The 55,889-nt window shown below is 69.1% G+C and carries 57 protein-coding genes and 1 pseudogene (1 of these 58 running past the window's edge); 40 read left to right on the forward strand and 18 right to left on the reverse strand.

Translation table 11 applies throughout. The features are described 5' to 3' along the window. Window positions 1–206, reverse strand: a 206-nt coding sequence (locus tag ACSHXN_RS00005; RefSeq protein ID WP_438302309.1) for a hypothetical protein, incomplete at its 3' end; no start/stop codon positions are given. A gap of 38 nt (window positions 207–244) precedes the next feature. Here ACSHXN_RS00005 and ACSHXN_RS00010 point away from each other — a divergent pair. Beyond that, window positions 245–577 (forward strand): hypothetical protein, encoded by a 333-nt coding sequence (locus ACSHXN_RS00010; RefSeq protein ID WP_438302310.1) that lies wholly within the window; start codon window positions 245–247, stop codon window positions 575–577. Window positions 578–951: 374 nt separating this feature from the next. On the opposite strand, the gene ACSHXN_RS00015 is transcribed toward ACSHXN_RS00010, so the two are convergent. Continuing rightward, the gene (locus ACSHXN_RS00015; RefSeq protein ID WP_355141085.1) at window positions 952–1,173 is read right to left on the reverse strand and encodes a hypothetical protein; all 222 of its coding nucleotides are present in this window, start codon (window positions 1,171–1,173) and stop codon (window positions 952–954) included. Window positions 1,174–1,377: 204 nt separating this feature from the next. On the opposite strand from ACSHXN_RS00015, the gene ACSHXN_RS00020 reads away from it, so the two are divergent. From ACSHXN_RS00020 to ACSHXN_RS00065, 10 genes and pseudogenes are all read left to right on the forward strand, one after another. Next, entirely contained in the window at window positions 1,378–2,394 is a 1,017-nt protein-coding gene (locus ACSHXN_RS00020; RefSeq protein WP_356114650.1) for a DNA-directed RNA polymerase subunit alpha, read from the forward strand. A gap of 491 nt (window positions 2,395–2,885) precedes the next feature. Beyond that, window positions 2,886–3,383: a hypothetical protein gene (locus ACSHXN_RS00025; protein WP_438302311.1), complete on the forward strand. Its 498-nt coding sequence runs from the start codon at window positions 2,886–2,888 to the stop codon at window positions 3,381–3,383. A gap of 699 nt (window positions 3,384–4,082) precedes the next feature. Further along, window positions 4,083–4,652, forward strand: coding sequence for a PH domain-containing protein (locus ACSHXN_RS00030; RefSeq protein ID WP_438302312.1), 570 nt, complete (start codon window positions 4,083–4,085; stop codon window positions 4,650–4,652). Window positions 4,653–4,832: 180 nt separating this feature from the next. Then, complete coding sequence (locus tag ACSHXN_RS00035) at window positions 4,833–5,081, forward strand: hypothetical protein (protein WP_356114653.1); 249 nt, start codon at window positions 4,833–4,835, stop codon at window positions 5,079–5,081. A 212-nt stretch (window positions 5,082–5,293) separates the two neighbouring features. Then, the gene (locus ACSHXN_RS00040) at window positions 5,294–5,839 is read left to right on the forward strand and encodes a GNAT family N-acetyltransferase (protein ID WP_356295266.1); all 546 of its coding nucleotides are present in this window, start codon (window positions 5,294–5,296) and stop codon (window positions 5,837–5,839) included. 203 nt (window positions 5,840–6,042) lie between these two features. Continuing rightward, window positions 6,043–6,639, forward strand: a complete 597-nt coding sequence (locus ACSHXN_RS00045; RefSeq protein WP_356295269.1) for an SMI1/KNR4 family protein — start codon at window positions 6,043–6,045, stop codon at window positions 6,637–6,639. A 342-nt stretch (window positions 6,640–6,981) separates the two neighbouring features. Further along, window positions 6,982–7,335, forward strand: coding sequence for an STAS domain-containing protein (locus ACSHXN_RS00050; RefSeq protein WP_355136627.1), 354 nt, complete (start codon window positions 6,982–6,984; stop codon window positions 7,333–7,335). Window positions 7,336–7,431: 96 nt separating this feature from the next. Continuing rightward, complete coding sequence (locus ACSHXN_RS00055; RefSeq protein WP_438302313.1) at window positions 7,432–9,108, forward strand: SpoIIE family protein phosphatase; 1,677 nt, start codon at window positions 7,432–7,434, stop codon at window positions 9,106–9,108. Between the two features lie 161 nt (window positions 9,109–9,269). Continuing rightward, the gene (locus tag ACSHXN_RS00060; protein ID WP_438302314.1) at window positions 9,270–10,469 is read left to right on the forward strand and encodes a PP2C family protein-serine/threonine phosphatase; all 1,200 of its coding nucleotides are present in this window, start codon (window positions 9,270–9,272) and stop codon (window positions 10,467–10,469) included. 143 nt (window positions 10,470–10,612) lie between these two features. Next, window positions 10,613–11,299, forward strand: a pseudogene (locus tag ACSHXN_RS00065) (GAF and ANTAR domain-containing protein). A gap of 273 nt (window positions 11,300–11,572) precedes the next feature. Here the strand turns inward: ACSHXN_RS00065 and ACSHXN_RS00070 are convergent. Then, window positions 11,573–11,746 carry a hypothetical protein gene (locus ACSHXN_RS00070; protein WP_438302315.1) on the reverse strand — a complete coding sequence of 58 codons (174 nt, stop codon included), beginning with the start codon at window positions 11,744–11,746 and terminating at the stop codon, window positions 11,573–11,575. Between the two features lie 488 nt (window positions 11,747–12,234). After that, window positions 12,235–12,672: a hypothetical protein gene (locus tag ACSHXN_RS00075; RefSeq protein ID WP_438302316.1), complete on the reverse strand. Its 438-nt coding sequence runs from the start codon at window positions 12,670–12,672 to the stop codon at window positions 12,235–12,237. Window positions 12,673–13,026: 354 nt separating this feature from the next. Here ACSHXN_RS00075 and ACSHXN_RS00080 point away from each other — a divergent pair, with 354 nt between their 5' ends. The 11 genes from ACSHXN_RS00080 (at window position 13,027) to ACSHXN_RS00130 (ending at window position 24,292) form a co-directional block, all read left to right on the forward strand. Beyond that, window positions 13,027–14,994, forward strand: a complete 1,968-nt coding sequence (locus tag ACSHXN_RS00080) for a SpoIIE family protein phosphatase (RefSeq protein ID WP_438302317.1) — start codon at window positions 13,027–13,029, stop codon at window positions 14,992–14,994. A 690-nt stretch (window positions 14,995–15,684) separates the two neighbouring features. Then, on the forward strand, window positions 15,685–16,206 hold the full coding sequence (locus tag ACSHXN_RS00085) for a hypothetical protein (protein WP_438302318.1): 522 nt from the start codon (window positions 15,685–15,687) through the stop codon (window positions 16,204–16,206). A 94-nt stretch (window positions 16,207–16,300) separates the two neighbouring features. Beyond that, a complete protein-coding gene (locus ACSHXN_RS00090) occupies window positions 16,301–17,479 on the forward strand; it encodes an FAD-dependent oxidoreductase (protein ID WP_438302319.1) in 1,179 nt (392 codons plus the stop codon). A 331-nt stretch (window positions 17,480–17,810) separates the two neighbouring features. After that, window positions 17,811–18,116: a DUF6896 domain-containing protein gene (locus ACSHXN_RS00095; protein ID WP_438306405.1), complete on the forward strand. Its 306-nt coding sequence runs from the start codon at window positions 17,811–17,813 to the stop codon at window positions 18,114–18,116. Between the two features lie 48 nt (window positions 18,117–18,164). Further along, window positions 18,165–18,827, forward strand: coding sequence for a hypothetical protein (locus tag ACSHXN_RS00100; protein ID WP_355136649.1), 663 nt, complete (start codon window positions 18,165–18,167; stop codon window positions 18,825–18,827). 179 nt (window positions 18,828–19,006) lie between these two features. Next, window positions 19,007–19,552 carry a hypothetical protein gene (locus tag ACSHXN_RS00105; RefSeq protein WP_438302320.1) on the forward strand — a complete coding sequence of 182 codons (546 nt, stop codon included), beginning with the start codon at window positions 19,007–19,009 and terminating at the stop codon, window positions 19,550–19,552. A 395-nt stretch (window positions 19,553–19,947) separates the two neighbouring features. After that, window positions 19,948–21,054: a hypothetical protein gene (locus ACSHXN_RS00110; RefSeq protein ID WP_438302321.1), complete on the forward strand. Its 1,107-nt coding sequence runs from the start codon at window positions 19,948–19,950 to the stop codon at window positions 21,052–21,054. A gap of 205 nt (window positions 21,055–21,259) precedes the next feature. Continuing rightward, the gene (locus ACSHXN_RS00115) at window positions 21,260–21,877 is read left to right on the forward strand and encodes a hypothetical protein (protein ID WP_356114958.1); all 618 of its coding nucleotides are present in this window, start codon (window positions 21,260–21,262) and stop codon (window positions 21,875–21,877) included. A gap of 137 nt (window positions 21,878–22,014) precedes the next feature. After that, window positions 22,015–22,419 (forward strand): hypothetical protein, encoded by a 405-nt coding sequence (locus ACSHXN_RS00120; protein ID WP_438302322.1) that lies wholly within the window; start codon window positions 22,015–22,017, stop codon window positions 22,417–22,419. 154 nt (window positions 22,420–22,573) lie between these two features. Then, a complete protein-coding gene (locus ACSHXN_RS00125; RefSeq protein ID WP_438302323.1) occupies window positions 22,574–23,335 on the forward strand; it encodes a hypothetical protein in 762 nt (253 codons plus the stop codon). Window positions 23,336–23,566: 231 nt separating this feature from the next. After that, the gene (locus ACSHXN_RS00130; protein WP_438302324.1) at window positions 23,567–24,292 is read left to right on the forward strand and encodes a hypothetical protein; all 726 of its coding nucleotides are present in this window, start codon (window positions 23,567–23,569) and stop codon (window positions 24,290–24,292) included. 8 nt (window positions 24,293–24,300) lie between these two features. Here the strand turns inward: ACSHXN_RS00130 and ACSHXN_RS00135 are convergent, their stop codons facing one another. Then, window positions 24,301–24,765 carry an SUKH-3 domain-containing protein gene (locus tag ACSHXN_RS00135; protein WP_438302325.1) on the reverse strand — a complete coding sequence of 155 codons (465 nt, stop codon included), beginning with the start codon at window positions 24,763–24,765 and terminating at the stop codon, window positions 24,301–24,303. Window positions 24,766–25,036: 271 nt separating this feature from the next. Between ACSHXN_RS00135 and ACSHXN_RS00140 the strand changes: the two genes are divergently transcribed. The 4 genes from ACSHXN_RS00140 to ACSHXN_RS00155 all read left to right on the forward strand — a co-directional run bounded on the left by ACSHXN_RS00140 (window position 25,037) and on the right by ACSHXN_RS00155 (window position 28,414). After that, window positions 25,037–25,819, forward strand: a complete 783-nt coding sequence (locus tag ACSHXN_RS00140; RefSeq protein WP_438302326.1) for a DUF1963 domain-containing protein — start codon at window positions 25,037–25,039, stop codon at window positions 25,817–25,819. 394 nt (window positions 25,820–26,213) lie between these two features. Continuing rightward, window positions 26,214–26,609 carry an HIT family protein gene (locus ACSHXN_RS00145; protein WP_355136659.1) on the forward strand — a complete coding sequence of 132 codons (396 nt, stop codon included), beginning with the start codon at window positions 26,214–26,216 and terminating at the stop codon, window positions 26,607–26,609. Window positions 26,610–27,228: 619 nt separating this feature from the next. Then, window positions 27,229–27,897 carry a histidine phosphatase family protein gene (locus ACSHXN_RS00150; RefSeq protein WP_355136661.1) on the forward strand — a complete coding sequence of 223 codons (669 nt, stop codon included), beginning with the start codon at window positions 27,229–27,231 and terminating at the stop codon, window positions 27,895–27,897. Window positions 27,898–28,081: 184 nt separating this feature from the next. Beyond that, window positions 28,082–28,414: a YciI family protein gene (locus ACSHXN_RS00155; RefSeq protein WP_355136663.1), complete on the forward strand. Its 333-nt coding sequence runs from the start codon at window positions 28,082–28,084 to the stop codon at window positions 28,412–28,414. Window positions 28,415–28,621: 207 nt separating this feature from the next. On the opposite strand, the gene ACSHXN_RS00160 is transcribed toward ACSHXN_RS00155, so the two are convergent. From ACSHXN_RS00160 to ACSHXN_RS00170, 3 genes are all read right to left on the reverse strand, one after another. Further along, on the reverse strand, window positions 28,622–29,236 hold the full coding sequence (locus tag ACSHXN_RS00160; protein ID WP_355136665.1) for an RraA family protein: 615 nt from the start codon (window positions 29,234–29,236) through the stop codon (window positions 28,622–28,624). A gap of 220 nt (window positions 29,237–29,456) precedes the next feature. Next, window positions 29,457–30,380, reverse strand: a complete 924-nt coding sequence (locus tag ACSHXN_RS00165; RefSeq protein WP_438302327.1) for an RNA polymerase sigma-70 factor — start codon at window positions 30,378–30,380, stop codon at window positions 29,457–29,459. A gap of 173 nt (window positions 30,381–30,553) precedes the next feature. Continuing rightward, window positions 30,554–31,027 (reverse strand): carboxymuconolactone decarboxylase family protein, encoded by a 474-nt coding sequence (locus tag ACSHXN_RS00170; protein ID WP_438302328.1) that lies wholly within the window; start codon window positions 31,025–31,027, stop codon window positions 30,554–30,556. Window positions 31,028–31,297: 270 nt separating this feature from the next. On the opposite strand from ACSHXN_RS00170, the gene ACSHXN_RS00175 reads away from it, so the two are divergent. Continuing rightward, complete coding sequence (locus ACSHXN_RS00175; protein ID WP_438302329.1) at window positions 31,298–31,924, forward strand: DUF6518 family protein; 627 nt, start codon at window positions 31,298–31,300, stop codon at window positions 31,922–31,924. Between the two features lie 83 nt (window positions 31,925–32,007). On the opposite strand, the gene ACSHXN_RS00180 is transcribed toward ACSHXN_RS00175, so the two are convergent. The 3 genes from ACSHXN_RS00180 to ACSHXN_RS00190 all read right to left on the reverse strand — a co-directional run bounded on the left by ACSHXN_RS00180 (window position 32,008) and on the right by ACSHXN_RS00190 (window position 34,069). Then, window positions 32,008–32,373 (reverse strand): hypothetical protein, encoded by a 366-nt coding sequence (locus tag ACSHXN_RS00180; protein ID WP_355136673.1) that lies wholly within the window; start codon window positions 32,371–32,373, stop codon window positions 32,008–32,010. 151 nt (window positions 32,374–32,524) lie between these two features. Continuing rightward, window positions 32,525–33,130, reverse strand: coding sequence for a hypothetical protein (locus tag ACSHXN_RS00185; protein WP_438302330.1), 606 nt, complete (start codon window positions 33,128–33,130; stop codon window positions 32,525–32,527). Between the two features lie 189 nt (window positions 33,131–33,319). After that, window positions 33,320–34,069, reverse strand: coding sequence for an alpha/beta fold hydrolase (locus tag ACSHXN_RS00190; RefSeq protein ID WP_438302331.1), 750 nt, complete (start codon window positions 34,067–34,069; stop codon window positions 33,320–33,322). Window positions 34,070–34,741: 672 nt separating this feature from the next. Between ACSHXN_RS00190 and ACSHXN_RS00195 the strand changes: the two genes are divergently transcribed. Continuing rightward, window positions 34,742–34,996 (forward strand): ribbon-helix-helix protein, encoded by a 255-nt coding sequence (locus tag ACSHXN_RS00195; RefSeq protein WP_438302332.1) that lies wholly within the window; start codon window positions 34,742–34,744, stop codon window positions 34,994–34,996. Further along, window positions 34,993–35,370, forward strand: a complete 378-nt coding sequence (locus ACSHXN_RS00200) for a PIN domain-containing protein (protein WP_438302333.1) — start codon at window positions 34,993–34,995, stop codon at window positions 35,368–35,370. Before ACSHXN_RS00195 ends, ACSHXN_RS00200 begins: the two co-directional genes overlap by 4 nt. Before the next feature lie 126 nt (window positions 35,371–35,496). Here ACSHXN_RS00200 and ACSHXN_RS00205 read toward each other — a convergent pair whose 3' ends face one another. The 3 genes from ACSHXN_RS00205 to ACSHXN_RS00215 form a co-directional block, all read right to left on the reverse strand. Continuing rightward, entirely contained in the window at window positions 35,497–36,264 is a 768-nt protein-coding gene (locus ACSHXN_RS00205; RefSeq protein ID WP_438302334.1) for an alpha/beta fold hydrolase, read from the reverse strand. Window positions 36,265–36,441: 177 nt separating this feature from the next. Next, window positions 36,442–38,844: a Pls/PosA family non-ribosomal peptide synthetase gene (locus tag ACSHXN_RS00210; protein ID WP_438302335.1), complete on the reverse strand. Its 2,403-nt coding sequence runs from the start codon at window positions 38,842–38,844 to the stop codon at window positions 36,442–36,444. Window positions 38,845–39,567: 723 nt separating this feature from the next. Continuing rightward, window positions 39,568–39,888 (reverse strand): hypothetical protein, encoded by a 321-nt coding sequence (locus tag ACSHXN_RS00215; protein ID WP_438302336.1) that lies wholly within the window; start codon window positions 39,886–39,888, stop codon window positions 39,568–39,570. A 629-nt stretch (window positions 39,889–40,517) separates the two neighbouring features. On the opposite strand from ACSHXN_RS00215, the gene ACSHXN_RS00220 reads away from it, so the two are divergent. From ACSHXN_RS00220 to ACSHXN_RS00240, 5 genes are all read left to right on the forward strand, one after another. Continuing rightward, window positions 40,518–41,084 (forward strand): DUF2243 domain-containing protein, encoded by a 567-nt coding sequence (locus ACSHXN_RS00220; protein WP_355136687.1) that lies wholly within the window; start codon window positions 40,518–40,520, stop codon window positions 41,082–41,084. Then, on the forward strand, window positions 41,084–41,923 hold the full coding sequence (locus ACSHXN_RS00225; RefSeq protein ID WP_438302337.1) for a cytochrome c oxidase assembly protein: 840 nt from the start codon (window positions 41,084–41,086) through the stop codon (window positions 41,921–41,923). Before ACSHXN_RS00220 ends, ACSHXN_RS00225 begins: the two co-directional genes overlap by 1 nt. Window positions 41,924–42,164: 241 nt before the next feature. Further along, window positions 42,165–42,833 carry a phosphate signaling complex protein PhoU gene (gene phoU, locus ACSHXN_RS00230; RefSeq protein ID WP_355136826.1) on the forward strand — a complete coding sequence of 223 codons (669 nt, stop codon included), beginning with the start codon at window positions 42,165–42,167 and terminating at the stop codon, window positions 42,831–42,833. 299 nt (window positions 42,834–43,132) lie between these two features. Then, window positions 43,133–43,456, forward strand: a complete 324-nt coding sequence (locus ACSHXN_RS00235; protein WP_438302338.1) for an ANTAR domain-containing protein — start codon at window positions 43,133–43,135, stop codon at window positions 43,454–43,456. Between the two features lie 294 nt (window positions 43,457–43,750). After that, window positions 43,751–44,161: a VOC family protein gene (locus ACSHXN_RS00240; RefSeq protein WP_438302339.1), complete on the forward strand. Its 411-nt coding sequence runs from the start codon at window positions 43,751–43,753 to the stop codon at window positions 44,159–44,161. A 1,127-nt stretch (window positions 44,162–45,288) separates the two neighbouring features. On the opposite strand, the gene ACSHXN_RS00245 is transcribed toward ACSHXN_RS00240, so the two are convergent. Together ACSHXN_RS00245 and ACSHXN_RS00250 are read right to left on the reverse strand one after the other, a co-directional pair. Continuing rightward, a complete protein-coding gene (locus tag ACSHXN_RS00245; RefSeq protein WP_438302340.1) occupies window positions 45,289–46,752 on the reverse strand; it encodes a hypothetical protein in 1,464 nt (487 codons plus the stop codon). Window positions 46,753–47,072: 320 nt separating this feature from the next. Beyond that, window positions 47,073–47,345, reverse strand: coding sequence for a transposase (locus ACSHXN_RS00250; protein WP_438302341.1), 273 nt, complete (start codon window positions 47,343–47,345; stop codon window positions 47,073–47,075). Window positions 47,346–47,479: 134 nt separating this feature from the next. Here ACSHXN_RS00250 and ACSHXN_RS00255 point away from each other — a divergent pair, with 134 nt between their 5' ends. Then, window positions 47,480–48,028: an N-acetyltransferase family protein gene (locus ACSHXN_RS00255; protein ID WP_438302342.1), complete on the forward strand. Its 549-nt coding sequence runs from the start codon at window positions 47,480–47,482 to the stop codon at window positions 48,026–48,028. A 1,280-nt stretch (window positions 48,029–49,308) separates the two neighbouring features. Here ACSHXN_RS00255 and ACSHXN_RS00260 read toward each other — a convergent pair. Both ACSHXN_RS00260 and ACSHXN_RS00265 read right to left on the reverse strand, forming a co-directional pair. After that, complete coding sequence (locus tag ACSHXN_RS00260) at window positions 49,309–49,881, reverse strand: hypothetical protein (protein WP_438302343.1); 573 nt, start codon at window positions 49,879–49,881, stop codon at window positions 49,309–49,311. Between the two features lie 59 nt (window positions 49,882–49,940). Next, on the reverse strand, window positions 49,941–50,729 hold the full coding sequence (locus ACSHXN_RS00265) for an ArsR/SmtB family transcription factor (protein ID WP_355136828.1): 789 nt from the start codon (window positions 50,727–50,729) through the stop codon (window positions 49,941–49,943). Window positions 50,730–51,769: 1,040 nt separating this feature from the next. Between ACSHXN_RS00265 and ACSHXN_RS00270 the strand changes: the two genes are divergently transcribed. The 5 genes from ACSHXN_RS00270 to ACSHXN_RS00290 all read left to right on the forward strand — a co-directional run. Further along, the gene (locus tag ACSHXN_RS00270; RefSeq protein ID WP_438306406.1) at window positions 51,770–52,693 is read left to right on the forward strand and encodes a GNAT family N-acetyltransferase; all 924 of its coding nucleotides are present in this window, start codon (window positions 51,770–51,772) and stop codon (window positions 52,691–52,693) included. A gap of 806 nt (window positions 52,694–53,499) precedes the next feature. Beyond that, window positions 53,500–53,784, forward strand: coding sequence for an STAS domain-containing protein (locus tag ACSHXN_RS00275; RefSeq protein ID WP_438302344.1), 285 nt, complete (start codon window positions 53,500–53,502; stop codon window positions 53,782–53,784). A gap of 330 nt (window positions 53,785–54,114) precedes the next feature. Beyond that, window positions 54,115–54,333, forward strand: a complete 219-nt coding sequence (locus ACSHXN_RS00280; RefSeq protein WP_438302345.1) for a PLDc N-terminal domain-containing protein — start codon at window positions 54,115–54,117, stop codon at window positions 54,331–54,333. 634 nt (window positions 54,334–54,967) lie between these two features. Then, window positions 54,968–55,360: a hypothetical protein gene (locus ACSHXN_RS00285; RefSeq protein WP_355136712.1), complete on the forward strand. Its 393-nt coding sequence runs from the start codon at window positions 54,968–54,970 to the stop codon at window positions 55,358–55,360. 5 nt (window positions 55,361–55,365) lie between these two features. Next, window positions 55,366–55,889: the 5' portion of a nucleotidyl transferase AbiEii/AbiGii toxin family protein gene (locus tag ACSHXN_RS00290; protein WP_438306407.1), read on the forward strand. Its footprint extends 145 nt past the window's final position; 524 of the gene's 669 nt are visible here — the first part of the coding sequence; it begins with the start codon at window positions 55,366–55,368; the stop codon falls past the right edge of the window.

Raw genomic sequence — 55,889 nt, forward strand, 5'->3', positions numbered from 1 at the left:
TACTTCGGTGCCCTGCAGGTGTCGGTGACCGCGTTCGTGGTGGAGCACCGCGCACCGGGCGCCGCCGCCCCGATCTTCGCCGTCTCCAATTGCAGCGGCCTGCTGGCCGGATGGCTGTACGGGCTGCGCCGGTGGCGTGCCGCGCCGCCGGTGCAACTGCTGCTCACCACCGGCGCCTTGATGCTCGGCACCTGTCTGCTGCTCACGGCCGGCGACCCCACTGTTCGGGCTCGGATGGGTCGCGGTGCTGACCGGCGCCACGATCCCGCCCCTTCTGGCGCTCTTGTCCCAGCTCACCGAGTCGACCGTCCATCCGTCGGTCCTGACCCAGGCGTTCTCCTGGCTCGGCTCCGCCAGTGCGGCGGGCTCGGCCGCCGCGGCGGCCGTCTCCGGCTGGGCGATCGACGCCCTCGGGTCACGCGGCGGCTTCGCGGTCACCGCCGCGGCGGCCACCGCGATGACCCTCCAAAGCCTCGCCGGCCTGCGCCTGCTGCACCCGCCGACGGGCCGGTCGACACGAACGCAGCCGACACCGCAGGCCCGATGGCGGTCACGAACACGGAACTCGAGCCGGTGACCGGCCTTAACGCCCCGCCCGGTCAAGACGCCCGACGGCTTCTGAGCCTGAAGAGGCCGCGCCCTCACCGCAGTACCGCGGAAACGGCCCGCGACCAGCCGCCGCGCCCACAGGGCAGCTCAAGCCGCCTCGGGCCGCCCGGCGTGCAGGCCCGCGGCGGGCCCGTGCACGTCCTCGAACAAGAAGGTCTCGTCCTCTTCGTAGTCCGGGGCCTGGAAGGGGTTCGTTGCCGCGGGCGGCGGCGCCGCGGTGGAGCAGCGCGGTTGCTCTTCCAGGGCGGAAAACAGCGACGTCAGGTCGATGAGCGGTCTCTCTTTCGGTACAGGCCCGCCAAAACAGGGGGGCCTGGCGTGCCGTGACCGGGCACAGCGGTCCTACAGCTTGGTCATCTTGGCGTACGGGCTCACGATCCGCACATGCTCCGAACCGAAATTCACGAGCACCGCGGTTCCGTCCTCGATGCCGATCACCCGGCCGAGACCGTACACGTCGTGGGTGACCTGGTCGCCCACGGCGAAGTACTTCGGAGCCGGTGCGACCGGGGCCTTGAAGGGGCTGGTAGGCAAATGACGCTTAGGGGCAGCAGGCTTTGTCATCGCCCCTAGTATGCACCCGTGCGAAGTACCCGTGTTGACGCCGGAGGCGGCAACAGCCGCTGATCGGGCCCCACTGCGGCAGAAGCCGGGGCCGACGGACGGGCGAGTCGGGCGGTTCAGCCGCACCAAAGGCCGAACCCCCCGTACCCTTCATGGTGTCTACGGCGTCACATAGCGGGCGCCAAACCCTGGAGGCAATACCCCGTGCTGATTGCTCAGCGTCCCTCGTTGACCGAAGAAGTCGTCGACGAATTCCGCTCCCGGTTCGTGATCGAGCCGCTGGAGCCGGGCTTCGGCTACACCCTCGGCAACTCCCTGCGCCGTACCCTGCTGTCGTCGATCCCCGGTGCCGCTGTCACCAGCGTCCGCATCGACGGCGTCCTGCACGAGTTCACCACCGTGCCCGGCGTCAAGCAGGACGTCACCGATCTGATCCTCAACATCAAGCAGCTGGTCGTCTCCTCGGAGCACGACGAGCCGGTCGTGATGTACCTGCGCAAGCAGGGCCCGGGTCTGGTCACCGCCGCCGACATCGCGCCCCCGGCCGGTGTCGAGGTGCACAACCCCGACCTCGTCCTCGCCACGCTCAACGGCAAGGGCAAGCTGGAGATGGAGCTGACCGTGGAGCGCGGTCGCGGCTATGTCTCCGCCGTGCAGAACAAGCAGGTGGGCCAGGAGATCGGCCGTATCCCGGTCGACTCCATCTACAGCCCCGTGCTGAAGGTCACCTACAAGGTCGAGGCGACCCGTGTCGAGCAGCGCACCGACTTCGACAAGCTGATCGTCGACGTCGAGACCAAGCAGGCCATGCGGCCGCGCGACGCGATGGCGTCGGCCGGCAAGACCCTGGTCGAGCTGTTCGGTCTGGCGCGTGAGCTGAACATCGAGGCCGAGGGCATCGACATGGGTCCGTCCCCGACGGACGCCGCGCTCGCCGCCGATCTGGCGCTTCCGATCGAGGAGCTGGAGCTCACGGTCCGCTCCTACAACTGCCTCAAGCGCGAGGGCGTCCACTCCGTGGGTGAGCTCGTGGCGCGTTCCGAGGCGGACCTGCTGGACATCCGCAACTTCGGTGCGAAGTCCATCGACGAGGTCAAGGCGAAGCTGGTCGGCCTGGGCCTGGCCCTGAAGGACAGCCCGCCCGGATTCGACCCGATCGCCGCCGCCTTCGACGCGGACCAGGACGCGAGCACAGGGTTCGTGGAGACCGAGCAGTACTGACCTACGGGCGTCGGGTCGCGGAAAGCCGGCAGCACCGGCCGACCGCACCCGGCCCCCCAAGGGCCGACCGGCAAAAGGGCAGACGCCCGAGTCCTTGGAGCCTGATCAGGACGGCGAGGGCGTCCGCCCTCCCTCTCCCCCACCGGGCGGCTGATAACGCGTCGTGATCCGCTGTGCCCATGTGCGCCTCAAAGTACGTAGCGATGCATATGGGCCGATCATGCAACTGGGCCCGCGCGGAGGATCGGCTCGCTACCTCGCGCGGTGAGCAGAGTGAGACTTGTCCATCGGCTCCAAGTGCGAGTATGTCTTCCCCCGTGACTCAGCGCAGACTTCGCCAACTCCGGTTACCCGCACGCCTGACAGCAGCAATAGTGCTGGCGCCACTTGCTCTGACAGCGTGCGGGAGCCATGGCGGCACACAAGCCGATACCCCCGCCGCACGCCGGTCGACGGCCCTGCCACCGTCGACGGCTGCGGACCCGTCGGCGGTGGCCGCACCCCACCGGACAGGGCAAGTCGACGAGCCCTCACCCCGATCGACGGACGCCGACGACGCGTTCGCCGCTGCAGGGCGTGAGGCCGACGAACAACGCGCCGCCGCAGCCGCCGACGGAGACCCGGTCGCCCCCAAGGACACCCACATCCCGGCCCCCGACGAGTACGGCTTCGGGAAGCCGGCCGCCACCGCGCAACACGGTGAAGTCGTCGCCTACACGCCGCGCCGGGAGTCCGGCGGCCTGATCGTCCCCCTCACCATCCACAACGCAAGTGACGACCGCGTCACCTACCGCGTCAAGATCACGGCAGTCGGGGGAAACCAGGACTCCCCTGTCACGGTCACGAGCCGAGCAGACAACGTCTTCCCCAAAACCACGTGGCCGACCGAGGTCGATATCACGGCAGCAGGCGCCGACACCAGCCCCGCCGACCTGCGGATCAGTCTGGAAGTGGTACGGGACGCCTACCCCTTCGGCGACTCCCACTGACTTCCCCGCCCGGTCCACCCCGCCCCGTCCTGTTCACCGGCCCGGTGCCGCAAGCAACGTTCGCCTCCCGGAACGCCGACTGATGGTCGGCCAGAGGCGTACACCCGTCGCCGGCAAGGACCTGTGACGGGCCGTACCCGCACAGGGTGCCGGGGTGTTCAATCGGCTTGAGGTCACTGCGTTGCCGCCGGGCCCCCGATGGGCTGCCCGGTTGCAGGTCCGGATCGACGGCGAGGAAGGGTGGCACAGGCGGTCGGAGAGGGCGGCCGCGGCCCGTTTGCGCAGGAGGTGCTGCCCGCCGACGGCCGCGGTCCCCTCTGGGCGACCGGCGAGGGGCGACGTGTGGTGCTGGGCGAGCCGGAGTGCACGGGTGGATGCTGTGGCTACCTGTCCGTGTTCGTACAGCGTCGTGGCCAGATCGTGGAGTGGTCCGACTGGGAAGGGCCCTTCGACCAGGTGCGGCCCCCGCGTTCCATTTCGGCGCTGATCAGTACGACGCCGAACGGACCCGCGTACTGGCAGATCGGCGGCGGCAGGTCTGGAGGGAGCGATCGAAGCGCGTCGCACGGCCCCCCCTGCGCGCCGCCGAGGTTCCCCGAACAGGGGGCACGGCGGCCCGGCGGGATCATGTAACGGATTCGCTGCAGCCCAAAGACCGCTGGGGTTTCGGGTCGGATCCGAGGCGTAGCGTGCGCGCTCGTGGATGAATTGATCTTCAGAGTGAAGGACCGGCACCGCCCGCCCTGGCGGCAACTTGTGCCCCTGTACCTCATGTGCGTCCTTCCAGGGGTCTTCTTCTTCCGCGTCGTCGACACGGTGACCGCCTCCTGCGTGTGCGGCGCGTTCCTCGTGCTCTGGGGTGTGAGCTTCTTCCTCGTGCGCCGCAGTGGGACCGCGGTCGGGGCCGAGGGCATCACCATCAGCTGGGGTGTGGGACGTGGTCGTACCCACCCCTGGGATCAGATCCGGTGGGTCGACGTACGCGAGACCCGGACCAATTCGGGGACGGTACGCACGGCCCGGATCACCCTCGCAGGCGGGCGGCGCCGCTCACTGCCGGCCCTCAGCCACGGCAATCTGTATCCCCTCCCCGACTTCGACACCGATGTCCGGCGAGTCATCAACTGGTGGGAGCTGAGCACCGATCCGGCGATGCGGATCCAGCCGCCGAGGCGGACGCGGGACCGGCTGACGCCGCACGCGCTCGGCGTCATCCTCGGGCTCGTCATCACGGCCGTCATCGTGATCGTCGTCCTGGCGCAGAACTAGGCGGTTTCGTTCGGATCGTGAAGAATTGGCTGTCTGTAGGCCAGGCCGATCGGGGCGAGGTGTGAACGAGCAGGGGGTCGGATGGCGCTGGTCATCGAGCTTCGGCGCGGGGTCTCGGCTTCGCGGACTAAACGAAAGGCAGGGCCGCACCTCACGACGGGCACGCTGGAACGGATAGTCGTGGATGACGAGTTCTGGACGGCCCTCGAGAGACTGGGACGGCACCGGCTCCCCACCCTGGCCGACGTCGATCCCTACGGGGACACCACGCTGCACGGTGAGGCAGTGGAGCGGATGGTGCGGGAGTTGGAAGGTTCACATCGTGCTCGGCTGAGGGGTGCCGAGCACGAGGCCATCGCGACGCTGCTGGCCTGGGCCTTGCGCTGCCGCGCGGACAGAGACCTGCGGATTGCGTTCTCGGGCGATTAGCCCGCCACTCTCTGATCCTCTGATCGCTGGTCCGGGTGGGTTGTTGACTGACGGGCAGTGGGCGCGGATTGAGCCGCTGCTCCAGGACTGCACCTGGAAACGGGGTGGCCGCTGAGTGATTGTCAATCCTGTGGATCATTGTCTGCGCCAGCGATGTTCGGGTGGGTGCCCCGCGTGTCGACGAGCGCGGTTCGTTTGTGACACTCGTCCTCATGACCAGCAGCAACGCCCTTGGCTTCATACAGATCGTCGACCCGGACGAGATCACTGACGAGCTGAAGCAGACCCTCGTGGACTGCTGGATCGAGGTGAGCAATGCGGGCGGGGCGGCCGGGTTCCCCTTTCCGCCGGTGGATGCCGCCGAGGTCACCGCCGCCCTTGACCGCATCATCGAGAACCTGGCTCCACCGACCAGCCGCCTTCTGATCGCCCTGGCCGATGGCACCGTCGCGGGCTGGCTGAACATCCGCCGCGATCCCCACCCGCCCGTCGCGCACTGGGGCACGATTCACCACGTGCAGACCCGGCTCGGCGTGCGGGGCCAGGGGATCGGCACGGCATTGATGCGCCGGGTCCGTGAGGTCGCCCGCGATGAGATGGGCCTGGAGCAACTGCACCTTGCCGCACGCGGTGGTGTCGGTCTCGAAGAGTTCTATGGCCGGCTCGGCTGGAAGGAGATCGGCCGGTGGCCCGGCGCTCTGCGGCTGGCCGCCGATGGCGATCGCGACGAGGTCCTCATGATGTTGTCGCCTTTGTGACACCAGCACCCTCGGGTGACATCGTGCTGCACGTCTTTCGGTCAGGCCGGCAGTCGAAGACAGCGGCAGCCAAACGGGAGCGATGATCGCTGCTCGCGCCGCTGGAGGAGGTCGAACGCAGGGGCCAGGAGCAGTAGAAGCGCAGCGGCTCCGTTCGTGACCTCCAGGACGTCGATCGGAGCGTGTTGTGACAGTCTGCTCGCGTGGACGACTTTGCTGGTACCCAGGCCCCGGGCTGTCGTTTGATCGACCCGGCCGAGTCGGTCGCGGAACTCGAACGGGTGCTGCCCGGCCTGGTGGCCCACCGTCTGCCGACACCGGTGCGTGTCGATTGGCCTCGTCTGGAGGGCCTGTTGGGGACGGCCCTGCCCGCCGACTACAAGCTCCTCTGCGAGCTGTACCCGACGTTCGAGCTGAGTGACTTCATGCGCGTTGGCGGCCCGGCGCCAGGCGCCGAGGCAGGATGGGTCCAAGACACCCACGAAGAGTTGGAAATCGTCGCCGAGTGGTGCGAGGACGCCGACTTGGCCGCCCCGATGCATCCTTACCCCGCGCCGGGCGGGCTGCTTCCCTGGGCCACCTCCAACCAGGGGGACTTCTTCTTGTGGACCACCCTCCCCGCCGGGCCGCAGGAATGGATGGTCACCGTCGCCTCGCGCAACGGTGCGTGGTGGCACTACACCGGTGGAGCGGTTCAGTTCCTGGCTGATCTGGTGAGCGGTGTCCTGGAGCACTGGGCACTGCCGGCAGTGCGACCTGAGATCACCTGGGTCCATCGACCGGGCGGCGGTGGCAGATGAGGACCGCAGCAATGCCGGAAGGAAATCAGGCGTAGCACCGCCGCAGTCGGCATCTCCCCCCCCCGACCGCACTGCCCTGATCCGCCTGATCGGCGTGGTGTAAACGGCCCCCGGGACGGCTCAGGAGAGCGCTCGGCTCGCCATCGTGCCTGCGCGGCGCGGCAGCCTCGATGAGGGCTTGGGTGCTGTCTTCGTGCCCACTCGGCACCGGTCGGCTGTGGTCGGTATTCCGCGGCAGTTGCACGGGACTGTTTATGACGGCGGGCTCTGGTTACAGGCTCGGACGGGGCTGCGGCCACCAGGGGCGAGATGCGGAATTTCCCCAGTGCGGAAGGAGCTCCCATGACTGCAGTGCCCAGCGTGCGACGCGCCGACGACTGCGGGGCGTGGGCAGTGGTGATCCTTACCGGTGAGGTGGACCTGGCCCTGGTACCGGCGCTACGGGAAATCGTCGACGCACTCATAGCCGACCGTCGCGCGCGCATGGTGCTGGACCTGCAACGCGTGTCGTTCATGGATTCGTCCGCTCTGGGCGTGCTGGTGTACGCCATGCGGCGGGCCGATGCGCTGGGCGGCGCGCTGCGGCTGGCGGGCCCGTGCGAGAAGGTGCGGCGCATGTTGGAGCTGACGGGGCTGGACACCGTGGTCGGGGTTTTCGCCGGCGTCCCGGCGGCGTGTGATCGCCCGGGTCTGTGAAGGCGGATGAGAGGGCTTGCTGGAACACAGCAGGATGCGGGCACAATGCACAGAGTGAAGAGCGGGCCGAGAGAAGACGACGCTATGGGCGTCGGCGTGGACGAAGCGTTGATGTCGGTGTTGTTCGCCGCGGCGGACGCCGGTCTGTATGCCGTCGACGACGAGGGCACGGTGATCGCCTGCAACCCGGGGGCCGAACGGCTGCTGGGCTACGAGCCGGGCACCCTGATCGGGGTCAACGCCCACCGCACTCTGCACCCCTCGAACGCAGAGTCGGCGGCCGTGCCCGTCCAGCGCCCGATCCTGCAGGACGTGGCGCTGGGCAAACGGATCAGTGGCGAGCGCGCCGTGCTGCTGCGCGCCGACGGCACGCCGCTTGCGGTGTGGTGGACCGCGGCTCCGCTGCCCACGGCGGAGGGAGGCGATCACGGTGCGGTGGTCGTGTTCCAGGACGCGACCGCCCAGCGTGCGCGGGAAGGACGCCGGGCCGAGCGGTACGCGCTCAGCGAGACGATGCGCGAGCAGGCCGAATACGATCTGGCGGAGACCACCTGGCTCGGTGAGCTGACGCTGGCCATGACCACCACCCTGGACGCGGACGAGGCGCTGCACCGCCTGGTGCGCCAGCTGGTGCCCCGCCTTGCCGACACCGCTCTGGTCAGCTTGGCCGACGGGCACACGCATCGCCTCGCGGCTGCCGCCCACCACACGCCCGACGTACTGCCCAGCAGTCCCTGCGACGAGCCGGCGCCGCAGCACCCCGCCCATCATGCGGCCGTCACCCGCGTCATCGAGGGAGCCGGTACCCAGCACCTGAGCGACCTCGCACCCGCAGCCGGCGGCGAACCCGATCTGCTCACGCTCGTGGAAGCTGAAGAGGCGCTCGTCCTTGCGCTGCGGCTGCACGCCACGACCTTCGGCGCGCTGACCCTGGCCCGCTCATCCGCCAGCCCTCCCTTCAACGAAGCCGACCGCGTCCTGGCGGACGAGGTGGCCCGCCGCATCAGCCTGGGCCTGGACAACGCCCGCCTGCACGCCGCCCAGGCCAACATCGCCGCAGCCCTGCAACGCGCCCTGCTCACCGACCTGCCCGACGTCGCGGGGATCGAACTGGCCGCCCACTACGAGCCGGCCCAGCACGCAGCCGAGGTCGGCGGCGACTGGTACGACGCCTTCCTCCTCGACGACGGCGATCTCGCCATGGTCATCGGCGACGTCACGGGCCACGACATCCAGGCCGCCTCCCGCATGAGCGAACTGCGCAACATGCTCCGCGCCTTGGCCGTCGACCGCCCCCACGACCTCCCCGGCCAGATCCTGCGCCGCCTGGACACCGCCCAGGCCCGCCTGACCCTCGCCGACTCCGCCACGGCGGTCTTCACCCGCCTGCACCGGACCACCAGCGGGGCCTGGCTGGCGTCGTGGTCCGTGGCAGGCCACCCCCCACCCCTGCTGGTCACCGCCGACGGAAACGCCCACTACCTCGCCGGGGCACACAGCATGCTCCTGGGCCTGCGCCCCACCATCGAGCGCCCCACCACCCACACGCGTCTGCCCGCCGGCGCCACACTCCTGCTCTACACCGACGGCCTGGTCGAATCCCGCACCCGTTCCCTCGACGACGGCATGACGCGCCTTCGCCAGCACGCCACCACCCACCGCCACCTGCCGCTGCGCCAACTGTGCACCACACTGGCCCGTACCCTGGGCGACCCCCGCGACGACATCACCCTCATCGCCGCCCGCACCCCCACCCGGCCACAGAACAGCTGACCTGCGCCGGAGCGCACTGAAACGCGCGCGGTTCAGCCGATACAGCAGCGAACGGGCACGGTTTGCTCGGTCCCTCACCGCCCACCTGCGCGCTGAGAAGGTGGGCGTGGTGATGCCTGCGGTGACTGCGGGAAGGAGACCGTAGAGCCCAGGGAGATGTCATGGCACGGGATCGGATGTGGCTGGCCGACGTTCTGGGCGCGGCAGAGAATGCCGCGCCGGTGGAGTCCCTCGACGTGGTGGCGCGCAGTCTGCGCGACCGGTTCGGTGCGCGGTACGCGTCGTTTCTGTTCGTCGACATCGCCGGCCGGAAGATGATCAGGTTCAGCAAGGACACCGACTCCCAGCGAGGACGCCGCGCTGATCAGGTTCCTCTGGCAGGCAGCGTCTACGACGAAGCCCTGCGCACCCAGAAACTCGTGCAGGCGCACGATGACGGACGCGGCCACCGGGTGCTCGCCCCGGTCACCAACCGCGGCGACGCCATCGGCGTGCTGGAACTGTTCCTGCCCCAGATCACGCAAGAGGTGCTGGACCAGATCGGGGAAGCGGCGCACGCGCTGGCGTACATCCTGGTCACCGACCGTCGCTTCACCGACCTCTACCACTGGGGCCAGCGCACCAGCCCGGTCACCCTGGCGGGCGAGATCCAGCGCCAACTCCTGCCTGCGGCCCCCTCCTGCGAAGCCTCGGAGTTCGCCCTCGCCGCCACCCTGGTCCCCGCCGACAACTGCGCCGGCGACACCTACGACTACACCCTCGACCACGACACCCTGCACCTGTCCATCACCGATGCCATGGGCCACGACATCGAGGCCGCCCTCATGGCCACCCTCCTGATCAGCGCCTCCCGCGGCGCCCGCCGCGCCGGAGCCGATCTGGCCGAGCAGGCCCGCCGGACCCACCAGGCCCTCCTCGACCACGGCCGCAGCACCTTCGCCACCGGCCAACTGCTGCGGATCGCCCTGGACGGGACCAGCGCACAACTCGTCAACGCCGGCCACCCCTGGCCGCTGCGCCTGCGCGACGGCAGGGTCGACGAACTGCACATCGCCGTCAGCCTGCCCTTCGGGATCGCATCGGCCGCCCCCTACCGCGTACAAGAACTCGATCTGCAGCCCGGCGACCGATTGGTGCTCTACACAGACGGCATGCAAGAACGAGGGGCAGAATCCCTCAACCTGCCCGAACTCATCCACGACACAGCCACCGACCATCCACGCGAGGTTGTACGCACCCTGACCTCCGCGGTCACCGATGCCTCGGACGGGCACCTCGCCGACGACGCGACCGTCCTCTGCCTGGACTGGCACGGCCCCCAGGCCAAGGGCCGCCACGCATGGGCCGGCGCCGGCATCTGATGGGGGCCCCGCCCGAGCCCAGCGTCACCTATCGCTTGCGCGCACTCGCCAGAGCGTGCAGGAGACCAAGGGCAGATAAGAAGGGCATGAGGCGGGCAGGCGTGCACAGACACCATGCCGGCACTGGCGAGAGGGAGGACGGTATGGACTGGCGAACGTTCGCGCAGCAGATGGCCTCCATGGCACGGGACCTGCTCTCCCAGAAGACGGTCGACGAGACCCTGGAGCGGATCACCCGCTCGGCCACCGAACTGGTGGAAGGCTGTGACGCGGCCGGCATCCTCGTCCTGCACGGAAAGCACGTACAGACCCTCGCTCCCACGGACGAACTCGCCCGCGCCAGCGACGAGCTCCAGGAGCGTCTCAGCCAGGGCCCCTGCTTCGACGCCGCCCGCACCCGCGAAAGCGAACGGATCTTCCGTATCTCCGACGTCACCCACAAACAGCAACGCTAGCCCGACTACGCTCCCGCGGCCCGTGAACTGGGCATCGGCAGCATGATGGGATTCCTGCTGTTCACCGATGACGAAGATTTCGGTGCGCTCAACCTCTACTCCCGTCGTCCGGGCGCATTCACCGAGGCCAGCGAGACGGCCGGCTGGCTGCTGGCCTCGCACGCCGCGGTCGCCTTCTCCAGCGCCCGAACCGCTGCCCAAATGCACCAGGCCGTTGCCACCCGCCACGTCATCGGCGAAGCCATGGGCATCCTCATGGGCGGCCACCAGCTCACCGAAGAGCAGGCCTTCGACGTGCTGCGCCGGTACTCCCAGGAAAAGAACATCAAACTCCGTGAGGTCGCGCGCCGCGTCTGCGAACAGGGCAGCCTGTAGATCCAGCGGCGGCGCGGCTGACGACCGCCTGCCAGGCCGGGTCCTGACGGCATGCGGATCACGCAGGTCGCGGCACGCCGGGGTCGGCTATGGATGTGCGCTGCTGTGGGCGTACGCCAACGAAACCTCCACGTGCCGTTCGTCGGTCCCATCTGATCGCGCAGCACGGACTGGCGCAGCGTGGCGAGCAGGCTTCCCGGCGGGTGCTGCGGCGCCTCATCTCAACATCATCTAGAGGGTTTCTCCCCATACGCTGCGCAGCGGGCGCGGCGCTCACCGGGCGAGGTGCCGGTGCGATCGCCGGGACCAACCCGCGCCCAGGAGTACGAAGTTAGCCACGAAGACCACAACCCCGATGATCAAAAGATAAAAGAGCCCATGCATCAGCGCGCCGACGAGCCCCAGGGCGACAGCCACGAGTACGAAAAACAGGAAGAGCGCCAACATCGCTGCTCACTTCCCTCGATACGGTCAACGCCGCGCGGAGCGGTGTCCGCGCTCGGCAACGGACTCGCAGTGAGCCTGTCGTAGCTCCGTGCAGCCTCCGGAGAACTACGTGACTTTCACTCTACTCCGAATGGGCTTGACCTGGTTTTTTGCTCGGTTGCCGCCCCCTCGGCCTGTGTTGATCAGCGGGAAAGCCGTTGCCGTGGCCATCGAGTATGAGCTTGCAGTCGCGGACAGCTCAAAGCGTCAGTCACTGGGCGGCCTGGCCGCCCAGTGGTACCGCGATCAATCCTCGCAGTCGTTCGTACAGTGGCACGTACTCAGGAGCATCGCCCTTGATGCTCGCACTGGTTGTTACCTTCAAACTGGCGCTCCTCGGCGGTCGCGCCGCTGTTGAGGTGAGGGTCAACCGGAGGGTCGGCCCGGTCCCGAAGACCGTGCGGAGCTTCGCCGGGTTCGGAGCTGATGTCGGACTGCCGACGTGTGCCTCAGGTGCGGGTGAATCGGCAGCCGACGCCGTCGTCGGGATCCCCGATCGTTTCGGCGAGCACCAGAGTGCCACCATGGCCGGCGGCGAAGTCGAGGCTGTGGTCCGTGGCGCCGATAGTGAGGTCGAGGGTCGGGGGGTCGCCCTTGTCGACTCCCGGGGAAATCATCCAGGTTCCGATGCCGGAGACGCGGCGGATGACCTCCGAGTGACGGGCGTCGTCATCGTCGGTCGGAAAGCCGGTAGCGCTCAGGCCGTGGTCGGAGCGGAGCATGAGCGTCGCGTGACAGATGTTCCTCCAGCCGCCCTTCCACATGCCGACGAGCTGCGCCTGCGTGACCGGCTTTCCGTAAGAGGGAAGGCCGCCCGACAGCCCTGCGCAGCCCGAGAGCAACAGGGCGCAGCCGAGGGCTGTGGCGAGCAGGAACGGCGGTCTCAAGCTTGCTTCCTTTTCTAAAGAGCAGGGCGGCCCTTCGCGTTCCAGGCCGCAGTCGCACGAAGTACGCCCTGCGGCTGGATCTTCGGCGGCCAACCATAGTGTTGTCGGGGTCGTACGTGATCTCGGCCCGCTCGGCACCGCCTTCCGCGCCTGTGCGCTCATGCCGTGCGCCGTGGCTGTCGAGCTTGACCTAGTCGGACCAGTGGGACCTCTGCAGCCGCCCCTCCACGGTGATCCCCCGGGTACGCAGCACCCGGCCGGCCCGGAACACCCGCCATCCTTCACCGAGACAGCGCCGCAAAATGCGCGAACATGAGTGAAGGGGCTGTTTTGGCATGTACCAGGGAGCCACAGATGGACGCCTCGGACGAACTTCTTCGAGGGGCTGCCCCGGCGGCTCTTTTGACGTTGGACGGTGCCATCCGCCGTCTCAACGCTGCGATGGCCATAGCGCTGGGCAGGCCCGCAAAGGACTGCCTGGGCCGTGACTTCGGCGGTCTGTGGCCCGCAGAGCAGCGGATATCGGCCGGAAGCCTCGTGGTGACCGCCACAAGGACGAAGACGGTCGCGATGCGCGTACTGGAGTTCCCCGGGCGGGGCGGAGCACCCGTTGCCTGCCTGCTCCAGGCGCAGCCGGTGAAGGATCCCTCCGGTGACGGACAGCTGGTCTGGGTGCACTCCCTGGATGCGCGAAACGACCTGGCCAGCCTGCTGATCCCGTTCCGGCTGGCCGCCGAGGCCGCCGATGTCGGCCTGTGGATGTATTCACCCCTGGAACGCCGGCTGGAGTGGCTCAGTGGCCTGGCCGCTCTGGTCGCGTTCTACCCGGACCCCACCGCGCCGCTCTCCAAAGTGATCGCGGCAGTGCACCCGGACGACCGGGAGTCCTTCCGGCAGCTCCTGCGCGCGACCCCCGCCCAGTCCCCGTGGGTGAAGCTGCGGTACCTCACCGCGCACGACGGCTGGCATCATCTGGCCGTTCAGACCCGTCGCATCCAGCTGGGCTATGACGGACCCGAACGGATCTTCGGGCTGGTCCGGGACGACACCAAGCAGGAGAAGCGCAGGAAGAAGGCGCAGACGGCACTGGCTGCCGAGCGACAGCGCGCCATGGAGGTCGCCGACTTCTCCTCTGCCCTGATCACCGCGGCCACCGAGCAGGAACTGCGGCAGGTCGTTCTGACCCGGCTGGCCGCGGCCTTCGGGGCCAGTGGTGCCCTGCTCGCTCTCGTCGTCGACGGCCGCCTGCACGTGTCCACCGACGCCGGGATATCCATGCGGGAAGCCCAGGCCCGGCACAGCCTGCCGCTGGACCATCCCAGCGCGATACCCGAGGCGATCCGCACCGGCGAGCCGCTGTTCATCGCAAACCGGCAGGACTACATCCGCCGCTGGCCGCACGGAGTCGGTTTCCCGTGTCTGGGCCCGCTCGGCTTCAACTACACCGTGTCCATCACCCCCCTCAGCGAGAGCGGCGATCAGCCACTGGGGGCGTGGATGCTGACCTACGCCAGCGGGCACCGGCCCTCGCTGGAGGAGCGGACCCTCATGGGCACGCTGGCCGACCTGGCAGGCCAGGCGCTGCGGCGCATCAGGTTGCAGCAGACACGGGTGGAACTGGCCGCGGCACTGCAGCAGACCATGCTGCCCACGCTGCCCGAGCACCTCCCGGGCCTGGACGTCGCCGCCCGCTACCGGCCGAGCCGGGACGGACTGGACATCGGCGGAGACTGGTACGACGCCTTCGTCCTGCCCGACGGCACGATCGCCCTGGAGATCGGCGACGTCCAGGGGCACGACGTGGACGCCGCCGCCTTCATGGGACAGGTCCGCCTGTCCATGCGCGCGATCGCCGCCCAGGAACCGGATCCGACAGCGGTGCTGCAGCGCACCAACGAGCTGCTCCTCACGCTGGCCCCCGCACGGTTCGCCAGCTGCACCATCCTGCACGTCGATCCGCACGACGGACGCGTCACCGGCACCAGCGCCGGTCATGTGCCGGTGCTCTGCGCGCACAAAGACGGCAGTTTCGAGGTCCATGAGCTGCCCGGCGGGCCGGTCCTGGGCGTGGTGACCGGCACCGAGTACCGCGAGGACACCTTCACCCTGGACAGGGACAGTGCGCTGGTCATGGTCACCGACGGCGTGGTCGAAGGACCGGACCTGACGCTGGAGGCCGGACTGGAACAAGCCGGAGCCATGGCCGGGAAGGCCGTCCACGACGGGCTGAACGCCGAGGAGACCGCCGACCGCATCCTCACCGCGGCGGCCGCGGTCGACCACCTCGACGACGTGGCCGTGCTGGTCATCCGACGCACGTGACGGCGCCCGCGCCCGTCCCGGCTCCGACGCCGGCCGCCGGCCGCCGGCACGAGACGCTGCGGTAAGGGTGGAAAGCGCCGCAGCCCTCACTGACCCGGGCGTCGCCCGACTCAAGCAGTGGCGTGGCATCGCCATGCGGGCGGACGAGCTCGCTGCCGCCTGCCCGGCAGCCTTGCACCTCGCAGCCGTCCTGATCTCCTCCCGGAGACAGGACGTAGGCGTGCGCCGGTCTACTGCAGGTCTGTGCTCGGTTGACGACGCCAGTCCCACCCGGGACAACGCTCCACCAGCGTGAGGAACTCGCTCGCCTGCAGGCTCTCGTCGTGGTGGGTGTCGACAAGACCGTCGAGACCCACGAAGAACCTCACAAAGGAGGGCCCGAGCCGCGTCCATGGACTGGCTCGGCAGCTCAAAGTACATCGTCGTCGACACCCCGGACCCACGTCGCCGCGGCAAAGAGGCCCTCTCCAGCCAGGAGATCGCCGCCCCGTGGCGCGTGGGATTGCCTGATCGGTGCACCGCGTTGTGGGTGAATGAGTGACAAATAGACGTAGGGTGCTCCATCATGGGCATGTTATGGCGGGCCTGGGGGGTATGCCTTATCTGCGTCGGCGTGGCCACACCGTTGCCGCGCTAGTCGCGGCTGCCGTCAGGGCGGGGGCGTTCTCGACCGCGTGCACCCTGCTGGCCATGCAGACTGACCATCTCCTCTTCGGCGGTATGCCGTCGTGGCCGATGCGCCTTCTTGTCGTGGCCGGGCTCTTCGCTTTCGCGCTGCCGCGTGCCACGGGTGCGGCGTCCGCGGGGCGCTGGCTGGCTGTCCTCGTGGCAGGTCAGGTGGTTGCCTGCTGCTGCTTCGAACTGCTGCGCGTCCTTGAGCCCGCCGGCGAGGGGCCGTGGGGTGCAGAGGTGCGCCGCCGCCCGTCGCTGGTGCTGCTGCAGATCCTGCTGACCCTCCTGGTGTCCTTCATGCTGCACCGCGCGGATGCCGGGTGCCGCCGGGTCCTGCGGGACCTGGAGGGCACTTTGCGCCGCCTGCCGCTGCCTCTCTGGCGCGAGCTGTACCTGCTCTTCACCTACGCCGTGCCCGAGGCACGGCAGCCCCGGGCGCCCGCCACCAGCACTCTGACGCGGACATCTCCACGCCTGCTCATCCTGTCCCGAGCAGTGGCCCGGCGTGGGCCTCCCTCCCCCACGCCGCTTTCCGCCTGATCGCTGCACCTGCGGTGAGCGGTTCCGGCACGCCGTCACACACCACCATTTGCGGCACCGCGCGCGACGCAGCCGGTGCCAGGGGGGATCCCTCGTGTCCAAAACCGTCGTTGTCATCGGGGCCGGCCCGTATGGCCTGTCCACCGCCGCACACCTACGCGCCAGGAGGCTGTCCGTGCGCGTCTTCGGCACGCCCATGGCGAGCTGGAGCCAGAACATGCCGCAGGGCATGCTCCTGAAGTCACCGCCCAGCGCCTCGCTGCTGTCCGCACCCGGGCCGGGCTTCACGCTGGAGGACTACTGCCGTCAGTCGAACGAAGCACACTTGTCCGGACACGACCGCGTGCCCATCGAGCTGTTCGTGCGCTACGGGCGCTGGTTCACCGAGCAGTTGGTGCCCGACGTGGAGGACGTGCGGGTGCTGGGGGTCGACCGGCAAGGCGACAACACTTTCCGCCTCAAGCTCGCCTCGGGTGAGGAGGTGCAGGCAGCTGCGGTTGTCATCGCGAGCGGCATGGACGGTATCGCTCACGTGCCCAGGCCCCTGGCTCCTCTGGTCGCCGAGGGCCTGGTCTCACATACCGCGCAGCATGCCGACCTTTCGGCGTTCACGGGCCGGCACGTGCTCGTGGTCGGCGCTGGGCAATCTGCCCAGGAAAGCGCTGCGCTCCTGCACGAAGCCGGGGCTCACGTGCAACTCATGGCGCGCACTGAACGGTTGGCCTTCGGGGCGGCCCCAACGCCGGGGCCGCACTGGCAGCCGGACACCCCGCTGGGCCGTTCCTGGGCCCTGTATGCCGTCGTGCACCAAGCGGCCCTCTTCCGCTACCTGCCCGCCACGACCCGGCTGGGCCTGGTGAAGAAAGTCCTGGGTCCGTTCGGCTCCTGGTGGCTCAAACCCCGCCTGGAGGCGGTGCCGCACCTGCTGGGGCAGCACATCACCGCCGCCCACAAGGAAGCCGGGCGCATCACCGTAACCACCCAGGACCTTCAGGGACGCACCCACACGCTGCGCACCGGGCACGTCCTGGCGGCGACCGGCTACCGCGTCCACCTCGACAAGCTGGACTTCCTGGCCCCCGAACTGCGCGCCGCGCTCGATCGCACCGGCGGGTTCCCTCGCCTGGACAAGGGACTCGGCTCGTCCGTGCCGGGCTTGTACTTCACCGGCATCCATGCAGCAGCGACATTCGGACCTTTGCTGCGCTTCACCTGCGGCACCGCGTTCGCCGCCCCACGGCTGTCCGACGCCCTCGCCCGGTCCCTCATGTAGGGGGCCACGACCGACCCTTCGGTGACGACACACGGGCCGGACCGGCCGCGGCACAGCGACCGGTCCGAGTCGTGCACCTACGGCCACGTGGCATGTGGCGCTGAGTAACGCGTGGGAATGCGGTCGCACCGCTGAGCCGCCATGACCGGCGGCGCAACCGCTCGGAGTAGGGGCCGTACCCGCCATCGGCAGGTACGGCCCGATGAACTCCCACCCCGTCAGTCAGTTGCACGCGTGTCACGGTCAACCAGGCGCGTGGTGCCTGCGGTTACCGAAGGTGCGGTGCGAAGCGATGGAGGTGGCGATCCCCTGGCTCAAGTAGTTGGCGGCCGTGCTCGGCCTGGCCCGTTCGCAGCGGATCAGTCGGAGCGATCCCATCGGCACCTACTTCTACAAGGTCCAGGGCGCAGGCTGCCGCTTCATCAGCGGCAACGACGCTGGGATGGATGTGGACTTCACGGCCGACGGGAGGGAAATCTTCGACCTCTGGCAGCTGCGCTGTTATGGGAAAAGTCTGCCGGAGCCTCTTGGCCTCACGGATCACGACCTGCGATCCGCAGTGACGTCGCTGCAATCCATGCTGACCGAGGTGCGGCCGGGGTGGTTCAGCGTGGCCAACGCCGAGGTTTCAGCATGAGCCAGTAATCGCAGTGCGGCGCGAGCAGGCGTGCCGCAGACTTCCTGGGTGATCGTTGTGCAGCCCGTCCTTGAGACTTACGTCTGCGAAGGCTTCGCCCTCTGGCCTGTCGCCGAGTCCGAGCCGTACGGCTTCCTGCCGCTCAGCGGCGCACTCGATGCTGCCGAGGTCGGCACCGCGGTGATGCGCATCGCCGACTGCAACAGCATCGCTCCCGAGAACGACGGTCGCCCAGCCCGCCCCACCGACCCACTCGAGGGCTTCCTGCACGGACTGCTCACCATGGACGCCCTCTTCGCACCTGGCGGCCTGCGGATTTTTGACACCGCAACCGGCACCACGCTGCTGCCGGGCTGCTGCAACGGGCTGGAGGAGAGGCGCGACTGGCTCGAGGTCGTCGACGGCAAGGGCTGGGCCTCGTTCGGTCACGACCCCTCTCCGCTCGCTGAACGGCACGGCGACATCGTCCGGTTGACCGTCGACGCCGAACATGACAACAGTGCGGTGATCGAAGTGCCCGTCACGGACCTACGTCACCTGCTCGCCGGCGCCGAGCGCGATCTGGTCGGCTTCCTCCAACGAGTCGCCGTCTGGGCTGCTGGGCGCCTGCCTGATCACGCCACCCCTGTCACCTCCGCCATGAGCCGGGCTCTCGACCTGCCCACACCAGTGAGCCCGATGCACGGCCGAGCCGTCTCGTGGGCGGTGTGACCTTCTGATCCGCACCTTTACAGAGATCAGTCAACGAGGGTCATTGAGGCCGTCGCAGGATCAGTCGAAGCGGCTGCCGGCCGCGGTCGTTTGCTGGAGTTGCTGCACTTCGTTGTTGTACAGCAACGGCTTTGTCTGCTGATGGGGTCCTGGGAGCTGGCTGGCGCTACAAGCTCCACATGCCCGTCGTGGGATCTCTGTCTCTCCGCATGGGGATGTTTGATGAAGAGGAGGTCGACGTCACCCAAGCACAGGTACGCCTGTGCTCACCTGTGGCAATGGAGCCGATATGGACCAGCGTTGTGGCAGTGGTCGGCACGTTGTTGGGCGCCGTTGCCACCTATCCGTTTCAGCGGCTTGCGGCCAAGCAGCAGAGGTTGCGCGACGAGCGGATCGCCGCGTACACCGCCTTCGCCGCTGCGGTGGAGGACTTCCGGCATGGGCAAGCCGAGCGCTTCTTCCGAAAGCAAGAGAACCCCGAGAGGGAGGCGTACAGGGTGGCGTACCACGAAGGCCACCGTCTGCGCACAGCCGCGCGGCAGGCGTTCTACCGCGTCAAGCTGGTGACGGAAGACCATGCCCTGGTGGCACGTGCAGGGGCAGCGCTGAATCAGACACGCGACATTTCAGGTGCTGAGAGCGAGGTAGAACGGCGGCGACTGAACGACGCGGCAGGGGAAGCCATCGAGGTCTTCGTCGACTATGCGTCAAAGCATGTCCAGTAGCCGACGTCGACGTACCACTCGCAGGCACCTTTCCGGAGTGGTGTCGGGAACCGAACTCGGGCTCTCAGCCTGGGAAGCTGCGACCATTTGTCGCGGGTTCGGGCTCTACCGGCCCCGGTTCCCGGCCCGGCAGGCCTGCGGCTGATCCTGTGTTCCTTGCAGAGGCACGGGGAACCCGGTCAGCAGATGTTCACCACTTCGGACGACGCCAGAACACACCGGGAATTCGAACACTGCGCAAGTCGCTTGCCGTAGAGGCGGCGGCCGGCACTTGCCCGCACTGCGTTTGATGCTCCACGACGGCGGCAGGTGCCGTTCCCGCAACGGGTGAGAAAACATGTTGGCCGGGGGCCGGCGAGCTGCGACGATGCGTCTGTTTCCCAGGCGGAGGACAGTTGTTCGTTTTCGTGTGTGCGGGATGCGGCGCCGAGTTGACCACCCCGCTGTCCCAGGTCTCACTGCCGGTCCACGCCCGTCAGAACTACGGGAACGGAGCCCAGCTTCCGGTGCTCATGGAGCCCGGGACGTTTGCCGTGGACCCGGACCCCTGGGGAGGGCCGTGGCGGCTGTGGGATGAGATCGATCCGGGCGAGGCGGAGGCACGCGGCATCTACGCGCCGGTCTACGCCCTGTCCGACAGCACGCCCGGGGCGAGTGTCATTGCGCCCGGTGATATCCGTGGAACCCGGCTGATTCCCGAGAAGCGCGGCGGTGCCTGCTGCGGCCTCGACGGAGCCGACGGACCCAACATGGTCTGCGAGGCATGCGACCTCCCCGTGGCGACCAGGGTCGACGACTGCTCCCTCTGGCAGGCAGTACGGCTCAGCTCGGACACCGTGCACCGCGTCCCCGTTGACGGGATCCATGCTGCGCCCCTCTCCTGGGCGGAGCTGGCACAGAAGGGGGAGAAAACGCCTCCCTTCGAGCCGATTGCCCCGTGGGGAGGACGGTCGGGGTCGAACCACTCCTGGTCGTGGAGCCCGCGGTGGGAGGCGGCAGCCGGCCATGCGCTCGCCCACCTGCTGGTTGCCTCCCAAGGGCAGCCGGTCAAGGTCCCGGGCGGTCTGACCACGGACGTGTTCCAACGCGCGCTCGACGCCCTGCTGCCGGCAGGCCCCCCGAAGCGGCGCGCCGTCCTGGCTGGACCGGGACAGCCCTCCCCGGACGCAGACGTCGACATCCTCCTCGTACCGGTCCATCCTCAAACAGGACGGACCTGGACCCCCGCCGGCCCGACTGCGTCGGCATACCCGGTACCCCTGCCGCTGGGGGTGTGGCTCTGGCTGGTCTCTCCCCAGCCGTACTTGCCGGTCCCCGCGTCAGGCCGCATACCCCACGACGTACTCCGCGACGACCCGCTCCCGCCGCTCCCCAACTACCTGTTCCGGGCCGACCGGAAAACGTTCCAGCACACCTTGGTCCGGCTACCGGCCGTGCGCAGCCCATGGCTGCGCACGGTCCTCGAGAACCTCACGCAGGGCACCTCGACCCACCTCTTCTAGCCGTCGCGCGATCGAACAGCGCCAGACTCTCGCGCCTGCCGAAGTGGGCCGGCATCTGCTGTCCAATCTCGGGTTCTGGCTCAACTTCCGTGATCGGTTGACAATCCGTCACGGCTACTGGATGGGCGGGGAGCGTGGTGATTGCCGGTGGCGGGTGCCATGATCGGCTGCGCCTGGCTGGAAAGTGCAGAGATGGGGAGGGTGAGTGGAGAGGTTCACCGTCGAGCCGCTTCGGGTGGCTGACCTCATGGAGCATGTGCGGCGCTGCCCACAGATGTACTTTCTGGTTGAGCAGGGCAGCCCCGAGCTTCCCACCGAAGTCCTGCGGGCGGTGGCCTGGGACGCGCTGCACCGTCGCGACGGCAGGCATGGACAGATCAGTGTCGAGATCGGATCTGATCTCAGCTTCACCGTGGAGAGCGATCAGCGCCCCAGTGCCGATGAACGGGAGAGGCTTCTTCCTGAATTCTTCGGTTCCCTGCTCGACATATTCGACATGCAGCGTTGGGCTCCCTCCGCAGCTGCCGCACTCAGCGCCCGCACGGTCATCGAGGTGTGGCTGGATGGCCGCGGCTATCGACAGGAGCTGGCCGGGATGGATCCTGCCAGTCCACGGGAAGAGTTCATAGCGCCGAAACCCTTCGGGACACGGACCACGTTCCACCTCGAACCCTCATTCTGCGGCCCGGGCGAGGCCATCGCCTGGGCACTGCGACCCGAAGAACTGCATCGAGAAGGAGGAACGTGCAAAGAACATTCCTCACCCACGACGTTCCCGATTCATGATCTCCGTTCGAAGACTGAGAAGTCAGTCACCGAGTAGGACCCGTTTTCGCAGGAGTCTGGTGAGTCGATGCGGGCCCTGGAGCGCAAGTACGGGGGTGACCTACCGGACGGACTGCGAGGCGGTGGCGTCCGCGCGGGCCTTGCCGCTCAGCAGGGCTGGGCGATACTCGACCGGTGACATGGTTCGAGCAGGCACGGGCAGCAGAGCAGTCCGGTGACTGGGACACCGCCATCGCCCTGGTGAGCACCCACGCCGAGTGCTATTCCACCGACCACTACGCCCACAGCAACCATCTGTGGCACATGGCCCTGCTCGCCCACGCGGAACGGCTCACAGAGCTCACGGACCTGGCCTGCACGGACGTCCATGCACGTCGACGGCTCAACCGAGCGCTTCGCGACCGCGGTATGGAAGCCATGCTCCACGAGCGCGCAGAGGACGACGACCGCGACGCTCTCTACACCCTCATCCGATTGCTCTGCGAGACAGACCGGACCGAGCAGGCAGGCGAAATGGTGACGCGGACGTGCTGTCAAAACTGGGGTTCTGACTCGCTTTCCGTGACGGGTGCACACTGAGTTGTGGACGGTCACGTAATTCCCCAGGCTGCCATCCCGTCGTTCCGGAGGGGTGTCCGGGGCCAGCGTCCCTGAAGGCGGCCCGAACTACCGCCCTGAGCGGAGGCCACGCGAATTCACATGAGTTGCGAGCCAGCTCCGCGATCATTGGCGGATGACTACGAGACCGGACCTTCTCAGTCTGAGCATCGCGTGCCCCCAACCCGACGAAGGCGGCGTGGAGGTTCGCCCGATCGTCAATGGCCGGGATCTTCTGGCCGAGGTGGTCCCCGGTGGCGTGGGAGGCTCCCGGTACCTGGGAGTAAGTCCCAGGGATCTGCTGGGCCAGGACGGGCCGTTGCATGCCACGGCGACGCCCCACGACGTTCGTCTCGCTTGGTCCGGGTGCGGCGTGGAGGAGTGCTGTGGCGCGCTGTACATGACGGTCACGCGTAACGGGGATCATGTTGTCTGGGCGGGCTGGCGCGACCTGGCCAATCAGGACTTCGATCTGCCGGAGCTTCGGTTCACCGCAGGTCAGTACGAGGCCGAAGTCCTGCGAGCCGGAGAGGACCGCAGTTGGGAGTGGCCGGCAGGAGCGGTTGCGCGGCTGCTTGAGGCGGGGCTGAGGGGACGCGGGGACTGGCTCGTCAGGTGGGACTGCGAGTTGGAAGGCGTCTGGGCCTCCCGAAAGGAACCCGATCGAATCCACGTCGTCCTGTGGCATCCCCGTAACCGGGCCGATGCAGATCTGCCCTGGCTCCAGTTCGGGATGACCCTCCCGGTCTCTGCGGACGCCCCATCGGTCCAAGCCGAGCGCCTTGAAGCGCGGCTGACCGCAGGCGATCCCCGTGCCACCGCCGAGGTCTGGGGAGGTTCGCATGATGCCGAGCAACTGGGCTACCCGTGGCCGCCGGTCGACCCGCTGTTCATGTGAACGGCAGGGAGAGGCGTGGTTGGGCCTTCCCCTGTCGTTGGGCATCCACTCGCAACCGCCATCCCCGTGGGGAAGCGTGACCGTCCGGGTGGGGAATTACGTGACGCTGATCATGTAGATCGTGGGGAAAGCGTGACCGCTGACATGAGTGACGGCTGACGCGCGGATCGGCCTCCGAGAGTTGCCCGAAAATGGTCAGTGCCGATCTTGGTTTGGCTGACAGTGCGCGTCGTGGAAAAGACACCCTCTGGCTCGCCGTGGCCCACCGGCCACCGGTTCGCCGACCGGACTCGGGCCAGCCATGCGGCCGTCCATGCTCTGCACGCTACCGGCCATAGCCGCCGCGCGATCCAGCGCCAACTCGGCATGACCTACCGCACCGTCAAAATCCTCGCCGATGCCACCGTGCCCGAGGAACTCTTCCGCGGCCAATGGCAGGGGCGCCCCTCCGTCCTCGACGAGTACAAACCCTACTTGGACGACCGCTGGAACCAAGGCTGCACCAACGCCTGGAAGGCGTGGGAGGAGATCGTGCCGCTCGGCTACGCCGGTAGCTACCAGCGAGTTCGCGCCTACTTCCGCACCAAGCGCCTCTGGGCAGATCCGGTCACTGCACCGCCACCTTCACCTCGCACGGTCGCCGGCTGGATCCTCCGCCACCCGACACCCTCACAGAGGCCGAACAGCTCCGTCTCAAGGCCGTCATGGTCAACTGCCCCGAGATGGAAGCACTCACTGGACATGTCCGGTCCTTCGCCTAGATCCTCACCGAGCGGGAAGGCCAGCGGCTGCCCAAGTGGCTCGACGCCGTCCGCGCTGTCATCGCCCGGTCTCACCCTCCCTTGGAACTCAGGCGTCGTAGAGGGGCACGTCAACCGGATCAAGGTGCTCAAACGGCAGATGTTCGGCCGAGCCGGATTTCAACTCCTCCGAAAGCGAGTTCTGCTCTACAGGTGAGCGACGTGTCAGAACGCCTGGCCCGCCAGCTCGTCCCCATCGATCCGGCGAGGAGCCACGCCGAGAACCAAGTTCTCCATCGCCTGAGGCATCGGTCCGAAGCTGGCAACCCACGTCTCAACGAGATAGATCACGCCCACCTCATCGATGGCCAGGAAGAACCGGCCGTGATCTAGCTCGCCGAGCGGGAAAAGACGATGCCCGATCGACTCGCCCCACTCCGCAAATCGGTCATCCTCCCCCCAGGCCAGCTCGGGGTCCAGTTCGAACGGCGTGCGTGCACAGCTGATCCCTGGTCCGCTGACGTTCACAGTCAAACCACCGAACTCTTGCAGGAAGACTTCCGCTGCGTCATGCATGGCGAGGCCGGCTGCTTCGAACATGGATCGCCAGTGGTCCGTACCTACCTTCCGCCCAGGCGTCCATCCCGACGCCTCCAGCACCTCACCTGTCTCTGGTGACCAACTACTCATCCTGGGACCCCGGCTCCTCGACTACGAGCGAGCAACGATCATCTCAGCGGCCGACGTCAACAGTGTGTGACCGCCTTACGGAAAGCGAGCCAGAACCCAATCTCGTGAACAGAGCCAGACGGAGCGGCAGCGGGGCCCGGCGGGAACCCGACAGCAACCGACACAGGCGCTTCCCCGTCCCCAACCCGCCCGTTGCTGCATGAGGTTGTCGGTGGCACGTATTAGCGTGCCCGCAGCGTCCGGTCGGTCTTTGCACACCCCAGGAGTCACGATGCCCGCAGACACACCCGAACCGCCCGCGCACGATCTGCGCGCCCTGATTCCGGAGTACGCGGCCCTTGGCCGGGAAACCACCCTCCTCAACCCGGAGCCCGGCGATCCCGGCATGAAGGAGAGCTCGCTGGGAGGTGCGCTGCTGTGGCCGGCAGATGAGCCGTGGCCGTACTGCGCGAACGATGAGCACTGGACGTCCGTCTACCCCGACAACACCCAGGTTTCCCCGGGCGCGGTGCCGATGGTGCCGATCCTTCAGCTGTTCGCTCGGGATGTGCCGGGGTTGGAGTTCCCGGAGGGCAAGGATCTGCTGCAGCTGGTGTGGTGCGCGCTGATACATGAGCAGGACCCCGGGCCGGTGGTGCCGCGACTGTACTGGCGCAACGAAGCGGAGGTCGTGGCCGGCGGGCTGCTGTCCGAGATCCCCGAGGTGAGCGAGGGAGAGTACGACGAGGACCACATGCCCGAGCGGTCCGCGTTGTCTCCGACGATCGCGCAGGACTATCCGAGTTGGCATGACCTGTCCGAGGACACGTTGACTCTCTGGGGATCGCGTGTCGCATTGCCGGACGAGGACTGCAACGTCGTCGGGACGAAGGTGGGCGGTTGGCCGGCCTGGACGCAGACCGGTAACTGGCCGGACTGCGAGAGCGGACACCGTATGGAGCACCTCTTGACCATCACCGGCGACATGCAACTGGGCGACTGCGGCGGCGTCTACTTCTTCCGCTGCCGCCAGTGCCCCGGTCTCCCGTGGGACTGGCGCTACGACTGCTACTGACGGTCGGGGGCGGTGCAGCGCGTCGGGTCGGTGGCCTGCCCGCGCCGGCCCGGGCGTGGTCACTGCAGGACGCCCACGTGCAGCCTCGGGATGAGGCCGACCACACCTGCCGGCATCGAGAACGGTCAACCGGGCGCGTGGTGACTGCGGTTGCCGACGACGCGGCGCAGACGTCATCCAACTGCTGAGTCCGGTGGCGGCGGTAGGGCGGATCGTCGTTCCGGGCCGCGGTGCAGAGCGTTTCGGCGATCAAGTGGCCGGCTGCCCGTCAGGCAGTCGTGGCGCGCGACCGCGTACCCGTCGTGCAGGTAGGGGACGTGCCCGGTCCGCGCCGTGTTGCCGGGGCCCGGCGGCCCGGTGACGGCTGCGGCCCGGCGCACGCCACAATGGCCTCATGCCCACGCTCTTCACCAGGATCATCAACGGTGAGCTGCCCGGCCGGTTCGTCTGGACCGACGACCGGGCGGTCGCCTTCCTCACCATCGCGCCGCTGACCATGGGGCACACCCTTGTGGTCCCGCGGGAAGAAGTCGACGACTGGACCGGCCTCGAGCCCGACCTGATGGGCCATCTCATGACCGTCGGGGCCAGGATCGGTGCTGCCCAGCGGCGTGCCTTCGACGCCCCGCGGGCCGGTCTTGTGGTGGCCGGCTTCGAAGTCCCGCACTGCCATCTGCACGTCTTCCCGGCGTGGGGACTGGAAGACTTCGACTTCCGCCGCGCGAACAGCGATGTGCCGGCCGCGGAACTCGACGAAGCCCGGGCGCGCATCGCCGCCGCCCTGGACTGAGCCGGTTCTGCCGGACCGGCCGTGCGCACCGCGGTACCGGGCGGGCGCCGGGCCTGCCCGGAACCGCGGTGCGCGCGAGGGGGTGCCGGGCTTTGCGTTCACGCCCTCACCGCCGGTCGGCCATGTCCGACCGCCGGTGACGAGGAGGCCCGACCTGGCGGGAGAAAAAGGATCACCCGGGCGAGTTCGTCGGCCTCACCGATGCGATGGGTGAGGGCTCTTCCCGCCGTGCGGGTGGCGGTCGGAGCCGTCCTGCGCCGTGGTGATGCGGGTCCGTGGACTCCCGGTGCCTGCCACCGTAGGCGGGGTGCCCGCCCACGCCCGGCGTCCTTGAGCGACGACGCCGGTCGCTCGCACCGCACCGTGCCGGTGCCGCGCCCACTCCCCCGGCAGGGTTCCGGCCCGGGCTTCGCCTGCCTCGAGGGCCGACAGCAGCCGGCCGTGTGCCGCGCGGTATCCCGTACGGGCCGCGTGCCGCGGGCGTGCCGGTGGCGGCAGGCCGACGAGGGTGCGAACGCGGGGCGGCGGGGCGGGTGTGCGGGCCCCGCCGGGGTGGGCAGGTCCGCGCAATGGCACAGTGAGGGGACCGCACCCAGCCTCCCGGGAGACAGGCCCCCGCATGCGTTTGCTCCTCATCCGCCATGGCCAGACCCCTTCCAACGTCAAGCACCTCCTGGACACCGCCGTGCCGGGGCCCGGGCTGACCCGCCTGGGCGAGGAGCAGGCGGCCGCGCTGCCCGCGGCGCTGGCGGCGCAGGACATCGGCGCCCTGTACGCGTCCACGCTGGTGCGCACCCAGCTCACCGCGGCGCCGCTGGCGGCCGACCGGGGTCTTGAGGTGCAGGTGCGCGAGGGTATTCGGGAGTTGTCCGCCGGTGACCTGGAGATGCGCGGCGACCACCAGGCCGTCGAGACGTACCTGAGCACCGCCTTCGCCTGGTCCGCGGGCGACACCGAGCGGCGGATGCCGGGCGGGGAGAGCGGGGTGGAGGCCCTGAAGCGTTTCGATGCCGTCGTCGCGGAGGCCGCCGCCTGCGCGGCACACACCATCGCCATGGTCAGTCACGGCGCCGTCATCCGTATGTGGGCGGCGGCCCGGGCGGAGAACATCGACGTCGAGTTCGCCTCCACCCACGAGCTGCGCAACACCGGTGTCGTCATCCTGTCCGGCGCCCCGGACCGCGGCTGGCGGGTCGTGTCCTGGCAAGGTCTTCCCCTCGGCCCCGACGACCGTGCCCCCGAGGCCAGCGGGCCCGCGGGGGAAGCCGTCGACGCCACCGACGGCTGACCCGGCCGGGCTGCGGATGCCTCGCGGGGCGTGCCGGTTGCGCCCGAAGAGGGCAGCAGGTGCTCGCGAGCGGGCGGCTGCGCCGCCGGTGTACTGATCTTCCGGCACAACGATGAGTTCGGGCACGGCCGAGGGTCAAAACCGGTGAGCATTGCCTGCGAACGAGCGAGTGGAGGGGCCTGTTGTGGCGAAATTCGTGACCATCGGATACGGGGACCAGGAAGGCTACGACCGCACCGACGCGGCGGTGCGGGACGAGGCGCATGCGCATGACGCCCGCCTGCTGGAGGCCGGGACCGTTGTGGGCATCGCCGGCGCACCCGTACAGGTGCGCAACCACGACGGCGCCGGCATAAGCGTGGAGCGCGGCTCCTTCTTGTCCTCGGCCCTGCCGGTGGCCGGGTTCGCGATCATCGAAGCGGCAACGCTGGAGGAGGCCGTCCGGCTCGTGTCGAAGACCCCGTGCGCTGTTGCCCAGGGCGTGGTCGAGGTCTGGCCGCTGCAGGAAGCGCCGTAGGACCGTGAAGTGCGGGCCACGGTGTCTGCCGTGACGGCTGCACACCCACTTGGACTGTGCCCCCCTCCCTCGCGTGCGGCGGCCGATACCGGCTGGGCGCCGGCGCCGGCGCGCCCACGCCGACCGGGGCACGCCGCGGTCGACGCTCCCGGACCGGCCGGGCGGCCGCCCGGCGCGCGCACCGGCGCGCGGTCGCGCGCTGTTCGCTCAGCCGGTGAACCCGGCCTCGTCCAGCGCCTTGTCGATGCGGGCCCGGTGCTCCTGCTCCCAGTCGTCGAGGCCCTGCTCGGCCTCCTTCGCCAGCCGTGCGCGCGCCGCCGCGAGGACCTCCTGCGCGCGGGCGGCGGGCACCACCACGACGCCCTCCTCGTCGGCGATCACGATGTCTCCCCCGCGCACCAGCACCCCGCCCGCGCGGGCCGGTTCACCGAGGCTGCCGAGCCCCCGCTTCGCGCCGGGGATGGGGATGACACCGCGCGCGAACACCGGGAAGCGGGCCTCGCGTACTTCGCCCAGGTCGCGGATGAGGCCGTCGGCCACGACAGCGGCCACGCCCCGGCGCTGGGCAATGGCGCACACATTGCCTCCGGCCAGCGCGTAGTTGAGGTCGCCGGACTCCACCACGATCACCGAGCCGGGCTCGGCGCGGTAGATCGCCGCGTGCAGCATCAGGTTGTCGCCCGGCGCGCACCGCACCGGGTACGCCGGCCCGGCCACGTGCGGTGCGCCCCACAGCGGGCGGATGCCGATGTCCATCACCTGCTCACGACCCACGAGGTCCGCGACGGCCGTGGTGGGAATGTCCTCGAAAGCGCTGCCCATGATGTCCTCCCCGATACGGTCCGGCCCGGCAACGCGCCGCGCCGCCCGCCGCCATCCTCCTCCCGGGCAGGGCAGGAGGACGCCGGTGCCGCCCGGTGACGGTGATCACTTTCCTGGACCGGTCGGGGTTCGGCCCCTCAACGTCGCCGCACGGCTGGGCGGCTGTTCACTGAGCGGTGTCATGGGGTGTCAGCGCGAGCATGTCCGGGCCGATTTCGGGTCAGTTCGTCTGCCGGCGGGCCTGCTTCACCTCGCGGGCGACGGTGAAGGCGTCGGCGACCGGCCCCAGGTGGCCGAGCTTGTCGGGGTTGATCACCGAGCGGATGGTCTGGATCCGCCCGTCGAGTACGTCCAGGGCCAGGGTGTGGAGCACTCTGCCGTCGCGGTCGCGGAAGATCGCGCCGGGCTGGCCGTTGACCTCGGCCTGCGTGAACGTCACGTCGATGCGGGCCATCAGGGGGAAGACGGAGGCGAGCAGCCGGGCCACGTTCCCGGCGCCGAGGACGGCCTTCGCCAGCTGCGGGGCCTTGCCGCCGCCGTCACCGACCATCGACACGTCCGCGGCGAGGAGATTCTGCAACCCGTGCACGTCGCCTTCGCGCAGGGCGTCGAAGAACCGTGCCGCCAGCTCCTGCCGCTCCTGGCGGTCCGCCTCGAACCGTGGCCGTCCGTCCTGCATGTGGCGCCGCCCCCGCACCAGCAGCTGCCGGCACGCCGCTTGCGAACGCCCCACCGCCGCGGCGATCTCGTCGAAGCCGAAAGCGAACACCTCCCGCAGTACGAACACCGACCGCTCCAGCGGGCTGAGCCGTTCCAGGAGCAGCAGCGCCGCCATCGACACCGAATCGGCCAGCTCGGCCGCTCGTGCCGGGTCCTCGTAGGGATCGCTCAGCAGCGGCTCCGGAAACCACGGTCCGACGTACTGTTCCCGCCGCACCCGCGCGGAGCGCAGCACATCGATCGCGACACGGGTCACGGTGGTGGACAAGAACGCTTTGAGGGACGCGGGCCGGGTCGGCGAGGCGTCGAAGCGGAGCCAGGTCTCCTGCACCGCGTCCTCCGCCTCGCTCACACTGCCCAGAATCCGGTAGGCGATCGAGAACAGCAGCGGCCGCAGCTCCTCGAACTCCTCGACCTTGCTCACAGACTCTGCTCCCTCATGTCCTTGCGCCCGATCGTGTCCTTACGCCCGGTCGGCTTCGGGCCGGCCGGAGACGGTCTGCGAAGATCATCCGGTTCGTCGGCGGAACCGGGCAACACCCCCTGGCTCCCGGCCGTGGCCTCAGTCCGCTCCACGGCCCGGAACCTGACGGCTGTTCAGTGGAACTGTCCGGGCTCGTAGTCGCCGGCCGGCTGCCGGGCGATGATGTTCAGCCGGTTCGCCGTGTTCATGAAGGAGACCAGGACCACCAGGGCGACGAGCTGCTCTTCGTCGTAGTGCGTGGCCGCACGCGCCCAGAGCGCGTCGCTGACTCCGCCGGCGCCGTCCGCGACCCGGGTCGCCTGTTCGGCCAGTTCCAGGGCGGCCCGTTCGGCCTCGGTGAAGACCGTCGCCTCCCGCCATGCCGCCACCAGATGCAGTCGCACCGCGCTCTCGCCGGCGGCCGTGGCGTCCTTGGTGTGCATGTCGATGCAGACGGCGCAGCCGTTGATCTGGCTGACGCGCAAGGCCACCAGTTCCTGTGTCGCGGCCGGCAGCGGCGACTCCTTGAGCGCCTTGCCTGCGGACATCAGGTGCTTGAGGGCCTTCCCCGCCGTCGGGCTGGCGAAGTAGTTCACTCGTGCGTCCATCACGTGCTCCTCGGGAATCGTCGGTGGCTGCACCCGAGACGAGGCAGCCCCGCTCCCTGTGACACGGTGGCGCGGCACCCTGAGTCGAAGACATGAACGCAAGGCCTGCCGGGGCCGTTGTGTCCCCCGGTCAAACAGACCGCAGTGAGACTCGACGCTGCGGTGCCGACCACGGCCGCCGCCCCCGGGGCATCTATACCCCACATGTATAGCCCGCATGTATAGTCGCCGTGTATAGCTGCTGTGTATAGATGCGTAAGGATCTTCGAGATGGTGGGCGCTTCCCTTCCTGTGGCAAGAGTCAGCCGATGGTGGCTGTCCGCGGCAGTAGCCGGTATCGCCCTTGGTGTCCTCACCAACCTCGCTCAGGGCTGGCTCCCCGGCTCGTTCAACCAGATCGCGAATTCCGGGGCACTGTGGAGTGTTCCTGCCTTCGCCGCCGGCGCGGTGGTCGCAGAGAAGACGGCCGTACGTGCGTCGGCGCTCGTCGGCCTGTGCACCACGATCGGTCTGGTCGTCGGCTACTACGGCTACGCCGAGCTGGGCCGGTCCGGCATGGGCAGCCTGGCCTGGCCCCTGGTGTGGTTGGTGATGGCCGTCGTCAGCGGTCCTCTGTTCGGCGTCGCGGGGGCGTGGTGGCGACGGGGACACACCACGCTCCGACGCGTGGTCGGACTGGCCGCGCTCGCCGGAGTGTTCGGCATGGAGGCCATCCTGGCGGCCTGGGCGCTGCACTACGAGGGTCAGGCGTGGGGCTGCGCTGCGCTGCTCGTCCTCGTGCCGTTGACGATGGCCCGCAGGCACAAGGAACGCGCGCTCACCCTGCTGACCGCCCTGGTCTTCTCGCCGATCGCCTACGGTGTGGTCGAACTTCCCCTCCAGCACCTCTCGCCGTGATACCCGAAGGAAGCGGAAAACGGCCGCGGGGCTGCGGGGCGACCGAAGGGCCCATCCGCCCTGGAGTCCCCGCGGCCGTCCGGTCAGGCGCGGTCGGTCAGCTCCTCGGCGAACACCTGTGACAGCGGCTGCGGTCCCACGTACTGCTGGCAGTTGCACTGGCCGGCCTCGTAGCGCAGGGGCTTTTTGTTCTCGTCCCACGCCGTGGGCACCTCGACGCGTTCGTGGCACCGGCCCTGCTTGTCGTGCTTGGCCAGATGGTGCGTGCACCCGCACACCGGCTCCGGCGGCTGGTGCGCCGCCTCGACGGCCAGGCGTTCCTGCCGGGCCGCCTCCATCAACTGCATCTTGCGTTCATGCCGGTTGCGCAGGGCGGTGCGGATGTTGTCGGCCACCCACGCGAAGCCGCCCGTCCAGAAGATGATGAGGACCCACCAGAACCAGTCCACCCGCTGCTCCTTCCCCCGTGTCCTGCTGCGGCTTCAGGATAGAGGGCCGGTCGAGGAAAGCCCCGGGCGCCGACCGGGACACCGGAGCGGACCTCGGCCCGAGCCGATGGCGTGAGGGGCAACAGGTGCGGCCCGCCCGGCGGAAGAGGGCTCAGGGCGTGCGGGGGCGAAGCAGCCGTGCGCGCCGGCGCCGCCGGATGTCGTCCTCGGCATCACCGGCCGGCGGCGCGGGCGCAGGCCGGCCCGGCCCGGCTCGCAGCCCGGCGCCGTAACGGTCCCTATGCCGGTGGATCTCGTCCGGCTGCGGACCGGCCGGCCACCCGATCAGCAGGTAGTCCTCGACGGGTTCGTGGGCGTCGCCGTCCGAGGCGGTGTCACGGCCCCGCGCATGTACCCGAACGCGATAGGTGCCCGGTCCCTGCGGCGTCAGCAGGGGCAGTCGGGGGGTGTCGCTCATGACGCTCGTGACGCGCAGCGCGCCGGTGGCGGTCTCCACACTGTGGTCGGCGATCTCCTCCCATGCGCCCCTCTCCACGCGGGTGGGGGGACGCACCCGCACCCGCACCCGGACGTGGACCCAGCCCGTGCTGATGCCGGTGCAGATCACGGCCATGCCCGGCTGTGAGAAGACCAATCCGTTGGACGGGCCGAAACCTGCCGGGGCGCGCCGGTGGGAGTCGGTCAACTCGAACGTGTGGAAGTCCACGCGCACCAGGCTGAAGGCCGTGACCGGTACCGGCTGCGCCATGCGGGCCATGCCCGGAGGTTACGCCGGGTGCAGGACAGGGCCCACGCCCGGCCGGCCGGTAGCGGCCGGCACCCGCCCGAGCGCTGTACGCCGCCCAGGGCACCCGCCCGAGCGCTGCACCGCCCGGCACGCCTGCCGGCCCACGGCGGGCCCGCCCGCGCGGCGCCGGCCGGGCGGGCGGGCGGGCCGGGCGGGGTGTCAGTGGGCGAGGGACTGGGCGGCCTGCTCGATCAGGCGGGCGACCGCGTCGGGCCGGGAGACCGCGACCGCGTGGGAGGCCTTCACCTCGACGGTGTGGGCGTGGGCGCGCTCGGCCATGAACTGCTGGGCGGCCGGCGGGATGTTGTAGTCCTCGGTGGCGATCAGGCTGAAGGAGGGGATGGTCTTCCAGGCGGCCGCACTCGCCTTCTCCTCCAGGGCCGATGCGGCGACCGGGCGCTGGGTGGCGGCCATCAGGGCGGTGACCGGCTCGGGCACGTCGGCGGCGAACTGGTCGTGGAACTTTGCGGGTTCGATGTACAGGTCGGTGCCGGTGCCGCCGGGAAGCGGGAAGGGGACGGGGGTGAGGGCGGCGCCCAGGGTGCTGCCGGGGAACTTGCCGGACAGCTCCAGCGCGCTCTCACCCTCGTCGGGAGTGAAGGCGGCGATGTAGACGAGCGCCTTGACCTGCGTGTTGCCGACCGCGGCTTCGCTGATCACGGCGCCGCCGTAGGAGTGGCCGGCGAGTACCACCGGCCCCTGCACACCCTCCAGCACGCTCGCGACATAGGCGGCGTCGTCGGCCAGGCCGCGCAGCGGGTTGGCGGCGGCGATGACCGGATATCCCGCGCGCTGCAGGCGCTCGATGACCCCGTTCCAGCTGGAGGAGTCCGCGAACGCGCCGTGCACCAGCACGATCGTCGGGAGGGACGGGGTGCCGGCCGAGTGGTTCACGGGCTTGAGGTTCATGACGGGACACTCTCCTTCTCATCAAAGCGCGCCATGGACGGCGCAGTTGTGGCACTGCCTCTCCCCTGGCCTGCCGGCCCGGGGCGACACCGAGAAACCTAGTACACGTTTACATTGTGCGCAATCTAATCGCGTGAGAGTCCTGGGAGGGGTGCGGGCCGGGGGGCGGACGTGGCGCGACCGGCACCGGCCGCAGCGGCGGCCGGTGCCGGTCGAACCGGTGCAGCAAGTCTGTACCGCCACATGGGTCAGGCCTGAACGGCTGCACGAGTGGGGCGTGAACGGCCGCACGAGTGAAGCCTGGACGGCCACGAGAGTGAGGTCGGGGTCGCGTCGGCCGGGGGCACGATGTCGAGCCTTTGGCCCGGTCCGCCGGCACGCCGCAGATGGGGTACGGATTCGTCGCCCTGCATCCGGGCCCACTTCCGCCGAGGACGCCCCACCAGCGTTGTGCGATCCCGGGAATCCGACGAGGGCGTTTTGAAGACAGGCGGCCAGGGCGCGGGAGACAAGTGGCCGGCCTGGCCCCCCGGCAAACCGTGGATGCCCTTTCGTGTACATACCGAACGCCCAGCGATGACCGGGGGCAACCCTGAGGCACAGGGACCGTTCCTCGACCTGATGGTTCGACAGGCACACCGATACAGATTCTACCGGTGGTAGAATTCCGGTATGAGTAAACCGACCAGCATCAAGACCACAGAGGCTGTACGCGACCGACTGCGCATTCTCGCAGCGGAACGCGGTACGACGATCACGGAATTGCTGGAGGAGCTCGCCACAGGCGAACTGACCGAGGCCGAGCGGGCAGAACGCGCCGCTGAAGCTGCACAGGAGCTTGGTGTCGACTACACCGCGCAGGTCGAGGACGCAGGCCGGTCCGCCTGGGAGAAGATCCGCGCACACCAGAGCAGCGCTACAGCGTGAGTCTGACAGCCGTCTTGGATCACACCGCGCTGACCGCCCTGTACCGGGCAGACCACTTTTTCGCCGGCTTGTACATCGAGGCCTCCCGGGGTACCGGGCGCGTCCTCATCCCGTCGCTGGCCGTCGTGGCCGCTGAGCGCCGCACCCCAGGCTCCGGCGCCCACGCCGCATCGCTCCGCTTCGCCGAACAGGTGCCGTTCACCTCGCTGCATGCCCGGCAAGCCATAGTGTGGCCAAGCAGCGAGTGGCCGGTGGCCCACTGTGCGGCAATCGCCCGGCAGGCCGCGAAAGCGGGTGATCCCGTCACCGTCCTCTCCCTCGATCCCCGGCTGTATGCAGGCACCGGCATCACTGCGCTGAATCCGGCAGAGTAACCACGAGCGGATGCAGGAGGGGGACAGCCCGCACGGTCTGATGGTTCGTCATCGCACGTGGGGCGGGTGCGGTCCTGCTCTCGTCGTGCCCTGTCCACCGCGCGGACTGCCTACTTCTTGCCGGTGTCAGTCGGCCAGCGCCGCCGCGGTGACGCGGGCGAAGCCTTCCGGGTTGTCCAGCATCATGTTGTGCCCGCACTCCGGGACCGGGACCACGCTCACCCCGGCTGCGGTGAGCGCATCGGTGCCCGGGAGCGGGCCGTCGGCCTCGGGCAGCAGGTAGGCGCGGGGAATGGCCAACTCCAGCAGCAGCTCACGCATGGTGGGGACGGAGCCGCGGGTGAGGTGGACCGCGCTGCGGTGCAGGGCCTCCCGGCCGGCCAGGCGCCTCGTGGCCCACCAGTGGGCGCCGGCCCGGTCGCGGATGTCTTTCCAGCCGCCCGCCAGGAACTCCTGCTCGGAGTAGGCGGCGATGCCGCTGCTGCCCGCGGAGGTGGGGTCGGGCGGGATCGGGTCGAGGTTGGCGTCGACCAGGACCAGGCGGGAGACCAGGTGGGGGTGGCGGGTGGCCAGCACGACGGCCACCGAGCCGCCCATGCTGTGCGCGATCAGTTCGGCGCCGGTGACACCCGCAAAGGTCAGTGCCGCGGCGAGGGCATCGGCGTGCGAGTGCAGGGTGTAGTCGAAGTCCGTCGGCCGGTCGCTGATGCCATGCCCGAGCAGGTCGATCAGCAGCGAACGCAGGCCGGCCAGCAGCGGATGGACCGCAACCTGGGTGAAGTAGGCCGGCGACGTGGCGCCCAGACCGTGGACGTAGACGCGTGCGGGTTCGCGCCCCGGCAGCTCGACCCAGCGGATCCGGTCACCCTCGGGTGTCACGACGGCGTCGCGCACAGCCTGCTCCCCTTGCACTCAAGATCGACGGCAGCCGAGCAAACCCACCGGGGCTCGGCGCACCGCCGTCGGCCCGGCGCGGGATCGTGCGGGTGCACCGACCGGGTGCGCCGCACGCGGGCCCGCGTGGGAGGGCCCGCGTGGAGGGGTTCGTTCGGCTGCAGGGTGGGTGGGTGGTCAGGATGCGGGGACGGGGCAGCGGCGTTCGGTCCTGGTCTCGGTGGCGGGGTTTCCGTACCAGCGGGCCCCGGCGGGGACTTCCTCGCCCTTCATGAGGAACGAGTCGGGTGCCAAGGTGGCGTCCGCTCCCACGCTCACGCCGTAGTGGACATGGGCGGCCACGCCGAGGGTGACGCCGCAGTGCAGCGTGCTGTGGTCGGACTTGAACGTGCCGTCCTCCTGCGAGTGGCACTGGATCCTGCTGGCGAGGTTGAGGGTGCAGTCGTCGCCGATCGCGGCCAGCGTGCGGTCGGTGAGGTAGCAGCCGTCGTCGAAGACCCGCCGGCCGACCCGGGCCCCCATCAGACGCCAGGCCAGCGGTTTGAAGGGGGTGCCGTTGAAGATGTGGAAGTACTCCACGGGCAGCTTCCACAGCCGCTCGTGCAGCCAGAAGTCCCGGTGGTAGATCGAGCACAACTGCGGGCGCAGTGGGCGGAACCGGCCCACCAGGCGTTCCACGAGGATGAGGTAGAAGGCGGTGAACACCACGGTGAGCGCCGTGGACACGGCGACCATCACCGATCCCGCCGCGCCGCGGGCGGCGAGAGTGGCCATGCCCAGGAGGGTTATGGCGAAGAAGTACACCCAGCCGGCGCCCAGGAACAGGCCCATGGTGGCCAGGTTGTAGCGGTTCTTCACGGCGAGGTGGCGGGGCAGTTCGTCGCCGGCCAGGAAGTGGTCGAAGCGGCTGTCGCGCTCCACCGACCGCGGGATCTCGAAGGGCGGCGAGCCGAGCAGGCCGACCCCCTCGTGAACCGGACCGTCCAGCGGCACCATCACCTTCGTCGCCAGCAGGCAGTTGTCGCCGGTGCGGGCGCCGACGGGGAAGGCGATGTTGTTGCCGATGAAGTTGTCCCGGCCGATCCGCGCCTCGCCGACGCGGAAGGAGGTGCTGGAGAAGTCGGCGTTCACCACGGACAGGCCGTCGGCCACCATCGTGCCGGTCCCCACCGCGCTGTGGAACGGCGACTCGTGCTCCACCTCGGTGCCGAAGTTGGAGCCGGTCTGCTGCACCGGGGTGAGCTTGTAGCCGAGCCCTTTGAGGTAGTGGACGATGTAGGAGCTGTCGCCGAACAGCCGCTTGAAGAACTTGACGTTGGTGGTGCGGGCGATCGTCCGGTGCGCCGAGTAGTGCATCCCGTACAGCGGATACACGGTGTCCGGTTTGACCAGCCGGTTGAGCAGGCGCGGCACCGTGCACAGCGCCGTGGTGCCCAGGACGACGAATCCGAAGAACACAAGCGCCGACACCCGCAGCGCGTCGGTGTAGAAGCCGGCCGTGGTGATGCCGGGCGTGTCCGTTGCGGTGGTGCCCACCGTGCGGGCGATCGCCGGGGAGGTGGCCAGCAGCATGTAGGAGCCGCCCACCGCCAGCGGCACCACCACGAACAGAACCTGCGCCAACGTCATCGCCGCATAGGCGGTTCGGCGGGCGGTGCCGCAGCGCGCCGGCGGCACCGGCGTCATGCCGGTGCGGGCCGGCTGCGCCGGTGAGCCGTGCCAGTACTCGCCGCCCGGGATGCGCTGGCCGCGGTGCAGTGAGGAGGCGTGGCCCAGCCGGGCACCGTCACCGACGAAGGTGTCGATGTCGAAGACGGTCTTCTCGCCGATCACGACGTTGCTGCCGAAGGTGACCGGGCCGGTCTGGATACGGCCGCCTTGCGCCCGGTAGCACAGGAAGAACGACTCCTTGCGCAGCACCGTGTCGTCCCCGATCGTCAACAGGTCGGTGCACACCGGTATGCGGCGGGAGAGGATCGTGACACCGCTGCCGATCCGCGCGCCCAACAGGCGCAGATACAGCACGTAGAGCGGATTGCCCACGAAGAAGAACATCGGGTTGGCGCGCACCAGCACCCGCACGATCCAAAACCGCACGTAGGCAAGCCCCCACAGCGGGAACTCGCCGGCTTTCCAACGGCCCACCAGGATCCACTTGGCCGCGATCGGGAAAACGCACAGCGCCACGAAACCGGCCCCGCCGAACACCACCGACCGCAGGTAGATGCGCAGCACCCCCTCACCCGCGGCCACCCAGTGGTAGCCGCGGGCGGCCACCAGCCCGACGACGAAGACGTAGCCGACGAACAGCAGCATCTGCACCGCCCCGCACAGCATGTAGCGGCGGGTACTGACCCGGACCGGCGCTTCCGCCTGCACCGGCCCCGACTCGGGTTCGGGCGCCGGCTCCTCGCCGTCCCCGCCCACCGCAGCGGCCAGGCTCCTAATCGTCGGATGCTGATAGATGTCCTTGATCGACACCGAGGGCAGGTCCGCGCGTTTCCTCACCCGCGCGCAGAACTGCGCCATGACCAGTGAATTCGCGCCCAGCTCCTCGAAGAAGTGCCCGTCGAGGCTCACCTGGTCCCTCTGCAGGACCCCGGCGAGGACGTCGGCGAACCGACTCTGGAGAGCAGCTGGTGAATCGACATACCCGTGGTTGCCGTTTCCCGACGTATCGGTTTCAGACGTATCGGGAGACGTGTCGGTTTCAGACGTGTCGGTTTCAGATGCCGAAATTCCGGCAGGACGCACCATATGACAGGCCCTTCGAGATACTCGGTCGCCGATACGACTCCACGCGACCTCCCCCCGGGCGGGCGTTCCGGCCCGGGCAAGGAAGGTCAGCTCGACTCCGCCGGGCACCGAGAACACACCCAGTCTCCGCCATCACCCCCACCACGGCCACCGGAACTGCATACCGCGCCCCCGGTACGCAGGCCCGACAGGCCGACCCGCCCGCCGGGCCCTGCGGGCCGCCACCCGCCCGGGCCGGTGGCGGGTACGGGCACACCCGCCCGCGTACGGGTACGGGGCTTGGGCTTTGGGGCTTGGGCTTTGGGGCTTGGGGCTCGGGGCTTGGGCTTTGGGGCTTGGGGCTTGGGCCTTGGGGCTCGGGCATCCGGTATCGAGGGTCAGGCGTCGGACACCGGGCATCCGGCGCCTTTGACTCGCCTCGCGTGGCCCGGCCTGGCCTGACTGGCCTGCGGTGCCGGCCGTGGGGCCGTCGATGCCCTTCGCCTTCGTCCCGTCTGGCCTGCGCTGCCGGGTGCAGGGGCGAGGGCTGCCAGGGGCGGGGGCTGCCTAGGACAGCGGCCGGCCGGCCAGGCCGGCCCGGTGGGCGGCGCGGGGCGCCAACGTCATCGGTCCGATCCAGCCCCGGCGGACCAGGGCGATCTGGGACGGCAGCGGCGATACGGGGTCGACGGACCTGCCCCGTGACCAGTTCTCCAGCAGCCCCTCGGTGGTCTCGATGGCGGACACCACCAAGGTCACCTCCAGATCCCCCTCACCCCAGGTGTTCCACAAGGCCCAGCCCTCGGGCCTGGGCGCGACGCCGAGGCGCGCACACGCCTCCTCGTAGCTCTCCTGGACCCCGGCCGGCATGACCTGGGGCCTGAACACGGCGGCCCCCGACCAGTCTGGTCAGGGGCCGGTCCTCCTGCGTGCATCCGTCGCCCGGGAAGTGGTAGCTGCGCAGGGCCCGGGCCAGGGCGTTCACGCTCGCCTGCAGCGGTGTCGCATCCTCGGGGTCGGCCGGGAGGCAGACCCAGCCTTCCCGAAAGGCCTCCACGCTGACGCGGTGGGCGAGACGCTCGATCTCCCGGAGGTAGTCCTCTTCGCCGAGCTCGGGTGCGGTCATGGCGGGAAGTGTCGCAGCACGGCACCCGGCGCCGACACAGGTTATCGGCGGGAGCACACAATCGGCCGGCCGGGGACATTCCTCACCTCTCACCCGTGCCGTGGCGCGCTCCCCCCCGGCCACCAGGGAAAACCACGCCCCGATGTGGGCGGCGGCGGACGGAAGGGAACGGGAGGGGACGGGAGGGACGGTGAGGGACGGTGAGGGACGGGGAGGGGCGGGGAGGGGCGGGGAGGGGCGGGGAGGGGCGGGGAGGGGCGGGAGGGGGCGTGATGGTGCGCGGATGGGCGAGATGGCTGAAGCCCCGCACGCAGAGTGAGTCAGGCGGGAAGGGCGGGAAGCCCTAACGGCGAGTTTCGTATGCCCACTGTCGACGGGATGGAGCCCAGTGATGGCCACCGCAGCGGGCCCGGCCTGGGCGCTTGCGACGGCACCGAGCAGTCTGCAACTGCCCGGAATCGTCCTTGGAGTGGGCCTCGGCGGGTTCGTCGACGGCATCCTGCTGCACCAGCTCCTGCAGTGGCACCACATGCTCTCCAGCACCAACCACGACCGCATCGGGGTGAAGTACTACAACCCCCACACGGTCTCGGGGCTGGAGATGAACACCCTGTGGGACGGCATCTTCCACGCCGTGTGCTGGATCGCGGTCCTGTGGGGCCTGGCCCTGCTGTATGCGCGTGTCACCCACAACCGGCGGGCCGTGTGGACCTCGCGGGTCCTGTGGGGCTGGATGCTCGTCGGCTGGGGCCTGTTCAACCTGGTCGAGGGCATCCTGGACCACCAGATCCTGGGCATCCACCACGTTCACGGCGGCCCCTACCAGGCCTGGTGGGACACCGGCTTCCTCGTCCTGGGCGGCCTGTTCCTGATCGGCGGCTACCTGCTCCAGCGCAGCGGCCGACCCGTCGACCCCGGGAGCGACCGCGGCGCCGTGACGCACCAAGGCCGCACCTGATGGACGGCATGCACCACCACGACGGCGGAACGAGCCTGCCGTGGACGTCCCTGACCGCGCTGCTCCTCCTCCTCGCAGCCGGCGGCGCCTACCTGCTCGCTGCGCAACAGGCTCGGCGCCGCAACCGGGCACGGGGCTGGAGTACCTGGCGGACGACGTCGTTCGTTACAGGGCTGGCTCTGCTCGCCGTCGGGCTGCTGCCGCCGCTGGACTCAACCGCGCACACAGACTTCCGCGCCCACATGGCCCAGCACATGCTCATCGGCATGTACGCCCCGCAAGCCCTCGTGCTCGCCGCACCGCTCACGCTCCTGCTGCGCACACTGCCCACCTCCACAGCCCGCAAGGTGACGGCGGTCCTGCACAGCCGGCCCGCCCGCGTGCCGGCGCATCCCGCGACGGCGTTCGCGCTGAGCACCGGCTCCCTGGCCGCGCTGTACTTCACCCCCCTGTACAACACCGCCTGGGGCCACCCGGCAGGGCACTGGCTCATGCACGCGCACTTCCTGGCCTCCGGCTGCCTGCTCGCCCACGCCATCGCCGGCCCCGACCCCGCACCCGCCCGGCCCGGCGTGCGGGCCCGCCTCGTATACCTGGGCGCTGCCATCACCGCACACGCCCTGATCGCCCAGGCCATGTACGGCGGGTTCTTCGTCGACATCCGCGCCCCCATCAGCCAGGTGCAGCAGGGCGCGGAGATCATGTACTACGGCGGGGACATCGCCGAACTCCTGCTGGCCGGCGCGCTGATGGCGACCTGGCGTCCCGAGCGCCGCACCAAGGCCGTCACGATGACCCCGAAACCCGGCCCGAGGGCAGGCGCACCGGCACCCCGGTAGGCCAGGACCGCTGCCGACCGGCCTCCCGGCGTGCCCCAGTCGTGCCCGGCAGCTCGCCTCCCGGCCTTGTCGTCCAAGGACGGACGGCCGGCGACGACACGGCCGGCAACCATCCACGCCGGCCCCGGGCAGGGCGGCTGACCTGCCCGGGGCCGGGCAGAAGCTGAGCGGTTCCTGCATGATGTGTTCGAATTTGATAGGGGTCGGCGGTCGGCCCCGCACGACGGAGGGTGGGGACATGATGCGGAAGGTCTATCACGAGGAGCTGGCCTCGATCAGTGATCGCCTGGTGGAGATGGCGAACCTGGTCGGCTCGGCCATCGGCCGGGCCACGACCGCTCTCATGGATGCCGATCTGGAGCTTGCCGAGCGCGTGATAGCGGCCGACGAGAAGGTCGATGACCTCCAGCGTGACCTGGAGAACCAGGCGATCGCGGTACTGGCGCGGCAGCAGCCGGTCGCCACCGACCTGCGCATCGTGGTCACGTCGCTGCGGATGAGCGCGGACCTGGAGCGCTGCGGTGACCTGGCCCAGCATGTGGCCAAGCTGGCCCGGATGCGCTACCCCGAGAAGGCGGTGCCGCGCGATCTGCGCCGCACGATTTTGGAGATGGGCCAGCTCGCGCAGCGCCTGATGGCGCAGGCCGCCGAGGTGGTCCTCACCCAGGATGTCGATGCGGCCCTGCAGGTGGAGAAGGACGACGACCGCATGGACGAGCTGCACCGCATGATCTTCCAGCACCTGATGGACGACCGGTGGCAGCACGGCGTGGAAACCGCCGTGGACGTCACCCTCGTCGGCCGCTACTACGAGCGGTTCGCCGACCACGCGGTCTCGGTGGCCCGGCGCGTCATCTACCTGGTGACGGGCGAGCACGCCGACGAGATTGCCGCGAACGAGCCCGCCTGACCCCGGACCGGAACCGGGTACTCGTGCCCGCTCTCGGGTTGCGCCGTGCCCGCCCGTTCCCAGGCTGTGCAGCAGGCGAGCCGGGGGGACAGCAACGCTGATCGCGCTTCGGCAGAGGTCAGGCGTTCCTGGATCAGCCGCCTTCCGCACACGGCGTCTTCCCCCGGTGGTGCAGGTGGTGTCGCTGTTGCACGGGGATGTCCTTCAGTGTGAGGGTGAAGGGAAGAACGCAGGCATGACCGGCGCACGGCCGGACAGGCGTCTTAGGGAATGCGGTCACCCCCTATCTCGGAGGGAACGTGGATATCCGCTCGCACGAGTCCCCCGGCGTGGTTCAGGAGCCGGGGAGTCCTGCCGACGAGGTTCAGCAACTCCAGGCCAAGGTCGCCCAGCTCGAGCGTGCCGTGCACTCCCACGCCGTGATCGATCAGGCGATCGGTGTCGTGGTCGCCGTGGGACGTCTGACCCCCGCGGAGGCCTGGGACCTGCTGTGCGAGACGTCCATGTGTACGAACACCAAACTGCGGCACGTGGCCGACCTGGCCGTCACATTGGGTGTCACCGGCAACCTCACGGCAGACATCCGCAAAGAACTGGCCCGCAGGCTGGACGGCGAGAACTGATCCCACACCGTCCAGCCTCGTGCTGTGAACCCCGGCTGCTACGGCATCGCTTCACGTGACCGGGGCCGGCACCGCGGTTCTTGGCGGTGCACCCCGCGATCCACCCGGACGACCCGACCGCAGTTCCGGCCTGGACGCAGGCCGGCCGGCAACGACAGTCGGACACCGGGTCCAGGCCGGCTCGCCGCCGGGCGCCGGAAGATGTCGCAACGCGCTGTGTGGCCCGGGCCCGTTGTCAGTGGCCGCCGCTAGGGTGCGGCGCAACTGACCGCTCACCCCCATCCGGGAGGAATCATGGCCTCACGTCTCAACCCGTACCTGATGTTCGCCGGCGACGCCCGGCAGGCCCTTGAGTTCTACAAGGAGGTCTTCGGCGGCACCCTGGTCCTCAGCACCTACGGCGAGGCCGGCCAACCCGACACCGCCATGGCCGACAAAATCATGCACGGCATGCTCGAAACCCCCAGCAACTACACGCTGATGGGCGCCGACACCCCCGCCGGCGAACACAAACCGGGAAACGCCTACTCCGTGAGCCTGAGCGGCGACGACGACACGGAACTGCGCGGCTACTGGGAAAAGCTGTCCGACGGCGCCACCGTCGCCGTCCCCCTGGACAAGCAGATGTGGGGCGACGTGTTCGGCATGTGCACGGACCGCTTCGGCATCACCTGGATGGTCAACATCGCCCAGCCGCAGGGCTGACAGCAGTCCGCCCGCAGCCGGTCGGGCGCCCAAGCGGCGCCCGGCCGGCGGCCGCGCCCATCACCCCGTGCACGCCGGACACGGCCATACCCTCCCCCGCACCCGCACCCGCACCCGCACCCGCCCCGGACACCGGCACGCCCACCACACCCCGCAACGACGTATGCCCGCCACACGGAACCATCCCCTCCAACCCCCAACACCCCGCAACGACGTGTGCCCGCCATACGGAACCATGCCCTCCAACCCGCAGCACACCGCACGACGTGTGCCCGCTACACGGAACCATGCCCTCCACCCCGCAGCACCCCGCACCGGCAACGACGAACCTCCCGGGCGCGGACGCCGAGGACCTCGCGCTGTACCGGGACAAGCTCCGCCGCCGACTGCCGCAGTCGCTCCACGCGTTGCGCGGCCCGACCCAGGGAGCCGCGGAACCGCCGCCGCACATGGCCCGGTCCGGGATGACCTCGTACGACATCGACAAGCCCCGCCGGCGCACGGGCCCGTACCCCACCGTCCTGCACGAGGGGCCGGCGCGAGGACCTGCCCCGCCACCTCAACCAGGGCCTGCCCCTGCAGATGCGGCCCGTGCTGCGCACCCTCCGCGGCCGCACCCTGCGCACCGTGCGGGAAGACGCCCTCCGCCCGCTCACCCGACGCACACGGGCAGCCGCGTGAGGGACATGCCACAGCTGCACACGCGGCTCCGGGTCCCTTGCCCGCCGGTCCTGGCCGGTTGTGCATGCCGCACGTTGTTCACGCCGCCGGACACCATGCGCGGCGGCTGAAGCGGCACCGGCTCAAGGACGTTCAGCGACAACGACTGCCGACAAAAACGGAGGCAGGCCCGGAGCCGGCCATGCTCTGACCGGGCAAACACAACATGCCGATGACAGCGGCCGGATGGAAGTCGGTGTTCAGCGCCGCAAGTTTTGAAGACACGCCCTGGTCGGGCTGGGCGCGGCCACATGTCTGGCTGCAGTGATGTGGACCGGCGTCGCCGGCCTTGTTTGAGATTCTTCATCACACCCGGGCTGGTGGTGTTGGCGTTGACCTTGAGGGCCTTTGATCGTCCCGGTCTCGCCTTGTCCTGTCTCTGGGGTATTCCATGCTCCGCGTCGGCCTCACCTTGCGGGGGGTGTCATCTCTTCGCGGTGGCGGAAGAGCCTTCGGCGCCGCACATACAAGGCGACGGCGAGGCTGAGCAGCGGGATGACGACGGCAGCGGCGATGTAGAAGCCGGGGGTGGCCCAGGCCGGCCCCGGCCACACGGACACAGCGACGTCCGCCGCGTCGTCAGCCGGCTCGGTGTCGCCGCTGGGGCGTCTCGGGTCGCTGTCCGAGACCGTGACCCGGCCGCTGCCGTCGGCGCTGTTCTTGTCGATGCGCAGTGTGAACGGGAACGTCGTCGTGGCCCCCACCGCTCCGACGCGCGCCGTGCACACGTACCGTCTGGCACTCGGCTGCCTTGCGGAGGCTTCCGCAAGTGGCGTGCCGTCGGCGGTGACGGCCCGGCAGTCCTGGGCGATCACCTCCTCGTCACGTTCGAAGCTGTACGGCGACGCCATGACAGTGGTGCCCTCGGGCACCGTGAAGACGACCTTCACCGCTGCCGTCAGCGAACCGGGACCGTTGTTCCGCACGCCGATCCGCACGGTGGACAGACTGCCGATGGGACCGCGCGCTGTGTCGGCGACTGCGGCCAACTCGCTCCGGTTGTCAACGCTCACGTGGAGCACCTGTGGATCGTCGCCGACTGTGCTCGTCACACCGGCGTCGGTCTGGGAGGCCGGAACGAAATGCAGTGGAGGCCCGCTGCCGGGCCGGTACCTTGATGCGATTTCGGCCGGGGGAACGTAGTCGGTGCCGATGGCATCAGCACTGAAGGTGACGGTCGGATAGGTGGCATCCCGTGCGGCCCGCAAGTGCTCGCGGGCACCCAGGCCGTACGACCGGCCGGGCGGAATGACGATGTCGTCCGCGAGGAGCCGACACCACGCCGAAGTGCCGCCTCGATAGCGGCAGTTGCGGTGCCGGTCGGTCAGGGTGATGCCATCGCGTGCTTCCATGCGCAGGGCCACTCCGCGGGCGGGCACGTCGCCGACGTTGCGTACGGTCAGCCGGACCGACAGGCTCCCGCCAGGTGTCACCGGGCCCGGATCGGGGTGAAGCCAGACCCGGAGCTTCGGTCTGCCGACCACGATGAGGGAGTGACCGCTGACCGGCGGCAGGCCGGGCGCGGTCACACGGTAGCGCAGCACCGCGAAGTCGCCCGCCTTCGCGCCTTTCGCGGGACTCAGGTGGAAGGCCTGGATGCCCCCTCCACCCGTTGGACCCGCCTGCGTGACGCAGTGGTAGACGGGCAAGTGGACAACACATGCATCGAGCGCCCGCTTGACGGTGACGACGCCCTTCAGATCACTCGCGTCGAAGGTCACCCTCAGCCTGACCGTCGCACCGCCGGCTCTCTCTTCGACCCGCAGGTCAGATACGGCCTGTTGTGGATCGCGGGAAACGTAGAAGACCGAGGGAACGACCAGCTTCACGTCGGCCCCGCTCGAGGAGCACCCGGAGAGGACGGACGTCATGGCGGCCAGCGAGAGCAGAAGACCGACGGCAGCCGTGCACGCACGGATGACCGGGCCCGCTTCCCGACTCAAGCCCCTGCGGGGGCGACGGTCCCGCCGCAGAGTGCGCATGTGGCCACCCTGCCAAGTCGAGATCACGACCACGCCTCGCTACGGTCACAGGTGTCTTGATCGTCACCAGCCGCACGAACCTTGCACATGTCGGTGCACCGGACCCTGCGCGCGTCATCAAACGTGCGTCTTCGTTCGAGCATGCGGGCAGCAGCCGCAGTCTGCGGGCTCAGAAGGGATGGCATCGACGTCGGGAGCTTCACGGGCCGTTAGCCTGTCGGCATGCCTGAGTGCGGCATTCCGGGGCGCAGCGGCATGCACTCGAATGCGCCCTCCAGCGCCCACCGCCGAAAGCAGGCGTGCAGCACGGCCCACGGGCCGTACCGCTGCGGCACGTCCCGCCAGGCCGTCCCCGTGCGGAACTTCCACACGATCCCGTCGAGCACCGTGCGGTCGCCCAACCGCCCCCGGCCACGCAGTGACACCAGCAGGGGCCCGACGAACTCCCACTCGGCATCGGACAGTTCATGGCGACATATCACCCAACACTGATCCACCACTCGAGATCTTTTGAAGACACGGCCCAGGTCTGGCCCAGGTCAGGGTGTTCGGCGATCCACTCGACCGGGTTCGCCGCCGGCCGGCCACCGGAACTCGAAAGCTTGACCCAACCCGGATGTCAGACCTCGCTGACCTGCGGCTCCTCATGACAGGCGAACGCATGCCCGAGCTCGCACAGATCACCGACGCCCGCAAGGCCACTCCCGAACTCCGACGTCAGCTGATCGACTGCCGGATCGCGGTCACCCACTCGGGCGGTGCCGCCGGATTCCCCTTCCCACCCGTTCAGGACGACGACGTCGCGCCAGCCGCGGACAAGCTCCTCGGTCCTCACCAGCCGCAACACAGCCGCCTCATCACCGCCAGATTCGACGACGTTCTTGCCGCATGGGTCGTCCTCAACCGCGATCCCTACCAGCTCGTCGGACACTGTCGCACGGTCAACCACCTTCAGACCCACCCCGAATTCCACGGCCGTGGTGTCGGCTCCGCCCTCATGCGTCAGCTGCCGAAGATCGCCCGCGACGAACTCGAGCTCGAACAACTCCACCTCGCCGCCCGGCAAGGAGAGGGGCTGGAGGACTTCTACAGCCGGCTCGGACGGCGTGAAGTCGGCCGCTCGCCCTGCGCCTCGCACCCGACGACACCCGGGACGAGGTCCTGATGCTCCTCGATCCCCTCTGACCGCAGGGGTATGCAGACAGCGCCGATGCCCGGCTCCGCCATCACATGCCGTGCAGGAGCTGGAGAGGAAGACCCGGATGGCGCTCGTTCCCGCTACCTGCCAGGACATCCGGGACGCGCCGTTCTCGAAGATCGGGGCGACACCGTTCCCCTGGTGGGGCATCCCGGAGAAGCCCAGCCATGAAGCAGACAGGGCGAGGCAGCACAAACCCGGGACGGCCCGCGGTGCCTCCCACGCAGTCCAACAAGCCTGACCCGCCCGGTGATCAACTCGCCGCAAGGTCTTCCGGTCCCCTTCCAAGGGCACGACAGCCGTGAGCCGGTCTTCGACATCTCCCGTCTTCCGCTCCCCGGCCGGCACAAGGACCCGGCGCAAGTCCGGGCAGTCCGCTGCAGTCCGCCGGGGACCTTGCAAACCAAGAGTTCACCGAACTACACATTCGCCGCGATCAGACACCTGCTGACCCTCCCGACTCAGATACCCGAGCCGCCGGTGACGCCAGGGATACTCAACGCCACACCCGGTCCCCCACCCAGCCGTGGGCGGTCGGGCCCTGCTCCAGATACCCGACCGGCATCCGCAAACATGCCCGAGACAGACGACACCCCGATCCACCGGGCCCCGCCAGACAAAGGCCTCCTCACCTCCCGCGCCCTATCTGGTGCCACTGCCAGGCCGACTTCCCACTCACCCGCAGCCACCGCAGCCTCCCGCGCCCTATCTGGTGCCACTGCCAGGCCGACTTCCCACTCACCCGCAGCCACCGCAGCCTCCCGCGCCCTATCTGGTGCCACTGCCAGGCCGACTTCCCACTCACCCGCAGCCACCGCAGCCTCCGGCGCCCTATCTGGTGCCACTGCCAGGCCGACTTCCCACTCACCGCAGCCACCGCAGCCTCCGGCGCCCTATCTGGTGCCACTGCCAGGCCGACTTCCCACTCACCGCAGCCACCGCAGCCTCCGGCGCCCTATCTGGTGCCACTGCCAGGCCGACTTCCCACTCACCGCAGCCACCGCAGCCTCCGGCGGCTTGACCTTCTGGGCGAATACTTCCGCCGCCTGCATCCGCACCACCTTCCGGCATCGGCGTGCCTCCAGCCTCAACCCGCCCCCGTCCGCATACCTCACACCCAGGGACTACAGCCAACGCCCATCACCATCGGCGAGTTCCGTGCACTCCCCCTGACGAGCCGACGAGCCGACGAACCGACGAGCCGACGAGGCGACGAGCTGACGAGCTGACGTCGGTATCGCTGTAAGTCACTGCGCAGCCCCGGCCACGGCCCGGTCTGGCAGGAGGGCGAGGAGCTGTTTCGTATGGCCGGGCAGTTCCACCTCTGCCAGTCCCGTAACGATGTCGTGCAGCGGCACGGGCTGATCGACCAGGAGGGTGCCGTTGGACAAGAGCCGGGCGGGCACCAGGGTGGCGAGTTCGGCGTCGCTGAGCGCCGCACCTCCGGCCAGTGCGCACAGGGCGGCCGCCTGAGCGCTGATGCGGTCCCGGAGCCCGGCGCTGCCGCCGGCGTGCGCGATGGATTGCTCGATAGTCCAGGCGTCGAGAGCGATCCGGTTGTCGTACGTCGTGTTGGCCCCCGCGGCGACACCCGCGAGGACGGCGAGGGTGGCGGCGCCGACCAGGCAGACATGCGCAAGGATCTGATCGGCGTTCCACTCGCCGTTCGGCGCAGCGGGACCGGGGCCGTCGGCGTCAGCGTCGGCGTCGGTGGTGTCGGCCACGGTGGCGGCGTCGGCGTCGGCGTCGGCCACGGCCACGGTGGCGGCAGCATCCAGCAGTGCACGGTAGGCGTCCTGGAGCGGGGCGGTGTCCAGCATGTGCTGCACCTCTCTGCACGGGCGGATACGGAAAGAACAAAGGGCGCAGAGGGCGCGGCTCAGCTGTGGGCGCGGGACATCTCCCAGGGCGCCTGAGGCAGGACCTCGCCGGTTTCCAGCATCGACTTGAGGTTCGCCAGCACGGCCGGCCAGCCGGCCGAGATACCGCCCAGCATCTCCTGGTTGGGGAGGTTCTCGTGGGTCACGGTGAGGCGAACGATGTCCTGATGCGGTTCGACGAGGAAGGTGACGACTGACGGCTCTCTCGGCGATTCGGCATCGGGGACGTCATCAAAGGTGATGACCAGCCGCGTCGGGGGCTCGGCCTCCAGGACACGACCCACCACGTCGATCTTGCCTGAGCCGTCGGCTCGCCGGTGCTCCCAGGCCGAGCCCGGCTGCCAGTCGGAGACGTTGGCGTGTCCCCAGTAGCGCGCTGTCAGGTCGGCGTCGGTCAAGGCTTGCCACACCTGCTCCGCACCGGCGCGGATGTAGGTGACGTACACGTAGTTGGGCACCGGTGTGGATGCATGGGTCATGGCGTACTCCTCTGCCTGGTGCTTGATGGCACTGATCGCCTGAAGGCGCGGCTTGTCGAAACCGGAGATCCAACGCGCCTCGATCTCGTGGATCGGAACGGGGTTCAGATAGTGCAACCGCTCCCGGCCACGCCGCACGACGGTGACGAGGTTGGCCCCCACCAGGACGTCCAGATGCTGCGTCGCCGACTGACGCGTCATGCCAAGACGCTCACACAGCTCACGCAGCGTCTGCCCGTCGTGCTCACGCAGACGGTCCAGAAGGAGCCGCCGGGTGGGATCGGCCAACGCCTTGAACACCGAATCGATCACGGTTGCTTCGAAACTCACACCCCCATTATGCAGGCAATCACCTGCCTATCGTCAAGGGAGGCCGGCCGCACGAACCGAACACACCGATGCACCCCCACGCCCGAGGCCACCCCGTCACACCCATCCCCGACGTCCCCACGTCACCCTGACAAGCCGAAGGCAGCAAGGGCGAAGGCGACGAGGCCGGTCCCTGCCGTCTGGCTGGTCGGCGCCCCCCGTAGCCCGAGCTATCGAGATCCTGGAACGGCTCTGGCCACGGGACCACAACATGCTGTTCGCAGTCCTGGCGCACACCAGCGGCTCACGGACCGGCACCGGAGCAGTGCCGGCGAACTCGACCACCAACGCCTGTGTGACATCAAGACCCTCACCGTAGAAGGCGGTGCGGTCGACCGCACCGCCTTCTACGGGCACCCGCCCCTGCTCTCACCTCCGCGTCGAGTTCGAACGGCGCCTGAACGCCATGCGCGAGGCTGGCGAGATCCCCGACCCCCGCGAAGCCCAGATCACGCCACGGCGGAGAACGTCAAGCTCCGGGAACGGCTGGCGGATCGGAACAGACGATCGCCGAGCTCGCGGACTTCCGCGGTCAGGTCCTCGCCCGACTCGCCGCCCAGCACGAGGAGATCGTCCGGCTTCGCGAGTCCGCCGCCGGGACAAGCCCAGTGAGTCGCCGGCCCGCGCCGCGAACCACAGTGATGGGAACCTGCAACTGACAGCCCAAGGCTCGCTGTTCGGTGCTGCCGGAAGCACAGTGATGGGAACCTGCGGCTGACAGCCCCAGGCTCGCTGTTCGGTGCTGTCGGAAGCACAGTGATCGAAAAGGGTTTGCGGGCGAGGGCTGCGGTTGGATAGACGTAACCGCTGGACCCCCACCACGAGGGTTGAGGGGCCACGACTGCGAGAGGAGGGATAAGCCCATGATCCCCAAGAACACCGCGCTTGTGTCCCCCCGGGTTGCGGACCACGTCTGACCCCGGAGCGGACGGGCGCCTTCACCGGAGCGTGCCTTGACCGTGAAAACGAACGACCTGACCATGCGTCCGATCACCGGACACGACGAACTCGACCTCTTCTCCCAACTGCCCTACATCCTCAATGAGGAACTGGCGGACGACCTTGCCGCTGGCCGCCGCCGTCCGGAATGGATGTGGGTCGCCCTCCGGGGTGACCGCCTACTCGCCAGGACAGCCTGGTGGAGCCGATCAGCCGGCGACGCACCACTCATCCTGGACATCCTCGACATCGAAGACAGCCCCTCGGGCCCCGATCACGTGGACATCGGGGCGCGACTTCTGCACACCGCGATGGCCGCTACCCTCCCGAACGGGTCGCGCCCCCCTGAATACAGCCGTTTCGTCCCACCGGACTGGCGTGAGAACGCGGTAACGAGACAAGCTGTCGAAGACCGCATGACGGTACTCGAACGGACCGGTGCCCGGCTCTTCGTCGAACGACTGCGCCTGGAATGGCGTCCGGGATCGCCAGTTCCCGAGCCCAATGGGCGCCTCGTCTACCGGCCGGTCCGCGATGGCGAGGAACTCGTAGCCCTGATGTCCTCAGTTCTGGACGGGACTTTGGACGCACACGGCCGTGACGACCTGACCCGGATGTCAGTACACGAAGCGGCCGCCCGGCACTACGAGGCCGAGCTGGCGCGTTACACCAGCCCACGGGACTGGTGGCGCATCGCAACACTGCCCCATGGAGAACCAGTGGGGTTCGTCATCCCGGCCCGCAACGACTACAACGCGATCATCGCCTACATCGCGGTCCTGCCATCGCACCGCGGCAACGGCCACATCGACGACATCCTCGCCGAGGGCACCCGAATCCTCGCCGAACAGCGCGTCCCCCGCATCCGCGCGTCCACAGACCTCGGCAACATCCCGATGGCGAACGCCTTCCAGCGCGCGGGATACATCAATTTCGAGCGTGAGATCAACATGACCTGGAGCTGATCGAGTACCGGGCGGGGGTTCCGCAGACGGTGCCCCCGCCTCCCTAGTCGCATGATCGACACCACATCGGCAAGGTTGGAATGCAACACGTGTCCGTCGCATCATCGCGAAAGTGGTCCCAGCAGCGGACCTGCTCAATGACGACACGAGCTCACCGCACACGACCTCCGCGGAGACAAGGCGGACCCTGCCCCGGTTCATCGCCCGCCGGGTCCACGCCCCCATCCAAAGGGTGTGCATCTGCCGCTGCATATGGCCCGGTCCAAAACGACCACGTACGAGGCGAGCGAGCCCCACCGGTGCATGGGCCTGTACCGCACCGTCCTGCACGAGAGCCCTGCACGACGACCTCCGCTCCGCTCCCCCGATCTGGGATCTGCCCTGCTCCGGTGCCGCGCACCCACGTCGCCTGCACCGGGCCCAAGGACGCCTCCTCCCCGCCCCCCGACGGCCCCCGACAAACCCCTGACAGACACGCCAAAGCACCCGAACCCTCGCAACATACGAGGCGAGCGAGCCCCACCGGTGCATGGGCCTGTACCGCACCGTCCTGCACGAGGGCCCTGCACGACGACTTCCGCTCCGCTCCCCCGATCTGGGATCTGCCCTGCTCCGGTGCCGCGCACCCACGTCGCCTGCACCGGGCCCAAGGACGCCTCCTCCCCGCCCCCCGACGGCCCCCGACAAACCCCTGACAGACACGCCAAAGCACCTTAAATCCTCGCAACAGGGGTCATACGAGTTCCGCTGTGGGCCGCCGTCAGTATCATCGGTCCCGTCGGGGCGGGTGGGGAGGCAGCTAAAGGATGTTCGCAGTCGAGGTCAGACAGACTAAACAGGCGTGGCTGTTGACGCTGCGCGGCGAGCCGGATTTCAACAGCGCCGTGCAGCTGCGAGAGGCGGCGGACCGGATGGCGGCCGAGCCTTCCCGGCCCGGGCTGACGGTGATCGGCTGCGCCGGGCTCGACTTCTGCGACTCCTCCCGCATCAGCAGCCTGATCGCAATCCACCCGCGGCCGTCCGCACGCGGGAGCGCGCTGCGCCTGGCAGCGGCGCCCGGTGCGGTGGCACGAATCTTCACTTCAGGCTGACGGGCCTGGACCAGGCCGTCCGCGTGTACTCCACGGCCCCGGACGCCCTCGCCGCCGACGGCGAAGGCGTACCGGCCCCTTCACCTGCCGACGCGCCGGCCTGACTACCCAGGACTTGTCGGCCTGCTGTGAAAGCGATCTCAGTCGACGATGATCGCGCCGCGGGCAGGGCAGTCGAGATGTCTACAGTGCTTACTTGCGCAGTCGCAGGTCATTGACAGCAGGGTGCCTGTTCAGCGCTCTTCGGCCCACCCGTTAGCATGACCGGCCAGTGGGGCCACACCGTGCCGCACCCAAGCGGGCAGGTGCCCTTACACATGAGGTGGCCGGATGACGTCGCTGCTGGTCTACGCGATCTACCTCATAGTCGCGGCGCTGTACGCGTATGCCCTGCTCGACTGCATCAGGACACCCGCGGCACGTATCCGAATACTGCCCAAGGCGGGTTGGCTGCTCATCCTGGCCCTCTTCCCTGTTGTGGCCGCCATCGGCTGGCGAAACCTGGGCAAGCGGTCCACCCGCACCGAGGAACAGCCATCTGCGGCCTGAACCCGGTAGCCCGCCTCACATGCGTCATTGCAGTACCGGTCGCAGCCACTCCTTAGGCGGTCCCGTCGAACGCCAAAGACCGACCACCCCGAAAACCCAAGCTTCCGGCAATGACGGACCCGGCCCGCAGAAACCCGGATGATCGCCTCGATCGCGATCCCACGCATACGCAGGCAGGACCGGCTGCGGCGGGAGCCCCACGCATTGCCGGCCCGCACTCGGTCCGACCGTCTGCAGGGCCGCCCTCGACCGAACCGGGACACCCCCTCCCCGGAAACTTGCCCACTGTGAGCCTTCGCCGCCCTGCGGTGCGATGCGGTGCGGTGCGGTGCGGTGCGCGCCCAGCATGCGGTGCGGTGCGGTGCGTGCCCAGGATGCGGTGCGCCAGGCTTCCCTGCGGGTCGGGGCGCGCCGGTGTTCCAGTCCAGGCCCAGCACGGCGAGATCGCCGGTGCACCGGGCGGCGGCCCGGACCCGGGGACCACAAGCCCGACAGGCGGCCGAGCCGGCGGCACGGGCGGCGTCCAGCACGAAATCGGACCGGATGCGCGCCGCGTCAGTGCGCGCCCTCACCCCCGCTCACTTCGGCACCAGAACCCACACCATGCCCCTCCTCCGCCCGCCATAATGGAGTCATGCCCTCCAGCCCACAGCACCCCGCGCCCCCGTCAAGGAACCTCTCGGGCGCGGACGCCGAGGACCTCGCGCTGTACCGGGAGAAGTTCCAGCGCCGACTGCCGAAGTCGCTCGACGAGTTGCGCGGTCCGACCCAGGGAGTCGTGGATCTGCCGCTGCACATGGCCTGGTCCGGGATGACCTCGTACGACATGGACAAGCCTCGCCAGCGCATGGGCCTGTACCGCACCGTCCTGCACGAGGGCCTGCACGACGACCTGCCCCGCTACCTCAACCAGGACCTGCTCCTTCAGATGTGGCCGGTGCTGCGCACCCTCGTCGGTCGCACCGTGCGCACCGTGTGGGAAGACGCCTTCTCCCAGCTCGCCTCGCGTACACGGGCAGCCGCGTGACGGACATGCCAGAGCTGCACACGCGGCTCCTGGCGGATGTCATTGCTCTCGGCTCCCCCTATCCGCTGGTCCTCACCGGCGGATATGCCGTACGGGCGCATCACCTGGTGAACCGCCCCAGCCAGGACCTCGATGTCGCCACCGAGAACCCGACCCCCATGGCGGACATCGCCGACACCCTCCGTAACGGCCTTCAAGCACGAGGCTGGCAGGTTCGGGCGCTGGAGACGGCCCCTTTGTCCGCCCGCTTCACGGTGTCCGACCCCGTCACCGGTCAGGAGTGCGAAGTCGACATCCTCAAGGAGGTCTTCTGGCGGCCTATCGCCCAAAGCCCCTACGGGCCCGTCCTCGCAGAGGAGGACGTCATCGGGACCAAAGTCCGCGCCCTCGCCGACCGCGGAGCGCCCCGCGACCTGATCGACGTGTTCGCAGCCTCTCGCCGCTGGGCCGATACTGAGCTCGAGGAGTTCGGCCGCCGCCACGCCCGCGGCCGCTTCGAGCGCGAAGACCTTCAGGCGAATCCGGCAGG

The sequence above is a fragment of the Streptomyces sp. HUAS TT11 genome (assembly GCF_051553595.1).
Lineage (GTDB): Bacteria > Actinomycetota > Actinomycetes > Streptomycetales > Streptomycetaceae > Streptomyces.

What these genes read in the sequence shown, in the direction of transcription:
- ACSHXN_RS00015 (WP_355141085.1), bottom strand. Translation starts at nt 1,173, where the DNA reads ATGACAAAGCCTGCTGCCCCTAAGCGTCATTTGCCTACCAGCCCCTTC.
- ACSHXN_RS00040 (WP_356295266.1), top strand. Translation starts at nt 5,294, where the DNA reads ATGACCAGCAGCAACGCCCTTGGCTTCATACAGATCGTCGACCCGGAC.
- ACSHXN_RS00050 (WP_355136627.1), top strand. Translation starts at nt 6,982, where the DNA reads ATGACTGCAGTGCCCAGCGTGCGACGCGCCGACGACTGCGGGGCGTGG.
- ACSHXN_RS00060 (WP_438302314.1), top strand. Translation starts at nt 9,270, where the DNA reads ATGGCACGGGATCGGATGTGGCTGGCCGACGTTCTGGGCGCGGCAGAG.
- ACSHXN_RS00070 (WP_438302315.1), bottom strand. Translation starts at nt 11,746, where the DNA reads ATGTTGGCGCTCTTCCTGTTTTTCGTACTCGTGGCTGTCGCCCTGGGG.
- ACSHXN_RS00080 (WP_438302317.1), top strand. Translation starts at nt 13,027, where the DNA reads ATGGACGCCTCGGACGAACTTCTTCGAGGGGCTGCCCCGGCGGCTCTT.
- ACSHXN_RS00085 (WP_438302318.1), top strand. Translation starts at nt 15,685, where the DNA reads ATGCAGACTGACCATCTCCTCTTCGGCGGTATGCCGTCGTGGCCGATG.
- ACSHXN_RS00105 (WP_438302320.1), top strand. Translation starts at nt 19,007, where the DNA reads ATGCCCGTCGTGGGATCTCTGTCTCTCCGCATGGGGATGTTTGATGAA.
- ACSHXN_RS00125 (WP_438302323.1), top strand. Translation starts at nt 22,574, where the DNA reads ATGACTACGAGACCGGACCTTCTCAGTCTGAGCATCGCGTGCCCCCAA.
- ACSHXN_RS00135 (WP_438302325.1), bottom strand. Translation starts at nt 24,765, where the DNA reads ATGAGTAGTTGGTCACCAGAGACAGGTGAGGTGCTGGAGGCGTCGGGA.
- ACSHXN_RS00140 (WP_438302326.1), top strand. Translation starts at nt 25,037, where the DNA reads ATGCCCGCAGACACACCCGAACCGCCCGCGCACGATCTGCGCGCCCTG.
- ACSHXN_RS00145 (WP_355136659.1), top strand. Translation starts at nt 26,214, where the DNA reads ATGCCCACGCTCTTCACCAGGATCATCAACGGTGAGCTGCCCGGCCGG.
- ACSHXN_RS00150 (WP_355136661.1), top strand. Translation starts at nt 27,229, where the DNA reads ATGCGTTTGCTCCTCATCCGCCATGGCCAGACCCCTTCCAACGTCAAG.
- ACSHXN_RS00160 (WP_355136665.1), bottom strand. Translation starts at nt 29,236, where the DNA reads ATGGGCAGCGCTTTCGAGGACATTCCCACCACGGCCGTCGCGGACCTC.
- ACSHXN_RS00170 (WP_438302328.1), bottom strand. Translation starts at nt 31,027, where the DNA reads ATGGACGCACGAGTGAACTACTTCGCCAGCCCGACGGCGGGGAAGGCC.
- ACSHXN_RS00175 (WP_438302329.1), top strand. Translation starts at nt 31,298, where the DNA reads ATGGTGGGCGCTTCCCTTCCTGTGGCAAGAGTCAGCCGATGGTGGCTG.
- ACSHXN_RS00185 (WP_438302330.1), bottom strand. Translation starts at nt 33,130, where the DNA reads ATGGCCCGCATGGCGCAGCCGGTACCGGTCACGGCCTTCAGCCTGGTG.
- ACSHXN_RS00190 (WP_438302331.1), bottom strand. Translation starts at nt 34,069, where the DNA reads ATGAACCTCAAGCCCGTGAACCACTCGGCCGGCACCCCGTCCCTCCCG.
- ACSHXN_RS00195 (WP_438302332.1), top strand. Translation starts at nt 34,742, where the DNA reads ATGAGTAAACCGACCAGCATCAAGACCACAGAGGCTGTACGCGACCGA.
- ACSHXN_RS00220 (WP_355136687.1), top strand. Translation starts at nt 40,518, where the DNA reads ATGGCCACCGCAGCGGGCCCGGCCTGGGCGCTTGCGACGGCACCGAGC.
- ACSHXN_RS00225 (WP_438302337.1), top strand. Translation starts at nt 41,084, where the DNA reads ATGGACGGCATGCACCACCACGACGGCGGAACGAGCCTGCCGTGGACG.
- phoU (WP_355136826.1), top strand. Translation starts at nt 42,165, where the DNA reads ATGCGGAAGGTCTATCACGAGGAGCTGGCCTCGATCAGTGATCGCCTG.
- ACSHXN_RS00240 (WP_438302339.1), top strand. Translation starts at nt 43,751, where the DNA reads ATGGCCTCACGTCTCAACCCGTACCTGATGTTCGCCGGCGACGCCCGG.
- ACSHXN_RS00245 (WP_438302340.1), bottom strand. Translation starts at nt 46,752, where the DNA reads ATGACGTCCGTCCTCTCCGGGTGCTCCTCGAGCGGGGCCGACGTGAAG.
- ACSHXN_RS00255 (WP_438302342.1), top strand. Translation starts at nt 47,480, where the DNA reads ATGTCAGACCTCGCTGACCTGCGGCTCCTCATGACAGGCGAACGCATG.
- ACSHXN_RS00260 (WP_438302343.1), bottom strand. Translation starts at nt 49,881, where the DNA reads ATGCTGGACACCGCCCCGCTCCAGGACGCCTACCGTGCACTGCTGGAT.
- ACSHXN_RS00270 (WP_438306406.1), top strand. Translation starts at nt 51,770, where the DNA reads ATGCGTCCGATCACCGGACACGACGAACTCGACCTCTTCTCCCAACTG.
- ACSHXN_RS00275 (WP_438302344.1), top strand. Translation starts at nt 53,500, where the DNA reads ATGTTCGCAGTCGAGGTCAGACAGACTAAACAGGCGTGGCTGTTGACG.
- ACSHXN_RS00280 (WP_438302345.1), top strand. Translation starts at nt 54,115, where the DNA reads ATGACGTCGCTGCTGGTCTACGCGATCTACCTCATAGTCGCGGCGCTG.
- ACSHXN_RS00285 (WP_355136712.1), top strand. Translation starts at nt 54,968, where the DNA reads ATGCCCTCCAGCCCACAGCACCCCGCGCCCCCGTCAAGGAACCTCTCG.